Origin of the sequence: Sphingomonas sp. ACRSK (assembly GCF_022346685.1) — a bacterium.
Classification (GTDB): domain Bacteria; phylum Pseudomonadota; class Alphaproteobacteria; order Sphingomonadales; family Sphingomonadaceae; genus Sphingomonas; species Sphingomonas molluscorum.
In genome coordinates, this window is the sequence record NZ_JAKRNR010000025.1 from 1 (window position 1) to 47,874 (window position 47,874).

Consider the following 47,874-nt stretch of genomic DNA (forward strand, 5'->3'; position numbering starts at 1 on the left):
GGCTCAGGCCGCCGCTGACTGGATGCACGCTCAGCAGCCTCAGTCCGAGGAGATCGCAGCATGAAACCGGGTCGGGAAAATGCTGCTGGAATTCACATTGGGGCTGGACTGTCAGGATATGTGGCCTACCTGCGCAAGGGAAAGTGCCTGCAGTGCAGCCGCGGGCAGCGCGAGCTGTACGCCCATGCGGCGGCACCCTGGGTGCTGAAGTGCGGGCGTGAGGACAAATGTGGCTGGCAGGGCCATGTGAAGGATCTCTACCCGGAGATCTTCGACGACTGGTCGAAGCGCCACAAGCAGACCGAGCAGCGGCCGAACGCAGCCGCTGACGCCTATCTGACGGACGCGCGCGGCTTCGACATCGCGCCACTCAAGGGCGCCTATACGCAGGAGCGCTATCACGACCAGGAGCTGGGCATTGGCACGGCCACCGTCCGCTTCCCGCTGCCCGGCGGCACCTTCTGGGAACGGCTGATCGACCAGCCCGCGCGCTTCGGCAAGAAGAAGGCGCGGTTCGGCTACGGCGGCTCCTACAAGGGGCAGTGGTGGGCGCTGCCCGGCGTAACCATCGCGGATCTCGCCCAGGCGCCGGAGATCTGGCTCGCCGAGGGCATCTTCGACGCGATCGCGCTCAACCAGTCGGCCGGCGTGACCGCCGTCTCGCTGATGAGCTGCAACAACTGGCCGGAAAAGGCGCTGGACGAACTGCGCCGCGCCGCCGCCGATCTCGGTTGCCCGCAGCCGCGCCTGGTCTTCGCCTTCGACGTCGGCGCCGCCGGCACCAGGTGGACGCGCCGCTTCGTGAAGGATGCGCGGGCGAAGGGCTGGGACGCCGTCGCCGCCCAGGTGCGTGCCGATGGTGATGCCACCGATGGCAAGCTCGATTGGAACGACCTCGCGCAGCGCGACCTGCTGACGCCCGAGCACCTGGCTGAATACCGCTGGAATGGCGACGTCACCACCGCCGCCGACGTCCGCGAAAAGGCGCACCTGATCTACCAGCGTACCCTGTCGGCGTCCTTCCCGCTGGTGTTCGGCTACCGCCAATATTGGGCGACGATCTCCGAAGAGCGGATGAACGAGCAGCTGGAGCTGTGGCAGACGTCCGACAAGCCCGAGCACCAAGCCTACAAGGAGTTGGGCTGGGAAGGGATGGTCAAGGCGGCGGCCAAGCAGGCGATCTCCATCGAGGAGCTGGCGAACTGCACCTTCCAGACCCTCTACTTCCAGCGCGACACCGGCCTGGACGAGGGCGCCTATTTCTTCCGCGTCGACTTTCCCTCCGACCGGCCGAGCGTGAAGGCGACGTTCTCAGGCTCGGCATGCACCGCCGGCGCCGAGTTCAAGAAGCGCCTGGCCTCGATCGCGCCTGGCGCACAGTTCACCGGATCGACCCAGCAGCTCGACAAGCTGATGCAGCGCCAATGGGCGCGGATCCGCATGGTCGAGGCGATCCAGTTCACCGGCTACAGCATCGACCATGCCGCCTACGTGCTGGGCGACATCGCCGTGCACAATGGCGTCGTGCACCGGCCGAACGAGGAGGAATATTTCACCCTCGGCAAGCAGTCGGTGAAGCTGCGCACCAGCGACCGCCTGCTGCGGATCGACTATGATCCGGACAAGCTCAACCTCGATTGGCTGCCGCACCTCCTGACCGCCTATGGCGCGAAGGGCACGGTCACGCTGACCTATTTTATCGCCAGCCTGTTCGCCGAGCAGATCCGCCGCGAACAGAGCAGCTTCGGCTTTTTGGAGATGAGCGGCCCGCCGGGCACCGGCAAGACCACGCTGCTCGAGTTCCTGTGGAAGCTGGTCGGCCGCGCCAATTACGAGGGCTTCAACCCGACCAAGGCGACCAAGGCCGGCCGCGCCCGCAACTTCGGCCAGGTCGCAAACCTGCCGGTCGTGCTGATCGAGGGCGATCGTGGCGCAGAGACGCCGCATGCCGCGAAGTTTGAATGGGACGAACTGAAGGACGCCTACAACGGCCGCCCGGTTTACACCCGCGGTGTCGCCAACGGCGGCATGGAGACCTTCGAGCCGCCATTCCGCGCCAGCCTCATCATCGCGCAGAACGCCACGGTTGAGGGCTCCGACGCGATGCACGAACGCATCATGGGGCTGCACTTCGACAAGTCCCGCTTCGGCGCCGCCGGTAAGGCGGCAGGCGAGGCGCTGTCGGCCTTCCCGCTCGAGGACGTGTCGGGTTTCATCATCCACGTGCTCCGGCACGAGACGAAGATCCTTGAGCGGTATCGCGCCGCGTTCAAGCGGCACGAGGCGAACATGCTGTCGCGTGAGATCGTCCGCAACCAGCGCCTGGCAAAGAACCATGCCCAGCTCGCCGCCATGCTCGATGCCGTCCGCCCGCTGTTCGGTGACAAGCTGCCCCAGCGCGACATCGACGAAGCGCACGCGCTGCTGATCGAGATCCTTGAGGAGCGGCAGCGCGCGACCGAGCGCGAGCACGCGAACGTCGAATGGTTCTGGGAACGGTACGACTGGTTCGCCGCCCGCGATGCCGAGCTGCAGACGCCGCCGACCAACCCGATCAACCACAGCCGCGCCGCCGACGTAATCGCGGTCAGCCTGGTCGATTTCGAGCGCCGCTGCGGCGACGCCAACCTGCGCCTGCCCTGCCCGATGAAGGATCTCAAACGAGACCTGAAGACCAGCAAGGCCCGCAAGTTCCTGGAAGCCAGCAAAGCCACCTGCTCGATCACCGGCAAGACGGTGAACTGCTGGCACTTCCGCAATCCCGCCACCCCCCAATCCCGCTGAACTGGAGCGCACCACGATGTTGCATCGCCACACCTTTGCCCAGACGCCGCGCAAGCGGTTCCTGCCCCGGATCCCTGACGCGCAGCCGCTCGCGCCCGAAGCATATCTCCGGCTCCGCCGTGAAGCCGCTGGCCTGACGATCCGCGATCTGGCCGCCCGCCTGACCGAGTTGCGCGCCGCCCTGGTCGAGGCCGGCGAGCTGCCCGCCGGCATGCTCGCGATCCGCGGCGACATCGTCGCGACTCTCCTGATGCTCGAAGCGACCGGCGTGCGCGCCCGGCTCCGCGAGACACTGGAGTCGATCGCGGCCGTCATGCCGTTCGATCCAGACGTCTACCAGCAGCTCGCCGACGCGGATCCGCGCCGCCACCCGCGCGTCTGCCGTGGCTGTGGCTGCTCGACCCACGACGGTTGTCACCACGAGCACTTCGGCAGCTGCGCATGGGTCAGCCCGATCCAATGCAGCCACTGCGCCGCACGGGAGGCGCAGGCATGACCATCATGACCATGCGCCGCGTGCCGGACGGGAAGGGCGGCTACCGCCACGAGGCGGCACCACACGTCCCGCCCGCGCGCAAGGGCAAGCGTGCCGCCGCGCGCGAGCCGATGAAGGCGATCAACACCGACAATGTGTCGGCCGAACAGCTGCGCCTTCTGATCGAGCGCATCGAGCGCCTTGAGGAGGAAAAGCAGGGCATCAGCGACGACATCAAGGACGTGTACGCCGAGGCGAAATCCACCGGCTTCGACGCCAAGACGATGCGCACCATCATCCAGCTGCGCCGCATGGAGAAGCATCACCGCGACGAGGCGGAGATGATGCTCGAGACCTACAAGCAGAGCCTCGGCCTGTGAACCCGGCGCCGACCATCGGCTTCCGGCAGCGGGCGGGCCTGCGCCGCCTGCTCTGGCGGCCGGAGGTCGCGCCGGCCGACGACAAGGTCTTCCGCTCCCTCGCCAAGCTCGGCCTCGCAGGCGGCATCCCCTGCGACGGCGGCCGCGAATGGCGGATCACCTTGGCCGGCTGCCAAGCGCTCGGCCTGACCTTCCCCGACGACGACGAAACCCCCGAACCCATGGAGCAAGCCGCGTGAGCAACCACCCGAAAAGCCGCCGCGCCCGCGCCCTGCGCGCGCTCGGCATCACCATCGCCATCGCCGCCGCGATCGTCGCGGCCCCCATCATCCTCATGCGCCTCTACGCCGAAGCCAAGGGAGACCGCCGTTGATGTCCCAGCAAACCACGACCACCAATGTCATTCGCGAAGTGATCGACCACGCGTCGCGTAACAGGCCCTTTGTCGTGGTCCGCGCGCGAGACGACGATGAAGGCAACGAGCTTGTCGAGATCTGCCAGGGCACCGACGTCGTTTGGATGTCGATCGCTCACGCCAACGCGGTAGCCGTCGCTCTGAACGAACTGCTCGACGAACTCGAGCCCGCCGCAGAAGATGGCACGGACTGATGCGCCCGCTCGTCATCGACAATCCCGGCGGCCCGGCTGCCGCCAAGGCGCCTTCCGCAGAGGTGGCGCCAACGCTACTGCTGGCGCTGGTGCGTGACCTCGGTCGAGTTGAGGTCACCTATGCCGATCGGGTGGAGTTCGGTCGTGCCTTGATCCTGCAGGGGTATTCGTCAGCTCGAGCGGCCGAAATGGCGAACGATCTGGAAGACAACGACGGCGCTCTGCAGATGCTCGCGCGTCACCGGCTCGATGCCATGCTGCAGCCTCTTGCCCAAGGTTTGTGCGAAGCCGCTGAAGCCCGCTTTCGCAAAATGGTGCAGCGCATTGCGGAATGGACGGATGAAGAGGTGGCAATCGTGTCGCCTGCACAGGTCCGCCATGTCGCACAGGTAGTGCTTGCCGGTGCGGATCCGACCTATCCGCCCTTTGCTGTTTCTACCCGAAAGCACGAAGTCTCTGACGATCAGGACCATCCGGTACCCAAGGACGTGCCCGTATGACCGAACTGCTCACCAGCGAGGAGGCGGCCGAGCGCATCCATGTTTCAACCAAGACCTTGCGTCAGCTCCGGCGCAACGGTCACATTCGCTATGTCGCCGTCACTGATCGGAAGATTCGCTACCGGCCCGAGGACTGCGACGAATACCTCGAAAGCCGCGCGCGCAAGGCCCCTGGATGTCCGTCTACAAGAGGAAGAGTTCTCCGTACTGGCACTTCGACTTCGTCTGGCAAGGTCGTCGGTTTCACGGCTCGACGGGATGCAAGGGGAAGCGCGAGGCACTGAGGCATGAGGAGGTCGAGCGCGCCAAGGCGAGGGCGGGGGGCAACGAACGCCCCCCGATCACGCTCGACGAAGCGTGCGGTCTCTACCAGGACAAGGTCGAGGAGCTGCCCTCCTGGCCCACGACCCGCTACATCATCGACGCGCTGATCGCCGGGCTCGGCGCCGGCGCGCTGCTGTCACAGATCAACCAGCGCGAGCTGCTCCACTACTTCTCCAAACGCCGCGACGGCCGCAGCAACGCATCCGTCAATCGTGAGATCGAAGTCTGCCGCGCCATGTGGCGCTGGGCGGGCAAGGCTCGCTACGACGTCGGGGAAATGCCCGATTGGGGCGCCCTGATGCTCAAGGTGCCGAACAAGGATCCGCGCGAGCTGAGCGCCCTCGAGGAGACCAATCTCTTCGGCGAGATCCGCACCGACCTATTCAGCTTCTGCGAGTTCGCCCTCAAGACCGGGTGGCGGCGTAGCGAAGTGCTCGGCCTCCGCTGGTCAGATCTCGACATGGCCCGCGGGATCGCGACGACGCGCATTAAGGGTGGCGACGTCGTCAAGCGGCCGCTGACGCAGGAGATGGTGCTCATCATCGCGAACCAGCCGAAGGCCGGGCCCTTCGTCTTCACCTATGTTGCCGCGCGCACCAAGCCGGCTCTCACCGACAAGCTCGGCCGCAAGCAGCCGGCGCGCAAAAAGGGCGAGCGCTATCCGATGACGGCCCAGGTGCTGCGCGGCCCCTGGGCGGCTGCCAAGGCCGCCGCTGGCGTCGAGAACTTCCGCTTCCACGATCTGCGCCACACCCGCGGCACGCGGATCCTGCGCGCCACCGGCAACCTCGCGGCCGCCAAGGAAGCGCTCAAGCACCGCTCGATCAAGACCACCCTGCGCTACGCACACGCGACCGACGACGACGTGCGCAACGCGCTCGAAGCATCGGACTCCCGACCTATTCCCGACCGCAAGGCGGGAGGTGCGAAGAAAGCGAAGTAATTACAGCGCGCTACGGGTCATAGAACCCGACCGTGTAAACGAGATGCTCTACCAACTGAGCTAAGCGCCCCCTCTCGGGAGACCCGCGGAATAGCGGCATTTGCGGTGGCCGCAATAGGGCAATTCGCGCCCTGCGCGACGAGCGGGATACGCGCCGGCTCGACCTCGTCGTCCGCTGTGCCGGCGAGGCCGAGTCTTAGAGCTGCCGCAGCCGACGGATATGGTGGCGGAGAGATTCTCCAGAATGGGAGGAAAGCCGTGCGTGAATTGCGCCGGCTGGCGCTTTGTGGCCTAGAATAAGTTTAGGCTCTTCATGCTGACTACTTTTTCTTTAGCAATGATAATATGATCTAATACTGTGAAATCCAGAAAACGTCCTGCGTCAACAAAACGTCTGGTAAAACCAACATCTTTGTCAGAAGGCTTTGCGCTGCCGCCAGGGTGGTTGTGCGCTAGAATGATGTATTTTGCACTTAGATCCAGTACGCGGCGACAAACTTCGCTTACTGATGCTAGAACGCCGTCTTCATTTCCGATCCCCATCGTATCATCGGCTATCAACCTCATATTGGCATTTACATACAGAACCCGAAATTTCTCTACCCGTAATGGTGAAAGATCAAATTGTAGATAATTCAGAATGCTGTCACTGGTATACATGCATGGTCCTTCAAGAGCGGCGGTATGCAGCGCCTGACGGAACCACGCCTTCACTGCTGACAAGTGCTCAACAACAGCAGGAGGTGCATGTAGGCTTAACTTATTTGCATCGGCTCCAAGCAAAGCATTTGCAGAGCCGTGCGCACGCAGCAGCCTTTCGGAGACAACCTCCGGGTCTTCTACAACTCTTTCTAACACGCGGCTAAGGGTTCTAATCGAAGCAGGTTCCATTTCTCCACCCTCCCCGGATTGGAGGTTAGAGGAAAGGTGAAATGCAGCTTAACTTCAACCATTATAAGTTAACGTAAATAATGGCGTTTATTAAGAATCGTACCCTACTGATTTACATTGGCAGTGGAACCAGTGAAAATCCATATACATATCAGTCAGATAGATCGTTGGCCCTGCAATTCGTGGAGTTAGACACTTAAAGTTATACTGAGCTCCCCTCTCCATAATGGACCAATCCAAAGCTCATGCGGCGAAAGCGTGACACGTCAGGGCCCAGGAAAACAGCAGGATCGGTTGCGACTCGGCGGGGGCGGTCAGCTTTCTACGGCTGCGAGTCGCGAGGCCTGGCGCCAGATCCCGCCTACGGAACGCCCCCGACTGCCTATGCGACGAGTATCTGGTGGCGCGCGGACTGCGTGGCTCAGCCGCGGGCGTTGAGGCGCTGCATCGCTTCTGCGGCGATGCGGGTGCTGCGGCGGCGGTCGGCGGGGTCGTACATGGCGCCGGTGATCATCACCTCGTCCACCTTGGTCCGCTCCAGGAAGGCGGCGAGGCCGCGCTCGATGGTGTCGGGGCCGCCGATCGCCGAGCATTCGAGCACCTGGTCGAGGATCGCGGAGCCTTGCGGGCCGATCGAGTCGCGGTAGCCCGCGATCGGCGGCGGCATCTGGATGGCGTTGCCGGTGCGGATGGCGACGAACGACTGCTCGGTCGAGCTGGCGAGGAAGCGGGCTTCCTCGTCCGTGTCGGCGGCGAGCACGTTGAAGGCCGCCATCGCATAGGGCTTGTCGAGCTGCGCCGAGGGACGGAAGTCCCGGCGGTAGATGGCGAGCGCCTGGTCGAGGGCTGCCGGCGCGAAGTGCGAGGCAAAGGCATAGGGCAGGCCAAGTGCGGCGGCGAGCTGCGCACCGAACAGGCTGGAGCCCAGGATCCACAGCGGCACGTTGGCGCCGCCGCCGGGAACCGCCTCGATGCCGGTGCGACCGTCGGCCGCGAAATAGCTCTGCAGCTCCATCACCTCCTGCGGAAAGGCGTTGGGATCGCTGTCTAGGGTACGGCGGAGCGCGCGGGCGACGCGCTGGTCGGAGCCGGGCGCGCGGCCGAGGCCCAGGTCGATGCGGCCGGGGAACAGCGCGTCGAGGGTGCCGAACTGCTCGGCGATGGTGAGCGGCGCGTGGTTGGGGAGCATGATGCCGCCTGCGCCGACGCGGATGGTGCGGGTGGCGGCGGCGACATGGCCGATCACGACGGCGGTGGCGGCGCTGGCGATGCCGGGCATGCCATGGTGTTCGGCGACCCAGTAGCGCTTGTAGCCGAGTCCCTCGGCATGGGCGGCGAGATCGGCGGCGTTGGCGAGGGCGGTGCCCGCGTCGCCACCGGCGACGATCGGAACCAAGTCGAGCAGCGAATAATCGGTCATGGACCAGAGATGGGGACGCAGACGCCGCACGCCAACCATGCGGCCGATGCAGCGGCTTGCCCGGCAGAGGGCCGGTGCCTAAACGGGCGCCGTCCATGACCCCCGCGCTCGCCCCCATCCGCACCTGGATCTTCGATCTGGACAACACGCTCTATCCGGCGAGCGTGAGCCTGTTTCCGGCGATCGACGCGCGGATGACGGCCTATATCGCCGAGCATCTGGGAATGGAGCCGGCGGCGGCCCGCACGCTGCAGAAGCAATATTACCATGCCCATGGCATGACGCTGGCCGGGCTGATGGCCGAGCATGGCACCGACCCGCACCACTTCCTGGACTATGTCCACGATGTGGAGATGGACGTGCTGGAGGACCTGGGGCTGGCCGCGCGGATCGGCGCGCTGCCGGGGCGCAAGCTGGTCTTCACCAACGGCGACGCGAGCTATGCGGCGCGGGTGCTGGACCGTATCGGCCTGGCCGAGACCTTCGAGGCGGTGCACGACGTGCATGCGACGCAATACCGGCCCAAGCCCGATCCGGTCGCTTATCAGGGGCTGTGCGACGCCTATGCGATCGATCCGGCGACGGCGCTGTTCGTCGAGGATCTTGCCCGCAATCTCAAGCCCGCCAAGGCGATCGGCATGACCACCGTGTGGATCGACAACGGCTCCGAACAGGGGCCGGGGGTCGACCGCAGTTTCATCGATTATACCGTCGCCGACCTCGGCGACTGGCTCGACACCATCCTGGAGACACCCGCGTGACCGACCTGCAAACCACCATCGACGCCGCCTGGGACGATCGCGCGACCCTGGGCCTGTCCACTACCGGCGCGGTGCGCGAGGCGGTGACGGAGGCGCTGGCGCAGCTGGATGCCGGCACCGCGCGCGTCGCCGAGCCGGACGGGCATGGCGGCTGGCGCGTCAACCAGTGGCTGAAGAAGGCGGTGCTCTTGTCGTTCCGGCTGAACGACAATGCGGTGATGGGGGGCCCGGGCGGCGCCAACTGGTTCGACAAGGTGCCGTCGAAGTTCCAGGGCTGGGACGAGGCGCGCTTCCGCGACGCCGGCTTCCGCGCGGTGCCCGGCAGCGTCGTCCGCCAGGGTGCGTTCGTCGGCAAGGGCGCGATCCTGATGCCGAGCTTCGTCAACATCGGCGCCTATGTCGGCGAGGGGACGATGGTCGACACCTGGGCCACCGTCGGCAGCTGCGCGCAGATCGGCAAGAACGTGCACCTTTCGGGCGGCGCGGGCATCGGCGGCGTGCTCGAGCCGCTGCAGGCGGACCCGGTGATCATCGGCGACGGCGCCTTCATCGGTGCGCGCGCCGAAGTCGCCGAGGGCGTGCGCGTGGGCGAGGGCGCGGTGCTGTCGATGGGCGTGTACCTCGGCAAGTCGACCAAGATCGTCGATCGCGCGACCGGCGAGGTGACGATGGGCGAAGTGCCGCCGTACGCGGTGGTGGTGCCCGGGTCGCTGGGCGGCGGCGAGGGCAAGCCGGCGCTGTACTGCGCGGTGATCATCAAGCGGGTGGACGAGAGCACGCGCGCGAAGACGGGGATCAACGAGCTGCTGCGGGATTGAGGTCGTTGTGCTCCCGCGCAGGCGGGAGCCCAGGGCCACAAACGCCAGCGCCCGGTACTCTGGGCTCCTGCCTTCGCAGGAGCACGGTTGGGGTGGGGGCGTCGGTCGCTTCCCACTCGTACCCCGGCGGAGGCCGGGGTCCAGGTGCGGGCGGCGCGTGAGATGCGGGGAGGTCCCCCAACTGGGCCCGGCCTTCGCCGGGGTACTGAAAGGGGTTAGGCGTCTGCGATGCGCGGGATGCCGAGGCGGGGGATTTCGATGGCCGGGCAGGCGTTCATCACCACCTGAAGCCCGGCGGCTTCGGCGCGCTGGGCGGCGGCTTCGTTGATGACGCCGAGCTGCATCCATACCGCTCTGGCGCCCACTGCGATCGCCTCGTCCACCGCATCCCCGGCGGCGTTCGAGTTGCGGAAGATGTCGACGATGTCGATCGGCTCGCCGATCTGGGCGAGCTCGCGGAAGACGAACTCGCCGTGGACGTGCTCGCCGGTGATCTGCGGGTTGACCGGGATCACGCGATAGCCGTGGTTCTGGAGATAGGCCATCACGCCGTAGGAGGGCCGGCTGGGTCGATCGGAGGCGCCGACCAGCGCGATGGTGCGGGCGTTTTCGAGAAGCGTCCGGATGTCCTCGTCGCGGGTCAGCGGCATGCGGTTATCCCTGTTTGCGGTCCAGCCATTCGCCGACGGATGCGGCAATCTGGTGGAACGCGGTCGCCTCCGGCCCGTTCCCGGCGGCCGGCGGCGTGCCCGCGTCCGATGCCTGGCGCACCGCCATCGCGAGCGGGATGCGGCCGAGGAAGGGGATGCCGAGCTTCGCGGCCGCAGCCTCGGCGCCGCCCTGGCCGAACGGCTCGGATGCCTCGCCGCAATGCGGGCAGACATAGCCGGACATGTTCTCGACCAGGCCGATCACCGGCACCTCGGCCTTGGCGAACAGGTCGATCGCGCGGGTGGCGTCGATCAGCGCCAGGTCCTGCGGCGTGGACACAATCACCGCGCCCGCCGGCTTGTGCTTCTGGATCATGGTGAGCTGCACGTCACCGGTGCCGGGCGGCAGATCGACGACCAGCGTGTCGTGGAGGCCCCAGTCGGCCTCTGCCAGCTGGGTGAGGGCACCGCCCGCCATCGGCCCGCGCCAGGCGATCGCCTGGCCGGCGGGGACGAGCTGGCCCATCGAGAGCAGCGGCACGCCATAGGGCGTCTCGACCGGCAGCAGCTGCTTCTCGCGCGCTTCGGGCCGGGTGCCCTCGACCGCCAGCAGCTTGGGCTGCGAGGGGCCGTAGATGTCGGCGTCGATCAGGCCGACCCGGCGGCCGGCGCGGGCGAGCGCGATCGCGAGGTTGGCGGCGACCGTGGACTTGCCGACGCCGCCCTTACCGCTGGCAACCGCGATCAGGCGGCGGCCGACGCGCTCGCTGGTCTGAGCGACGCGCACTTCGGCGATGCCGGGCGTGGCGAGCGCTGCGGCGCGGACGTCGGCCTCCAGCGCGTCGCGCGCGGCGGTGGGAAGCCCGGTCACGTCGAGGACGATGCTGGCCCGCGAGCCCTCCACCCGCGCGGTGGCGCGGCCGGCGGCGACGGGGGCGAGGGCGGCTTGCAGGGCAGAACGGTCGGTCATCGCGTCGCAGATAGGCGCGCAGCAATGTCTTGCCACTGTAAATTGCGCTCCGTCCTCCTATAAAGAAGGGATGCGAAGCTTTTCCGGCTGGTTCGCACGCGCCGGCGTGCTCAGGAACGACAACATCAAGGGTCCCTGGGGCGGGCGCGGCGGTTCCGAAGGCGGATCCGGCGGCGGCGACGGCCCGAGCGGCCCGCGCAACCCGTGGAACCTGCCCCCCGACGGCCGGCGCGCGCGCCCGGCGACCGCGACCTCGCTCGAGGATTTCCTGCGCCGCGCACGCGGCGGCGGGGGTGGCGGCGGCAATGGCGGCCGCGGTGGGCCGGGTCTGCCGACCAACGCCGGCAAGCTGTGGCTGATCGGCCTGATCGTGCTGGTGGGGCTGTGGCTGATCACCTGCGTCCATGTGGTGGGCCCGCAGGAGCGCGGCGTCGCCACTAGCTTTGGCCGCTATACGGGCACGCTGGATCCGGGATTCAAGCTGACGCTCCCGGCGCCCTTCGCCTCCGTCCAGATGGTGGATGTAAAGGAAGTGCGGACCGAGAACTTTCCGGCGGGCAACCAGCCGAACCTGATGCTGACGGGCGACCAGAACATCGTCGACCTGGGCTATTCGGTGCGCTGGGACATCAAGACGCCGGAGAACTACGTCTTCGAGATCGCCGACCCGCGCGAAACGGTGCGCGCCGTGGCCGAGAGCGCGATGCGCGCCGAGATCGCCAACGTCGAGCTGGACCAGGCGATCGGTGCCGGCCGCATCGGCATCCAGGGCGACGTGCAGCAGCGCATGCAGGCGCTGCTCGACGAGTATAAGTCGGGCATCCGCATCCTGGGCGTGGCGATCAAGCAGGCGGCGGCCCCGGCCGCGGTCGACGACGCGTTCAAGGCGGTGACGGCAGCGCAGCAGCAGGCGCAGTCGAACCTCAACGACGCGCGCGCCTATGCGCAGCAGGTGATCGAGCGGGCGCAGGGCGATGCCGCGCAGTTCGATCGCATCTACGAACAATATCGCGCCGCCCCCGAGGTGACCCGCCGCCGGCTCTATTACGAGACCATGGAGCAGGTGCTGCGCGGCGCCGACAAGACGATCGTCGAGCCGGGCGTGCAGACCTATCTGCCGCTGCCCGAGGTGCGCCGCCGCGCCACCGCCCCGACGACGCCCGAACCGCCCACGCCCGAGGCGATGGAGACCGCACGATGAGCCGCAGCCTGTTCCGCAATCCCGTGGCGATCGGGATCGCGCTGCTGGTGCTCGCCATCCTGGCGGTGAGCTCGATCGCGATCGTACCGGAGGCCAAGCAGGCGGTGATCCTGCGCGTCCAGCAGCCGATCGCTATCGTCAACCGCTATGAGCCGGGCCAGCCGTTCGGCCGCAGCGGTGCTGGCATCGTGCTGCGCATTCCCTTCCTGGACCGCTTGGTGTGGGTGGAGAAGCGCGTGCTGGCCGTCGAGCTCGACAACCAGCAGGTGCTCTCCAGCGATCAGCAGCGGCTGGAGGTGGACGCGTTCGCGCGCTTCCGCATCGTCAATCCGGTGCAGATGGTGGTGACGGCCGGGTCCGAGCAGAGCGTGGCCGACCAGTTGCAGCCGATCCTGGGCTCGACCCTGCGCGGCGAGCTGGGCAAGCGGCCGTTCGCGGCGCTGCTGAGCCCGGAGCGCACGCAGGTGATGGAGAATATCCAGACGGCGCTTCAGCGTACCGCCGCGCAATATGGTGCCGAGATCGTCGACGTGCGGATCAAGCACGCCGACCTGCCGGAGGGCAGCCCGCTCACCAGCGCGCTCAACCGGATGCGCTCGGCCCGGCAGCAGGAGGCGGTGACGATCCAGGCGCGCGGCCAGAAGCAGGCGCAGATCATCCGCGCCGATGCGGAGGCGCAGGCAGCGCAGATCTATGCGCAGAGCTTTGGCAAGGACGCCGACTTCTATGCGTTCTGGCGCGCGATGGAATCCTATCGCACGACCTTTGCCAAGGGGGAGGGCAACGGCGATACGTCGATCGTGCTGTCGCCGAACAATGGCTATCTGCGGGAGTTCCAGGGTCGAGAACGCTGAGGAGACCGTGCCGGGGGGCATTCAAATCAAGTTCAGCATCAAGGACATAGCCTGGGATCGAACGATCCCTGTCGTTTAGAGAGGACCTATCCTAGTGCGTTACGCCTACGCCCTTACCTCTGCGCTGCTGCTCGGCGGCACCGCGGCAGCCTTCAGCTTCCAGCCCCCCGCCGGCGCGCAGACCGCGCAGAACGAGCCCGGCGCGATCGCCAGCACCGCGCCGCGCGCGGGCGCTCCGATGAGCTTCGCCGACCTGGTCGCGCGGCTCCAGCCGGCGGTGGTCAACATTTCCACCACCCAGCGCGTGACGGTGCAGCAGAGCAACCCGTTCGCCGGCACCCCGTTCGAGCAGTTCTTCGGCGGCCCGCGCGGGGGCGGCGCCAGCCCCCGCACCCAGGAAGCGCAGTCGCTGGGCTCGGGCTTCCTGATCTCGGCCGACGGCTATGTCGTCACCAACAACCACGTCGTCTCGGCCGGCACCGCCTCCGCGGTGGTCGAGTCGATCACGGTGACCCTGTCGGACCGTCGCGAGTTCAAGGCGCGGCTGGTCGGCCGCGACGCGGCATCGGACCTGGCCGTGCTCAAGATCGAGGGCGCGACCTTCCCGTTCGTGCGCTTCGGCGATTCGCGCCAGGCGCGCGTCGGCGACTGGGTAGTCGCGATCGGCAACCCGTTCGGCCTGAGCGGATCGGTGACCGCGGGTATCGTTTCCGCGATCAATCGCGTGACCGGCGGCGGCACCTATGACCGCTTCATCCAGACCGATGCCGCGATCAACCGCGGCAACTCGGGCGGCCCGATGTTCGACCTGCAGGGCAATGTCATCGGCATCAACTCGCAGATCCTGTCGCCGACCGGCGGCAACATCGGCATTGGTCTCGCGATCCCGGCCGAGCAGGCCAAGCCGATCGTCGACAAGCTGATGCGCGGCCAGGCGATCGAGCGCGGCTATCTGGGCGTCGGCATCCAGCCGATCGACGAGAACATCGGCGCGGCGCTGGGCCTGCCCAAGGACCGCGGCGAGCTGATCTCGCGCGTCGAGCCGGGCGAAGCGGCGGCCAAGGCCGGCATCCGCCAGGGCGACGTGGTGGTGGCCGTCAACGGCAAGGAAGTGACGCCGGAGCAGACGCTGAGCTACCTGGTCGCGAACACCGCGCCGGGCACGCGCATCCCGGTCGAACTGCTGCGCGACGGCAAGCGCCAGACGGTGACCGTCACCGTCGGCAAGCGGCCGCCGGAGGAGCAGCTGGCGCAGTTCAACCCCGAAGACGACAGCGGCATGCCGCAGGAAGAGGCGCCCCAGGATACGGGCGCGGCATCGCTGGGCATCGGCGTGACCCCGCTGACCCCGTCGATCGCGCGCAGCATCGGCGTCGATCCGGCGGTGAAGGGCGTGGTGGTCACGGGCACGGACCCGTCGAGCGATGCGGCCGGCAAGGGCATCCGCCGTGGCGACGTGATCGTCTCGGTCAACCGGACCCCGGTCGCCAACGCCGCCGACGTCGCCCGCCAGGTGGCGCAGGCCAAGGCGGCTGGTCGCGACCAAGTGCTGCTGTTCGTCCAGCGCCGCGGCCAAGGCATCTACATGCCGGTGCGCATCGGCGGCTGAGCCGGTCCCTTCGCAGTGCATTGCGGCCCGTCGCTCGAAGGAGCGGCGGGCCGTTTGCGTTTGGGGGGTGTTCGGGCGGCGCTTGCGGAGGAGGCGCTCCTTTCGTGCTCCCGCGCAGGCGGGAGCCCAGGATCGCGGGCGGTACCGCCGTGGTTCTGTTTGGCCCTGGATCCTCGCCTTCGCGGGGATACGGGGTGTTTTGGGGGAGGGTTGCCCGGAGTTGCGGGCGTACCCCGCGGAGGCCGGGGTCCAGTTGGGGTGTCGGCCTTGAGGAGCGTTGCTCTTGTGCGCCGTGGCGGCTCAGGACGGGCGTAGAGACCCTCGCTGTCGTTCCCCAACTGGGCCCCGGCCTTCGCCGGGGTACGAAGTGGGGGAGGGGCTCTCCCCTCCCCCGCCGGCTTACATTACCGAGAGCAGCGACTGGATCTCGACAAAGGCGAAGGCGACCGAGCTGTCGGCGACGCCATAGGGGATGAAGAGCTTGTCGCCGTGGCGCAGCGCGCCGCAGGAATAGACGACGTTGGGGACATAGCCCTCGCGGTCCTCGTTGGCGGCAGCGAGGATCGGCTCGCGGGTGCGGCCGATCACCTTCGAAGGATCGTGCTTGTCGAGCAGCACCGCGCCGATCGCATATTTGCGCATCGCGCCGACGCCGTGGGTGAGCACCAGCCAACCCTCGTCCAGCTCGATGGGCGGGCCGCAGTTGCCGATCTGCACCAGCTCCCACGGATATTCGGGCGTGAGCAGCAGCTGCCCCTCGTCCCAATGGGTGAGGGTATCGGATTCGATCAGGAACAGGTTCTCGCCGTCCTGACGCCCGATCATCATGTACTTGCCGTTCACCTTGCGCGGGAACAGGCCCATGCCCTTGTTGCGCGCGGCGCTGCCGGTCATCGGCACGAGGTCGAACGCGCGGAAGTCGCGGGTGCGCAGCAGCTCCGACTGGATTTGCGAGCCGTTATAGGCGGTGTAGGTGCCCAGCCACTCCTGCTGCCCGTCGTCATGGGTGAAGTGGACGAGGCGCATGTCCTCCAGCCCCTTGGACTGGGCCTGGGTGATCGGGAAGATCACCGTACCCGACAGCGTCGAGTCGCGATGACGATAGACGGTGACCGCACCAGAGGGCGCCGTTTCCTCGTCGCCGATCGCGTCGGTTGCGGTCGCGAACGGCGGTTCGGGCGCGAGGCGCATCTCGTTCTGGTCGGTGATGATGCCTTCGCGGAAGGCGACCGAGGAGATGTGGCCCTCGCCCACCGCGCGCATCGACATCAGGATGCGCAGGCTTCCCGGCTGCATGCCGGTCTGGTCAAAGTGCGGCACGGCGCTGGGGTTCATCAGCGCGGCGGCGGCGTAGCTGTATTCGTGGCAGAAATAGGCGCCGATCAGCTGGCGCTTCTCGTCGTCGATCTGGCTGCCGTCGAGCCCCAGCTGCGCCTCGATCTCGTCATAGCGGGTCATGAACACGCGCCGCGTCTGCCAGTGGCGGGCCTCGAAGTCCTTCAGCACCACCTCGAGCTGGTGGCGCGTCTCTTCCGGGGACATCGCCAGCACGGCGTTGACCATCCGCTCGGTGCGGCTGGGCGTGGTGCCGTTCGACTGCCAGGCGATATGGAAGGGCCGAACCACCACCCGCGAGGGATCGGCGTGCAGCCGCAGCGGGTGCGTGACCAGATTCAGCATGCGAAACCTCTGGGAAGCCTTCGAATTGCGCGCGTTCGCCCGTTCAGGCGACGGCGCGGCCCTCTGCCACGACCGGGGGGCGCATTGAAAGACGGGAAATCGCACAGGAGGCGAGTTGCAGGGCGAGGATCGATTCCGCGCCCTGGTTCTGGTTCAGCCCATGCGGCATCAGCCCGTCGAAGCAGCCGCCATCCGCGCCGGAGGCGAGCGGCAGATCGAGGTCGTTGACCCCGAGGTACCAGCGATAGGCCTTCATCGCCTCGGCCGCCCAGCGCTCGTCGCCGGTGACTTCGTGCGCGGCGATGCAGGCGTCGATGGTCGCCTGCGCCTCCAGCGGCTGCTGATCGAAGGGCAGCGGGTCCGCATAGGGGCGGTGGAAGCTCTCGGTACCGACTGCGCGGAAGCGCCCCTCGGGCGAGGTCTGGCGGGCGACGATCCAGTCGAGCGTCTCCAAGCCTACCTGGAGGAGGTCCGGACGTTCCAGCGTCTGGCCGGCGCGGATCATCGCTTCCGGCAGGCGGGCGTTGTCATAGGCCAGCACGATCTCGAACCACTGCCACTCGGGGCGGCGCGCCTCGTGCAGCAGCTCTACCAGTTCGCCGCCGAAGCGGGTGAGGATGTCGCGGGCGAGGGGGTGGCCCGGATAGACGTCGAGCATCGCGGCGGCGCCGAGCATCGCAAAGGCGCGCGCCCGCGGGCTGCCGAGTTCCAGTGCGATGCCGGCGGTCGCGTCGAAGAGGGCAATCGCCCAGTCGCGATGCTTGCGCGCCCGCGCCTCGCGCGCGGTGACGCCCAGCGCCCAGAGCGCGCGGCCGTTCGAATCCTCCGAACCCTCGTCCTCGCACCAGCTGCGGTCGAAGTTCATGAAGTTGCGGAAGCGCCGCGTGTCCGGGTTCCAGGCGTGCTGGAGGAAGGCTGCGTAGACGCTGGTCCACTTGTCGCGGGTCGACTCGTCGAGGTCGTCGATGCGGTGCATCAGGATCAGCGCGCGGGCGTTGTCGTCGATGCAATAGCCGTGGCGCCGATCCGGGATCGAGAAGATCGAATGCTGGAGCATGCCGGTGGCATCGCTCATCCGCTCGACCGCGGCGATGGTGGGCTTGAGCGGGGCGAGCTCGTTGGTGCGCGGGATGCGGTGGGGGAGGGCCGCGACGGCATCGGCGACCTCCGCCATCGCGCGCTCCGCCAGGCGCGGCCACAGCATGGAGCGGCCATGCGCATAGGCGCGCTCGGCAAGCGAATGGCGGGCGGTGGCGTCGCCGAGCAGGCGGTTGATCTCGCGCGCAAAGGCGCCGCTGTCGCCGAATGGCACCAGCACCCCGTGATCGTCGGCGAGGATCTCGCTGGCATGCACATAGGGCGTGGAGATCACGACCTTGCCCATGCCCACGGCATAGGAAAGCGTGCCCGAGGTGATCTGGGCGGGGTTGCTGTAGGGGGTGACGTAGAGGTCGGCCGCCTGGAGATAGTCGAGCAGTTCCTCATGCTCGACGAATGCGTCGACGAAGACGACGTTGTCGGCGACGCCGCGGTCGGCGGCAAGCGCCTTCAGCCGATCGCGATAGGCCTCTCCCTCATGCTCGACGAGGTGCGGGTGGGTGGCGCCGAGCACCACGTAGAGCGCGCGCGGGTGCGCGCCGACCACCGCGGGCATGGCCTCGATCATCGTCTCGATGCCCTTGTTGGGCGCGAGCAGGCCGAAGGTCAGGATCACGTCGCGATCGGCCCAGCCGAACCGGCCCTTCATGGCGGCGGGCTCGACATAGGCGCGGTCGGGTACGCCGTGCGGGATCATCACGAGCTTGCGCGGATCGACGCCGTGGACGCGGGTCAGGATCTCACGCCCCTTGTCGGCCATGACGATCACGCGTGCGGCACGGCGGAGCAGGGCGTCCATGACCCGGCGCTCGTCGGCGCTGGGCTTCTCCAGGATGGTGTGGAGGGTGACGATGACGGGAACGGTGACCCGGTCGAGCAGCGCCAGCAGATAGTCGCCCGCCGCACCGCCGTAGATGCCATATTCGTGCTGGACCCACAGCGCCTTGGCGCCGCTCTCAGCGATCCGGCGCGCAGCCTCGCTATAGGCGGCGCGATCGTTCTGCGGGATGCTGTGGGTGACCGCGGGCGGATAGGCGTGCAGCCCCGGCCGGTCGTCCATCGCATAGACGTCGACCTTGAGGTCCGGGAAGCGCTGCTTGAGCGCGTTGTAGGTGTCGGTGGTGAAGGTCGCCAGGCCGCACTTGCGCGGCAGGAAGTTGCCGATCAGGGCGATGTGATCCATGCCACCCGGTGCGGCGATACTCGGCGCCATCCACGTTCCTCACGCTGGAATGGCCGGCGAAACACTCGCCGGCTACAACAGGCAAATGCGTGAGGGGGAAGTTAGTTTCACCGATGGTGCGGTGCAATATCGGAAAACCGACGCAGCAAGCCAGATCGCGCTTCTTTCCTGCTGCGCCGCGTCAGGAAGGTCAGCCGCGCCCGCGATAGCCCGGAACGTCCTGCGACGGAATCCAGACGCCCGCGGGCGGCTCGCCCGACTGCCAGAACACGTCAATCGGAATACCGCCGCGCGGGTACCAATAGCCGCCGATGCGCAGCCACAAGGGCTTCATCTCGGCAAACAGCCGCTCGCCGATGCCGACCGTGCAATCCTCGTGAAAGGCGGCGTGGTTGCGGAACGAGCCGAGGAACAGCTTCAGCGACTTGGACTCGACGATCGTGGCGTCGGGCACATAGTCGAGGACCAGGTGCGCGAAATCCGGCTGGCCGGTGACCGGGCACAGCGAGGTGAATTCGGGCACGGTGAAGCGCACGCAATAGCGCGAGCCCTCTCGCGGGTTGGGGACATAATCGAGTTCGGCCTGTTCCGGCGATGCGGGAAGCCCGCTGCTCTGGCCCAGATGCTTTGGTGTCATGCGCGCGCATGTAGGATGCCGACCCCGGAAAGGGAACGGGCGATCCGCGGTTCCGATGCCTCGACGGGGGCGGCGGCGATGCGTAGAGCACGAGGGGACGCAGCGAAGGAGACGGCATGGACGCGCTGGTGACGACAGACGAACTGGCGACGCAGCTGGGGAGCCCCGGGCTTCACCTGCTGGACGCGACCTGGTTCGGATCGCTGGGCGCCGAGGGGCGCGATGCGGCAGCGGAGTTCGCGGCCGGCCATATTCCGGGTGCCGCCTTTCTCGACCTCGGTCATCTCTCCCAGGCGGCGGCCGAGGGCGCGACCGCCGGCGTCGCCCGGCTGCTGGGTGCGCTGGGGATCGATGATGGCGCGACGATCGTTCTCTACGACGACTCGCCCTATCATAGCGCGGCGCGCGCCTGGTGGCTGCTCAAGCGCTATGGCGTGGCGGCGAGCCTGCTCGACGGCGGGATCGCCAAGTGGCGGACGGAAGGGCGGCCGCTCCAGACCGGTCATGGCGCAGCTCATACGGTGACGCGTCACCTGAGCTTCGATCCCAGCCGGATGCGGACCAAGGCGGATGTGCGCGCGAACCTGGACAGCGGGGCCGAGCAGCTGCTCGATGCGCGTTCGGCGGCCCGCTTCAGCGGCGCCGAACTCGACCCGCGCGGGCTGCCGACCGGGCACATCCCGGGCTCCTTCAACCTGCCCTATGGCAAGCTGTTCGCTACCGACGGGACGTGGAAGCGGGGCGAGGCGCTGCGCGCGGCGTTCGAGGACTCGGGCGTCGATCTCGACCGGCCGATCGTCACCACCTGCGGTTCGGGGGTGACGGCGGCGGTGCTGGCGTTCGGGCTCCATCTGCTCGGCCGTGATGCGGCGCTCTACGACGGCAGCTGGACGGACTGGGCGTCGGACCCGACCACGCCCAAGGCGACGGTGACGCTGTGAGCGAAGCGGGCGAGGGCCGAGACGGGGACCGGGGCGCGGGCACGCGCGTCGTCGGCGCGGGGCGCCGGCCGGAATGGACGCAGCGCATCGTCAACCCGCCGGTGTGGCGGGCGTCGACCATCCTCTACGACACGGTCGAGGAACTGCGCGCGACTGCGGGCCGGGATACCCACCACAAGCTGTTCTACGGCAGGCGTGGCACGCCGACGCAATGGTCGCTCGCCGACGCGCTGACCCAGCTGGAGCCGGGTGCCGAGGCGACGTTGCTCTATCCCTCGGGCGTGGCGGCGATCTCGACCGCCTTGCTGGCGGTGCTGTCGCCGGGCGACGAGCTGCTGCTGGTCGACAGCGCCTATGACCCGACCCGCCACCTGGCCGACGGGCTGCTCAAGCGCTTCGGCATCACCACGCGCTATTACGACCCGCTGATAGGCGCAGGCATCGCCGAGCTGATCGGGCCGAACACGCGCGCAATCTTCATGGAGAGCCCGGGGAGCCTGACCTTCGAGGTGCAGGACGTGCCGGCGATCGTCGCCGCCGCCAAGGCGCGCGGGATCACCACCCTGCTCGACAACACCTGGGCGACGCCGCTGCTGTTCCCGGCGATCGAACTGGGCGTCGACTATACGATCATGGCGTGCACCAAGTACGTCGTCGGCCATTCGGACGCGATGCTGGGATCGGTGACCGCGGCGCCCGGGAAGTTCGCGGCGCTGCGCAACGCCAGCTACCAGCTGGGCCAGCATGTCTCGCCCGACGATGCCTATCTGGGCTCGCGGGGGCTTCGCACCATGGCGGTGCGGCTCGATCGGCATGGCGAGAGTGCGCTGGCGATCGCGCGCTGGCTGTGCGAGCAGCCGGGGGTCGCCCGCGTGCTGCACCCGGCCCTGCCGGGAACGCCGGGCCACGACATTTTCGCGCGGGACTTCCGCGGGTCTTCGGGTCTCTTCTCCTTCGTGCTCGACGGCGGGGACGAGGCGGCGCGGGCAGCGCTGATCGACGGGCTGGAGCTGTTCGCGATCGGCTATAGCTGGGGCGGGTTCGAGAGCCTGGCGGTGCCGATCGACCCCGAGCGTTATCGCAGCGCCACCCCCTGGCAAGCAGAGGGGCCGATGGTGCGGCTGCAGATCGGGCTCGAGGACGTGGACGACCTGATCGCCGACCTCGACGCCGGGCTCGCCCGCTTCCGGGCGGCGCGGGGGTGACGGCGTGGTGAGCCGGCTCGCCGAATTCGGCATCACCATTCCGGGCACGCCGGCGCTCATCGAGGCGCTGATCGCGGCGGTGCTGGTGTTGCTGGCGCTGACGCTCGGATGGGTCGCGGGCCGGCGGCTCGGGCCGGGGATTGCCGGCTTCTGGCGCAACCACTTCGACGGGCAGGGCGAGGGGATCGCCCCCCGCCTGTGCCAGATCGCGCGCCATGCGGTCGCGGCCGCGCTGCTGGCGATCGTCGCCGGCAGCTATGGCTGGCACCCGCTGTCGGCGTTCGGCATCGGGCTGGTGCTCGGCTGGACCACCGCGCGACTCGCGATCGACATCTTGCGCGGGCTGCACCTGCCGCGCTGGGCGGCGTGGACGATCGGCGCGGTGATCTTCGTGGGCGTGCTGAGCAATGCGCTGGGCGGGTTCGACAATGTGACCGGCGCGCTGGAGCGGGTCGGCTTCGACGTCGGGCGGCGGCGGCTGTCGCTGCTGTCGCTGGTGTCGGTCGCGGTGGTGGCGGTCGGCCTCTATGCGCTGGTGCGGCTCGCCAACCGGCTGGTCAGCCATTCGATCGGGCGGGCCAAGAGCCTGGACGCGACGCAGAAGCTGCTGGCGCAGAAGCTGGCGGCGATCGGCGCGGTGGTGGTCGCCTTCTTCTTCGGCATCGACCTGCTGGGGATCGACCTCACCACCTTTGCGGTGTTTTCGGGCGGGCTTGGCCTGGCGATCGGCTTTGGTCTCCAGAAGACCGTGGGCAACCTGATCGCGGGCATCATCCTGCTGATGGACCGATCGATCAAGCCGGGCGACGTGATCGTGGTGGGCGAGAGCTTCGGCTGGGTGAACAAGATCGGCGTGCGCGCGGTCTCCGTCATCACCCGCGACGGCAAGGAGCACCTGATCCCCAACGAGAACCTGATGACGCAGGAGGTGGAGAATTGGTCCTTCACCGATCGCAACGTGCGCGTGCGCATCCAGGTGAAGGTGGGGTATGAAAGCGACCTGAAGCTCGCCCAGGCGCTGATGCTGCGCGCGGCGAGCGAGAGCCCGCGGGTGTTGAAGAGCCCCAAGCCCAATGTCTGGCTGGTGAGCTATGGCGACTATGCCGCCGAGCACGATATCCTGGTGTGGATCAGCGATCCCGAAAGCGGCGTCGGCAACGTGCGTTCGGACGTGCTCAACCGGCTGTGGCTGTTGTTCAAGGAGCACGGCATCGTCATCCCGGTGCCCAGGCGCGAGATGATCCTGCGCGATCCTGCGGGTGCAGCCGCCTTCGCCGTCCAGGGTGCTGCCGATCCGGACGCGGTTCCGCCGCAGGCTCCCCCGGGCCCCGACGCCTGAGCGTGGGAAAAACGGTGCGGCCGGTGCTTGGAGGGAGACGGGCGCGTGCCTAGATTGCGGGGGTGAGCACCCCCATCACCGCGCGCATCGCCGAGGGCGTGCTGTCCATCCCCGCCGCCGACTGGGACGCCTGTGCCGGCCCGGGCAATCCGTTCCTGAGCCACGGCTTCCTGGCCGCGCTGGAGCGGTCCGGATCGGTCGGTGGGCGCAGCGGCTGGCAGCCGCTGCCGGTGGTGGTGGACGGGCCCGACGGACGCCCGGCCGCGATCGCCCCCGCCTATGCCAAGGCGCACAGCCAGGGCGAATATGTGTTCGACCATGCCTGGGCCGACGCCTGGGAGCGCGCCGGCGGCGACTATTATCCCAAGCTGCAGGTGGCGGTGCCGTTCACGCCGGTGCCGGGACCGCGGCTGCTGCTGCGCGATCCTGCCCAGGCGCCGGCGCTGATCGCCGCTCTGGAAAGGCTCACCCGCCAGAACGGCCTGTCTTCTGCGCATGCGACCTTCGTCGATCCCGAGGAACTGCCGCGTTGGGAGGCGGCGGGCTGGCTGATGCGGGCGGGGACGCAGTTCCATTGGGAGAACCAAGGCTATGCCGGGTTCGACGACTTCCTGGGGGCGCTCGCCAGCCGCAAGCGCAAGGCGATCCGCAAGGAGCGCGCCGCCGCGGTCGAGGGGCTGACGATCCGCCACCTCGCCGGTGCCGAGATCACCGAGGCGCATTGGGATGCGTTCTGGGCGTTCTACCAGGACACCGGCAGCCGCAAATGGGGGCAGCCGTACCTGACGCGGTCGTTCTTCCCGCTGCTGTCGGAGGCGCTAGGCGAGCGGGTGCTGCTGATCCTGGCCTATCGCGGCGACCGGCCGATCGCCGGGGCGCTCAACCTGGTGGGAGCGGATGCGCTCTACGGGCGCTATTGGGGCGCGGTGGAGGAGGTGCCGTTCCTGCACTTCGAGCTGTGCTATTACCAGGCGATCGAGGCGGCGATCGCGCGCTGGCTCCAGCGCGTCGAGGCGGGCGCGCAGGGCGAGCACAAGCTGGCGCGCGGCTATGCGCCGGTCACGACCTGGTCGGCGCATTACCTGCCGGACCCGAACTTCCGCCGCGCCGTCGCCGAGTATCTCGAGCGCGAGCGCGAGGCGGTGGCGCATGAGCAGGAGTATCTGGGCGAGCTGACGCCGTTCCGGCGGGGGTAACGGCGGCTGAGGCGCCGGTCCGGCGTCGCGCGCCCTTATTGCCGCCATCCCGACTGGGCCCCGGCCTTCGCCGGGGTACAGTCGCCCGTGGCTCAGGACTCGCGGGTGGGGCGGTCGATGCGGCGGCCGGCGGGGCCATAGAGGTCGGTCGGCATCAGCGTCGCGGCGCGCTTGCGGTGATCGATGCGGAACACTGCGCTGGTGCCGTTGCGCCAGAGCGGGATCAGGCCCTGTTCCAGCCGCCGGTCATATTCGGGCGGGCGGATCATCCAGACATAGTCGAACTTGTCGCGCGGGAAGCGGTGGAGGGCACCGGCGACCGGCCGCCACCATTCGCGCGGGCACTGGACGTCCGTCACGATCTGCGAGGGATCGTGCGAGAAGCCGCGCGCCGGGTAGCGGGTGGTGAGCAGCTGCGCGCCGACCATCGACCATTGGTCGTTGGCGTAGGCGAGGCGGCGTTCGAGGGCGATGCCGGGCAGGTGCTGCAGCCGCGTCATCGTCCACTCGTTGTGGCACGTCTCCCCGATGAAGGTGATGAGGCGGGCGCCGACCGGCACGTGCGGCAGCCCGGCGAGCTCCTGGTCATAGTCGCGGTCGTAGAGCCAGTAGCTGGCCGTCGTCGCGCCGATGCGGCCGACGAAGATGGCAAGGCCGATCGCCGCGACGGTCGCGGCATGGCGGATCGACATGCCGGGCTTGGGCCGGAGCGCGATCAGCGCGATGCCGAACAGATAGGGCACCAGCCGCATGTCGGCATAGGCGGAGCCGAACACGATGCGCGGCAGCAGGAGGTAGACCGCGAGCAGGAACAGCGCCGACAGGCCCAGGTTGCGCGAATACTGGATGTTGGGGTCGCGCACGCCCTTGAACAGCACCAGGTAGAGCACCGCGAGCGAGGCGATGTCGTAGAGCTGCCAGCGGTCGCGCAGCACCATGGTGACCCACTGCATCTTGAGCCGCCAGTTGAACCAGTCGGCGGTCTGGCCGCTGACATGGCCCGAGCGCCACAGCAGCATGAGGAGCGCAGGGGGCGCGAGTACCAGGCAGTGCAGCCCGGCGTGGAAGAGGGCGGCGAACCAGTTGCGGCGGCGGTCGTGCTCGCGGATCAGCTCGGCCGAGGCGGCAAGCACGCCCAGCGTCCCCCAGCCGAAGGTGTGGGTGAGCCAGATCAGCGCCGCCAGCGGCACAAAGATCACCCCGCGCAGCTTGAGCTTACCCAGCCGCCCCAGCCGCAGCCACAGCGCAAAGGCGTTGAGGGCCAGCGCCATCGACAGCGCGAAGTTCACGAAGCCAAAGTGGAAGGGGTAGCTGTAGACCAGCGGCAGCGCGAACAGCGCCGTCGCCGGAATGCGACCGTGCACTTCGCGCGCGATCCACAACAGGCCGACCGCGGTCAGCACGGGGATCGCCATCACGATCAGCTTGACCGCGAGTTCCAGGCCCAGGATCGGCTGGAGGGGCACGATCAGGAGATCGACCCCCAGATTGCCCATCAGGCTCCAGTGGAAGTTGTACCAGTCGGTGAGCCAGGGCGCGGCGCCGGTGCCGATGGTCTGCTGCACGCGGTAGCGGCCCATGTGGCCGGGCAGGTCGACGAGCGGGGGGATCTCCGGCCACATCAGCGGCACGGCGGCCAGCACCGCCATCGCGAACACGAACCATCGCGTCTGCCACCAGTGTGGCGTTGCCCCATTCCCCTGCATGGGCTCGCTTTTACCGGGCATCTGCCCGGCGGCAAGCGAATGCGCGTCGGCGTGCCGCCCGGCGCGCGGCGAGGAGGGGGGCAGAAGCTGCGACATGGGGAGGAAAGGAGCGGGGCCGGCGCGGCTGCACCGGCCCCACGAAGCCTTTAGCGGTCGCGGCGGCCGAGCAGGCGCAGGCGCAGCGCGTTCAGCTTGATGAAGCCGGCGGCGTCGCGCTGGTCATAGGCGCCCTGGTCGTCCTCGAAGGTGACGACCTTTTCCGAATAGAGCGAATAGGGCGACTTGCGGCCGATGACGTGGACGCCGCCCTTGTAGAGCTTCAGCCGGACGGTGCCGGTGACCTTGGTCTGGCTGTGGTCGATCGCGGCCTGGAGCATCTCGCGCTCCGGCGAGAACCAGAAGCCGTTGTAGAGCAGCTCCGCATAACGCGGCATCAGCTCGTCCTTGAGGTGGGCGGCGCCGCGGTCGAGCGTGACCTGCTCGATCGCGCGGTGCGCGGCGTGCAGGATGGTACCGCCCGGGGTCTCGTACATGCCGCGGCTCTTCATGCCGACGAAGCGGTTCTCGACCAGGTCGAGACGGCCGATGCCGTGGGTGCGGCCGAGGTCGTTGAGCTTGGCGAGCAGGGTCGCGGGCGAAAGGCCCTCGCCGTTGATCGCCACCGCGTCGCCGCCCTCGAAATCGATGGTGATGATCTCGGGCTGGTCGGGCGCGTCCTCAGGGTTGACGGTGCGCGAGAAGACATAGTCCGGCACCTCTTCCCACGGATCCTCGAGCACCTTGCCCTCGGACGAGGTGTGGAGGAGGTTCGCATCGGTGGAGAAGGGGCTCTCGCCGCGCTTGTCCTTGGGGACCGGGATCTGGTTCTTCTCGGCGAAGTCGATCAGCGCGGTGCGGCTGGTGAGGTCCCATTCGCGCCAGGGTGCGATCACCTTGATGTCGGGCTGGAGCGCGTAATAGCCGAGCTCGAAGCGGACCTGGTCGTTGCCCTTGCCGGTCGCGCCGTGGCTGACGGCGTCGGCGCCGACCATCTTGGCGATCTCGATCTGGCGCTTGGCGATCAGCGGGCGCGCGATCGAAGTGCCGAGCAGGTACAGCCCCTCGTAGAGCGCGTTGGCGCGCATCATCGGGAAGACATAGTCCTTCACGAACTCTTCGCGCAGGTCGTCGATGAAGATGTGCTCGGGCTTCACGCCCATCAGCTCGGCCTTCTTGCGGGCGGGCTCGAGCTCCTCGCCCTGGCCGAGGTCGGCGGTGAAGGTCACCACCTCGCACTGATATTCGGTCTGCAGCCATTTCAGGATCACGCTCGTGTCGAGGCCGCCCGAATAGGCGAGCACCACGCGATTGATCTTGTCGGCCATCAGCTTGTTCTCCGAAATGCCCACACCGGGGCCCGCGTGCCGGTGGCAGGGCGGGCCGGCGCTTCTCACGCGGGCAGGTTGCGCGCGCGCTCTATGCCTCGCGCGGCGCTTCCGCAAGCGGTTGGCCGACGGATCGCACCAGCCGCGGGAGCGCGAGGCCGAGGCCGGCGGCGCGGTAGAGGTAGCTCGCGAGCAGCGCGACCCACATGCCGACCGCGCCCCACGGCCTCAGCAGCAGATCGGTGGCGAGGTAGAGCAGGGTGGCGGCGACGGCGGCGTTGCGCAGGCTCTTGCCGGCGGTGGCGCCGATGAACACGCCGTCGAGCAGCCAGGCGGGGGCGCCGACCAAGGGCACCAGCGCGGCGAAGGGCAGGAGCGCGATCGCGTGGGCGCGGACGTCCGGATTGTCGGTGACGGCGGCGATCAGCGGCACGCCGGCGACCTGGATCAGGAGCGCGAAGGCGGCGCCGGCGATGAGCGTGAACTCGCCCGTGAGGCGGGTGGCGCGCAGAAGCTCGCTGCGCGCGCCGCGGCCGATCGCCTCGCCGATCCGCGACTCGGCGGTGAAGGCGAAGCCGTCGAGCACGAAGGCGCAGACGGAGACGAACTGCATCAGCACGTGGTTGGCGGCGAGCGGGACTGCGCCCAGCCGCGCCCCCGCATTGGCGAACCAGCCGAACAGCACCAGCAGGGCGACGGTGCGGACCATGATGTCGGCGTTGACCGCGAACAGCCGGCGCAGCTTGTCGCGATCGAACAGCCGCGCGCGCAGGCCTGTGAGGGCGCCGGGGCCGAGGATGCGCAGCGCCAGGAAGATGCCCAGCAGCAGCGCGCTCCATTCGGCGCAGGCGGTGCCGAGGCCGACGCCCCGTGCGCCGAGACCCAGCCCCCAGACGAACCAGATGTCGAGCACGGCATTGACGAGGTTCATCGCGATCTGGAGCAGCAGCGCCGCGCGCGTGCGGCCGAGCCCGAGCAGCCAGCCGTTGAGCGCGAACACGCCCAGGCTGGCGGGCGCCCCCACGAAGCGGCCGCTGACATAGCCGCTCGCCGCCGCGTCGAGCGCGCCGCCGCCTGCCAGCAGCGCGAAGGCGAGCGGGACCAGCAGCAGCTGGAGCGCGAACAGCACGACGCCGAGCCCGAAGCCCAGGGCCAGGCCGCGCAGCAGCATGGCGCGGACCTCCTCCGTATCGCCGGCACCCTGGGCCTGGGCGGTCATGCCCGTCATGCCCATCCGCAGGAAGCCGAAGCTCCAGAACAGGAAGTTGATGACGGTGGTGCCGAGCGCCACGCCTGCGAGGGCGGCGGCGTCCCCGGTGCGGCCAATGACGACCGTGTCGACCATGCCGACCAACGGCACGGTGGTCTGGCCGAGCATGATCGGCCACGCCTGCTGGAAGATCGAGGCGCGGGTGAGCGGGGTGGGCGTGGTCATGGGGCTGCCGTGCTACGCTCGGGCGGTTGGGTGCAAGCGATGTGGAGGCACAGGCCGACGTTCTGCTCCTCTCCGTTTGTCTCGAGTAGGGATCGAGCTTGCCGAGAGCCCGTATCGAGAGAGGTGCGGCAACCGCTTTCTCGATACGCCGTCTCGACAAGCTCGACGGCTACTCGAAACAAGCGGGAAGGCTTGGGGGGGGCTTCGATACGGGGCTTCGACGAGCTCAGCCCCTACTCAGCACGAACGGGTGTGGGGATTGGCATCATTGCCTGGATCAGGCCTCCGCCACCTCGTGCAGGCGCCGTTCCTCTTCCAGCATATAGTCGCGGGTGAGTGGGAGGGCATCGCGGGAGCGGGCGAACTGGAGCTGGTAGTTGACCATGCCGCCATAGTCGAAGCTGACCTGCGAGCCGGCGAGATAGAAGGTCCACATGCGGAAGAAGCGCTCGTCGTAGAGGTCGACGATCGCCTGCCGGGCGGCGACGGCGCGGTCGTACCAGTGGGCGAGGGTGAAGCCATAGTGGCGGCGCAGCACCTCCACGTCGGTGAGGAACATCTTGTTCCCCTCATGCGCGCGGACGATCTCCGACAAGGCCGGGATGTAGCCGCCGGGGAAGATGTACTTGGCGGTGAAATGGTCGGTCACCCCCGGCCCGCCGGCGCGGCCGATGGTGTGGAGGAGCATCACGCCGTCGGGGGTGAGCAGCTCCCGGCACTTGGCGAAGAAGGTGCGGTACTGGGGCGGGCCGACATGCTCGAACATGCCGACCGAGACGATGCGATCGAACCGGCCCTGGACCGCGCGATAGTCGATCAGCTCGAAGCGGACCTTGTCGGCGACGCCCGCTTCCTCGGCGCGGCGGCGGGCGACCTTGAGCTGTTCCTCCGACAAAGTGATGCCCAGCACCTCCGCGCCGGTCTTGCGGTGGAGGTAGAGCGCCATGCCGCCCCAGCCGCAGCCGATGTCGAGCACGCGCATGCCCGGGCGCAGCGCGAGCTTGGCGGCGATGTGCGCCTTTTTGTCGACCTGCGCCTGTTCCAGGCTGATCGCGGGATCGGTGAAATAGGCGCAGCTGTACTGGCGGTCTACGTCGAGGAAGAGGTCGTAGAGCCGGTCGGACAGGTCGTAGTGATGGGCGACGTTGCGCTTCGACTGGCGCGCCTGGTTGTAGCGATCGAGCCGGTGGAGCACGGCGTTGGCGACGAGGCGCATGCCGCGCGCCTTGAGCTTGCTTTCGCCCGCTTCCCAGAGGTTGTTCTTCTTGAACAGGACCAGCAGGTCGCGGATGTCGCCCTGCTCGATCACCAGCCGCCCGTCCATGAAGGCTTCCGCCGCCCCGAGGCTCGGGTCCCGCACGATCAAGGCGAGCACCTTGCGATCGGTGAAGCGGATCGTGACGTCGGGGTAACCGGGGTCCGGCGTGCCGAAGCGGCCGGTACTCCCGTTGGCATGGTGGACGGTCAGCTGGCCCTTTTGAACGGCCCGCGCGAAGAACATGTCGATCAGTGCCATGGCGGCGAGGCTAATCGTTTCGGGGGCGGAAAGCTACCGCTCGGTCCGATTATACCTCCCGCTCAGTCGGCGAAGAGCAGTACGGGCGTTTCCAAGAGCTTCTTGAGTGCCTGGACGAAGCTCGCCGCATCCCAGCCATCGACCACGCGGTGGTCGCACGAGATCGACACGTTCATGAGCTTGGCGCGCCGGATGATGTCGCCGCCGCGGCCGTCATTCACGAACACGGGGCGCTCGACGATGCGGTTGGGCCCGACGATCGCGACCTCCGGCCGGTTGATGACCGGGGTGGTGGCGATGCCGCCCAGCGGCCCCAATGAGGTGACGGTGATGGTGCCGCCCGACAGCTCCTCCGATCGCGCCTTGCCGGTGCGGGCGGCCTCGGCCAGGCGCGTGATCTCGGCCGCGAGCTGCCAGACGTTCTTGTCCTGCGCATCGCGGAGGACGGGTACCATCAGGCCGGCATCGGTCTGCGTTGCCATGCCCATGTGCACGCGGCCGTGGCGGGTGACCACGCCGGCCTCGTCGTCATAGCGGGCGTTGAGCATCGGGAAGTCGGGAAGGGTGCGGCAGAGCGCGGCGATGAACAGCGGCAGCAGGGTGAGCTTGGGCCGGTCGCCGCGGTTGGCGTTCAAGTCGGCGCGCATGGCTTCGAGCGCGGTGACCTCGACTTCCTCGACATAGGTGAAGTGCGGGATGTGGCGCTTGGACGCGGCCATGTTGTCGGCGATGCGGCGGCGCATGCCGATGACCTTCACCGGCTGGTCGTCGCGCGCACGGCTGGCGTGGGGGGCGTGATAGCCCTGGGACTGGCCGTAGCGGAGGTGGGCGTCGAGATCCGAGTGGCGGACGCGGTCGGTTTCGGTGCGGACCTGGGACAGGTCGATGCCGAGGTCGCGGGCGCGGGCGCGGACTGCGGGCGAGGCGAGGATGGGGTGCTTGTGCCCTTGCCCCTCTTCGTACCCCGGCGAAGGCCGGGGCCCAGCATCGTTGGTCGTAGTGGCGGGTGCTGCGCTTTCCTCGCGGGCGTCTCCCGACTGGGCCCCGGCCTTCGCCGGGGTACGGGTGGGGAGCGTGGACGCGGCGCCGTCCGCCTCGGGCGGAGTGAGACAGGCCGGTGTGGCGTCCGTCGCGACTTCCACGCCGGGGTTTTCCGCGACGACGGTGTCGCTCTCGGTCTCCGCCTCGGTTTCGATCACCACCAGCGTCGAGCCGATCGGGATCGAGTCGCCGGGTTCGCCCGCGAGTTCGATCACGATGCCGGCGACGGGGCTTTCCATTTCGACCGTCGCCTTGTCGGTCATCATGTCGGCGATGCGCGCGTCTTCCTCGACGCGGTCGCCGATGGCCACGTGCCAGGCGACGATCTCCGCCTCGGATATGCCTTCGCCGATGTCGGGTAGGCGGAAGCTGAAGCGTGCCATCAGGTCCTCATCACTTTCTTGAGCGCTTCGCCGATGCGGACGGGGCCGGGGAAATAGGCCCATTCCAGGCTGTGCGGGTACGGCGTGTCGAAGCCGGTGACGCGTTCGATCGGCGCCTCCAGGTGGTAGAAACAGCGTTCCTGCACCAGCGCCGACAGCTCGGCGCCGAAGCCGGAGGTGCGGGTCGCCTCGTGCACGATCATGCAGCGGCCGGTCTTCTTCACCGACGCCTCGATCGCCTCGATATCGAGGGGGACGAGCGTGCGCAGGTCCAGGATCTCGGCATCGATGCCGGCTTCCTCGACCACGGCCTGGCAGACATGGACCATGGTGCCATAGGCGAGGATGGTGAGCGCCTCGCCCGGGCGGACCACCGCCGCCTTGCCGAGCGGCACGCGGTAATAGCCCGTGGGCACGACGGCGGCGGGATGCCCCGCCCAGCTTTTCGCCGGCCGGTCCCAATGGCCGTCGAATGGGCCGTTGTAGATGCGCTTGGGCTCGAAGAAGAGGACGGGATCGTTGTCCTCGATCGCGGCGATCAGCAGCCCCTTGGCATCATAGGGCGTCGACGGGATCACCGTCTTGATGCCCGACACGTGGGTGAAGATGCCCTCGGGGCTCTGGCTGTGCGTCTGGCCGCCGAAGATGCCGCCGCCGAACGGCGAGCGCACCGTCATGGGCGCAATGAACTCGCCGGCCGAGCGGTAGCGCAGGCGCGCCGCTTCCGACACGAGCTGGTCGAGGGCGGGATAGATGTAATCAGCGAACTGGATCTCCGGGACGGGCCTGAGGCCATAAGCGCCCATGCCGATCGCGACGCCGACGATGCCGGTTTCGGTGATCGGCGTGTCGAAGACGCGGGTCTTGCCGTATTTCTTCTGGAGACCGGCGGTCGCGCGGAACACGCCGCCGAAATAGCCGACGTCCTCACCCATCACGATCACGTCCGGATCGCGCGCCATCATGACGTCGAGCGCGGAGTTAATCGCCTGGATCATGTTCATGGGCGCGGTTTCGCCCGGAGCGGAGGTGTCCGCCATCACTGCTTCCTCGCTCACTTGCGCGCCCACGGCCGGCCGGAGGCGGCCTCCTCGGCGACCATCTGCGCCTGCTGCTCGCGCAGGTGCCAGGGCATCTCCTCGAACACGCCGTCGAACAGGCTGTCGAGCGGCTGGTGCAGGCCGTGGCCGAGCACGCCGTTCTTCTCGGCCTCCTTCTGCGCGGCGCGGACTTCCTCCGCGACCTCGCGGTCCATGTCGGCGTGGCGTTCGTCATCCCATTCGCCGATCGCGACGAGGTGCGCCTTCAGGCGGGCGATCGGGTCTCCCAAGGGCCAGGCGGTCGCTTCCTCGGCGGAGCGGTACTGCGAGGGATCGTCGGAGGTGGAGTGCCCCTCGGCGCGATAGGTGAAATGCTCGATCAGCGTCGGCCCCTGGTTGGTGCGGGCGCGCTCGGCCGCCCATTTGGTGGCGGCGTAGACCGCGAGCGCATCGTTGCCGTCGACCCGGAGCCCGGCGATGCCATAGCCGATTGCGCGCGCGGCAAAGGTCGTCGCCTCGGCGCCCGCGAACCCCGAGAAGCTGGAGATCGCCCACTGGTTGTTGACGACGTTGAAGATGACGGGCGCGCGATAGACGGCGGCAAAGGTGCAGGCGGAGTGGAAGTCGCCCTCCGCGGTCGAGCCCTCGCCGCACCAGGCGGCGGCGATGCGGGTGTCGCCCTTGGCCGCCGACGCCATCGCCCAGCCCACTGCCTGGGGATATTGGGTGGTGAGGTTGCCCGAGATCGAGAAGAAGCCGGTGTCGCGCGCCGAATACATGATCGGCAGCTGCTTGCCGTGAAGCTTGTCGCCGCTGTTCGAGTAGATCTGGTTCATCATCTCGACCAGCGGATAGTCGCGGGTGATGATGATCCCCTGCTGGCGATAGCTGGGGAAGCACATGTCCTCATAGTCGAGCGCCAGCGTGGCGGCGACGGCGACCGCCTCCTCGCCCGTGCACTTCATGTAGAAGCTGGTCTTGCCCTGGCGCTGGGCGCGGAACATGCGCTCGTCGAACGCGCGGGTGCGGGCCATCGAGCGCAGCATGCGGCGCAGCACCTCGGGCGCGAGCCGCGGGTTCCAGGCACCCACCGCCTGATTGTCCTCGTCCAGCACGCGCACCAGCGTGTAGGCGAGCTCGTGGAACTCGGCCGCAGGCGCGCTGGTGTCGGGGCGGCGGGCCGCGTCGGCGGGGGGGATGGCAACCTCCGCGAAATCGACGGGATCGCCGGGGCGGAAGCGGGGCTCCGGCACGTGCAGCGCCAGGGGCGGCAGATTGGGTCGCAGCGACTCTTCGCTCACTCGTCTCTCCTAGGCCTGCCGTCCGGGGCCGGAACCCCGCGCAGACTCGTTTCAAGCGAGTGTTATAAAATTTCAAAGGCCGGCGGAAGCCAGGATCGTCGCTGCGGTGCAGCGTCGCGGCGATCGGGTGGTTTCCGGCGGCAGGCGCAACCGCTTCGCTCGCGCTCGCGCTCGCGGCCGTGGCGGCCTATGGAACGGCATGGCCATGCTCTCGCCCCCCCTCCCGACGCGCGGCTTCGGCCTGGCGCTGATCCTGTTCGCCACCGCCTGCGACGGCGGGGGTACGGCGGCACCTGACAATGCGGCGACGGAGCCGGTGCCTGAAGCGGCGGCGACGGTCGCACCGGTGCCGACAGCCACCGCGCCCGTCGCCTCGCCGGAGCCGACAGCGACGGCCCTGCCGCAGAAGCCGCCGGCACTGGACATCACCGAGGCGGACGTCGAGGCGCAGCTTTCGCCTGCGTTGGAGGCGTGCCTGAACTCCGGCGATGCGGCCAAGGGCGTGTCGGTGGCGATGGGGGCGTGCGTGCGGGACGAACTGGCGGTGCAGGACGCGCGGCTGAACGCGGCCTACAAGTCGGCCATGGCAAAGCGCGGGCCGGCGGAGCAGGCGAAGCTGCGGGACGAGGAGCGGGCCTGGATCCAGCGCCGGGACGCCGAGTGCGAGGAGCAGCGGACCGGCGGGACGATCGACATGGTCGAGGTGCCCATGTGCCTGCTGCACGAGACGGTGCGGCGGCGGATCACGCTGCAGCCGATGGCGGGCTGATCGCGGTGCGCGCGCTGTCCAACCTGCTGTTCGTGCTCGCCGCCGGGATCGCGGCCCTGGCGTTCCTGGTCTCGAGCTTCGCGCGTTCGATGGCGTGCGGCTATGCACCCAACTCCACCGGGTGCCGGGCGGCCTGGCCCTGGGAGATGAACGGCGACGACCGGTGGTGGCTGTTCGAACTGCCGTTGTTGCTGGTGCTGGGGCTGGTGGCCGGCGCGGTCCTCTTGCGGCGCAAGTCGCGCTGACGCCTCAGCCTTCGGGAAAGGCGGCGCGCAGGGCGTCATATTGCTTGCGGCTGATCGACAGCATCGAGCCGTGGCGGGTGCCGGCGGGCATTTCGTAGCGGTTCCATTCGGGAACGCCGCTGTTGCCCGACACCTGGTACCACGGCCCCTGCAGCGTCGGCGCCATCGAAAGGCCGTAGCTGGTGCCGGCATATTGCTCGTAGAAGAGCAGCCAGTCCTTTTCGTCGGGCGAGCGGATCAGCGTCGGCGCCTCGCGGAAGTTCGGGCTGAGCGGGGCTCCCGGAAGCGGGTAGGGGCCGAGCAGGCTGGCGGCGCAGCTGATGCGGATCGTCTTGCCGGTGGTCCATTCGTAGGACGGGTAGCGTTCGTCCTTGATCACCGCGCAATAGCCGCCGCGGGGATCGGGCTGGAGGATGGTGTCGATGGTCGCCATGTCCCAGCTGAACAGGCGGCGGGGCCTGACCGCAAAGGTCTTGAGGTCCGGGGATTGGACGTAGAGCGTGCGCTGGCTGGCCCAATAGCGCTCCGGATCTTCGCGGTTGCCGTCCTCGTTGGGCGTGTGCCAGGTCAGCAGGAATTGGCGCGAGGGCTTGTCGAACATGAGCTTCGGCGCGCCGATCCGCTGCATGGCGTGCGGGTGGCCGGGAATGTTCTTGAGATCGGGACGGTAGGTACCGAACGGCGCCCACCGGACGAGATCGTCGGAGACCCAGAAGCGGATCAGCGGGTCCTCGTCGCTGTTGTTGCCGACCAGATAGTAGCGCCCGTCGGGGCCCTGAGCGATAGAGGCGTGGCCGTGATAATCGGCGGAGACGGGCTTGCCGCCGTTGAGGCGCGTCCAGTGGAAGCCGTCGAGGCTGACCGAGTAATAGAGGACGCCGTAGCGCTCCTTGGTCATGTGGGCGAAGAGATAGGCCTTGGCCGGATCGACATAGGGCGTGACGGGGCCGCCGGGTGCCACCTGCGCGGTCGCGGGCAGGGCTGCGGCAAGGGCGGCGAGCGCCGCGACGACACCGCGCTTCCAGAAGGTTCGCATGGCTCTCTCCCGATGATCTTTTGATCATACAAATAGGAGAGAGGCGGATTTGTCCAGCAGCCCCGGTCAGGGCAGCAGCGTCACCGACATGACGGCGCTGCGGGTGGCGCCCGGGGCGACGCGCATCATGCCGGGCTTGTCCCAGATCTCGCCGGTGAAGCCGACCGGATCGGCGATGCCGTGCCAGGGCTCTACGCAGACGAAGGCAGCGCCGGGCTTGGTCCAGATGCCGAGCATCGGCGTGTCGGGGAAGCCGATCTCCAGGGCAGGGCCTTCGCCGGCGTCGTAGCGCAGCGACTGGCTTTCGAGCTGCTGCCAGACGAGCGCATCCTCGGTGAAGAGGGCGTCGGAGAGGGGCAGCACGCGGTCCTGGAGCGGGCTCGGGCGTGGGGCGGGGGCGATCAGCCCGTCCTCGATCGACGCGAGGCTGGCGGGCTCGTGCTGGGCAAAGGTGATGCGGTGGGCGTCGCGCGGGCGGCCATAGGGGAGCGGCCAGGCGAAGGCGTGGTGGAAGCCGATGCTGGCCGGCAGGTCGCGGGTGTCGCGGTTGGTGACCGTGACGGTGGTGGTGAGCGTCGCGCCGTCGAGCGCATGGGTGACGTCGAGGGCAAAGGCGCGCGGGTAGACCGCGCGGCTCTCGGCATCGTCCTCAAGGCGGAAGCGGACGTGCGCCGCGCCCTGCTCTGCCAGCGTAAAGATGCGGCGGCGGGCGAAGCCGTGCTGGGGCAGGGCATAGTCGCGGCCGTCGAGCCGGTAGCGGTCGCCCGCCAGCCGGCCGACGATCGGAAAGAGGATCGGCGCGTGGCCCGTCCAGAAGGCGGGATCGGCGTCGGTCATCAGCTCGCGGCCCTGCGCATCGCGCAGCGACACGAGCTCGGCGCCGAGCGGGTCGATCGCCGCCGTGAGCGTGCCGTTGCCGATCTCCACCCGATCAGCCACGCAAACTGGCTCCCAGCTTGGCGGCGGCGGCGACGACCTTGTCGGCGACCCCCTTGATCTCCGCATCGGTGAAGCTTTTCTCGCCCGGCTGGAGCGTGACCTCGACCGCCAGCGACTTCATGCCCTCCTCGACCCCGGCGCCGGTGAAGACGTCGAACAGGCGGGCGTCGACGATCGTCGCCTTGTCGGCACCGCGTACGCTGCGCACCAGTGCATCGGCGCTGACGCTTGCGGGTACCAGGAAGGCGAAGTCGCGCGTCACCGCCTGCAACGCCGGCGGCGCATAGGCTGGGCGCATGAAGCCGGTGCCGCGCTTGCCCGGGAGCGCGTCCAGGAACAGCTCGACCGCGACCACTGGGCCGGACAGGTCGAACGCCTTGGCGAGCCGCGGATGGAGCGTCCCGAAGGCGGCGAGCACCGTCTTGGGCCCCAGCCGCAGCGTCGCTGACTGGCCGGGGTGATAGGCGTCCCCTGCACCATCCATGACCTGGAGGTTGGCGACCGGCGCACCGGCAGCTTCGAGGAGCGCGAGCGCTTCGGCCTTGGCATCGAACGCGTCGAAGGGCGCGGCCTTGCCGGCCTGCCAGCCGCGGCTGCGCTGCTCGCCGGCGAGGACGACGCCGAGCGTCAGGCGTTCGCCCTCGGCCAGGTAGCGGCGGCCGATCTCGAACAGGCGCACGCCGGTGGCGCCGCGCTTCAAGTTGCGGTTCGCGGCCGACAGCAGGCCCGGGAGCAGCGAGGGGCGCATGACCTTCATGTCCTCGCTGATCGGGTTGGCGAGGCTCCAGGCGCCGCCGCCGAACGGCGCGGCCGCATCCTCGGCGATGAAGCTCCAGGTGATCGCCTCGTTGAGACCGCGGGCAGCGGCCGAGCGGCGCAGGCGGCGCTCCAGCTTCTGCTCGGGCGTGGCGGTCGGGCGGGCGACGCCGGCGGGGCGCGGCAGCGGCGTCGAGGGGACGTTGTCGATGCCCTCGATGCGGATCACTTCCTCGACCAGGTCGGCCGGGCCGTCGATGTCGCGGCGCCAGCTCGGCACCACCACGTTCCATTCGAGATCGACCACGAAGCCGAGGCGTTCGAGGATCTCCTGCTGCCGCTCGGGCGCGACCGCGAGGCCGCCCAGGGTTTCGGCGAGGTTCGGATTGTAGGCGACGAGGCGCGGGTCGACAGGCGGCTCGCCGGCGCGGGTGACTTCGCTGGGGGTGCCGCCGCACAGGGCGAGCACCAGGCGGGTGGCGATCGCGAGGCCTTCGTCGAGGAAGGCGGGATCGACGCCGCGCTCGAAGCGCTGGCGCGCGTCGGAGGTGAGCGCGAGCTTCTGGCCGGTGCGCGCGATCGTCTCCGGCGTGAAATAGGCGCATTCGATCAGCACGTCGGTGGTCGTTTCCGACACGCCCGAATGCTCGCCGCCCATGATGCCGCCGATGTCGTGCACGGTCGTGTCGTCGGCGATCACGGTCTCGCCACCGGCGAGGGCGTAGGTCTTGCCGTTGAGCGCCAGCACCTGCTCGCCGGCCGCAGCATGTCGAGCGACCAGCCCGCCCTGGAGCTTGGCGCGGTCGTAGACGTGCAGCGGGCGGCCGAGGCCGAGCATGACGAAGTTGGTGATGTCGACCAGCGCCGAGATCGGCTTCTGGCCGACCGCGGTCAGGCGGCGCTGCAGCCAGTCGGGCGAGGGGCCGTTGGTGACGCCGGAAACGGTCTGGGCGAAAAAGGCAGGGCAGCCCTCCGGGTCCTGGGTGGACACGTCGGGGCCGGCGCCCTGCGGCACGATCGCGGGCAGGTCGCCGAGCACCGCGTCGAGCGGACGCAGCGTGCCGAGGCCGGCGGCGGCGAGGTCACGCGCGATGCCCCGCACGCCCATGCAATCCTGGCGGTTGGGGGTGATCGCGACGTCGATGACGGGATCGTCGAGGCCGGCATAGTCGGCAAAGGTCGTGCCGACCGGCGCGTCGGCCGGCAGCTCGATGATGCCGTCGTGGTCCTCGCCGAGTTCCAGCTCGCGGGTGGAGCACATCATGCCGTTGGATTCGACGCCGCGGATCGCGGCGACGCGCAGCTCCATGCCGTTGGCGGGGACGACCGCACCGGGCATGCCGAACACGCCAACCAGGCCGGCGCGCGCGTTGGGGGCGCCGCACACCACCTGGAGCGGGCCGTCGCCGGCGTCGACCGACAGCACCTGGAGCTTGTCGGCCTGCGGATGGCGCTCGGCGGTGAGGACGCGGGCGACGCGGAAGCCATTGAGGCGCGCGGCCGGGTTCTCGACGCCCTCGACCTCCAGCCCGATGCGGGTCAGGCCGTCGAGGATCGCGTCGAGCGAGGCGTCGGTGTCGAGGTGCTCGCGCAGCCAGGAAAGGGTGAACTTCATGCGCCCACTCCCCCCGACAGCGTGGGCACGTCAAGCGCCGAGAAGCCGTAGTGCTTGAGCCAGCGCAGGTCGCCGTCGAAGAAGGCGCGCAGGTCGTCCATGCCGTATTTCAGCATCGCGAGCCGATCGACGCCGGTGCCGAAGGCGAAGCCCTGATATTCGTCCGGGTCAAGGCCGCAGGCGGCGATCACCTTGGGGTGGACCATGCCGGAGCCCAGCACTTCCATCCAGCCTTCTGAGCCGCCGACGACGCGCTTGCCCTTCTGCATCGTGTAGCCGATGTCGACCTCCGCCGAAGGCTCGGTGAAGGGGAAGTAGCTCGGGCGCAGGCGCAGCACGATGTCCTCGCGCTCGAAGAACGCCTTGAGGAAGGTCTCCAGCGTCCATTTGAGGTGGGCGAGCGTGATGCCCTTGTCGATCACCAGCCCTTCGATCTGGTGGAACATCGGCGTGTGGGTGGCGTCGCTGTCCGAGCGATATACGCGGCCGGGCGCGATGATGCGGATCGGCGGCTTCTGCGACAGCATGGTGCGGATCTGCACGGGCGAGGTGTGGGTGCGCAGCACCATCGGCCGCTCATGCTCGCCGGCGAGGTAGAAGGTGTCGTGCATCGCGCGCGCCGGATGCGTCTCCGGGATGTTGAGCGCGGTGAAATTGTGCCAGTCGTCCTCGATCTCCGGACCGGTCGCGACCGCGAACCCCAGGTCGGCGAAGATCTCGGCGAGCTCGTCCATCACCTGGCTGACCGGGTGGACGCTGCCGGGGGCGGTGCGATCGACCGGAAGGGTCATGTCGAGCGTCTCGGAAGCGAGCCGGGCGTCGAGCGCCGCCTGCTCCAGCGCCGCCTTGCGGGTGGCGATCGCCTCGGTCACCGACTCGCGCAGCGCATGGATGCGGGGGCCTTCGACCTGGCGCTGCTCGGGCGTCATGCCGCCGAGCGTCTTCAAGAGGCCGGTCACGGCGCCCTGCTTGCCGAGCGCATGGACGCGCACTGCGTCGAGCGCGTCGAGCCCGGCGGCCGCGTCGATCGCCGCCAGGAGGTCGGCTCGCAATTGTTCGAGATCGGGGGTCATTGGAATTCCGTTCGCAAGATTGGGAGGTCCGAACCTTAGTCGGCGGCTCAGGTCAAGCCGTTCCGGGGTCCGTCACGCGCGAGCGGCGAGCAGAAGGCCGCCGAAGCCGATGAACAGCGACCCCGTTGCGCGGTTGAAGAGCCGCTGGCGGCGCGGTGGCGCGAGCCAGCGCGCGAGCGAGCGGCCGCCGAGCGCATAGGCGGTGTACCAGCCGCCCTCGATCACCACGAACGTCGCAACCAGGATCGCCAGCTGAAGCCAGAAGGGGCGGCTGGGGTCGAGGAACTGCGGGAACAGCGCGGCGGCGAAGACGATGAGCTTCGGGTTGGAGAGGCCGGTGCCGAGTCCCGCCGCATAGAGCGCGCCGGGACGGCTGCGGGTGAAGCCCTCCGCCTTGGGAGCATCCGAGACCGGGGCCCGCCAAGCCTTGATCCCGAGCCATATCAGATAGGCGGCACCGGCGAAGCGCAGCGCACCGTAGAGCCGGGGCGACGCCTGGAGCAGCGCACCAAGTCCCATTGCCGAGGCGAGCAGGCACAGCAGGTTGGCGCTCATCAGCCCGGCCATGGAGAAGACCGCGCGGCGCGGGCCGTGGTGGATGCTCTGCACCATGACGTGCAGCATGTTCGGGCCGGGGGTGCCCGCGATCAGGAACACGGCGGTGACGTAGAGCCACCAGAGGTGCATCGCCATTCGTGCCTCCTCACTTGCCCTGGCCACTGAATGGCCAAGGGCGAAAACGAAAAGGGCGCCGGTGTTGCCACCGACGCCCCATGTTCGCGTAACGCTGCAGGTCGCTTAGGCGGCCTGGGGCAGCGCCGCCTTCGCCTGAGCGACGATGGCGGTAAATGCCTCACCTTCGTGCATCGCGATGTCCGCCAGGACCTTACGGTCCAGCTGGATGCCGGCGAGCTTCAGGCCGTGCATGAACTGCGAATAGGTCAGGCCCTCGGCCCGGACGCCGGCGTTGATGCGCTGGATCCAGAGGCCGCGGAAGGTCCGCTTCTTAACCTTGCGGTCGCGATAGGCGTACTGGCCGGCCTTTTCGACGGCCTGACGGGCGATGCGGATCGTGTTCTTGCGACGGCCATAATAGCCCTTCGCCTGATCCAGAATACGCTTGTGCTTGGTGCGGGTCGTGGTGCCGCGCTTGATACGTGCCATGTGTCAGACCTCCTTAGCGCAGACCGTAGGGCGCCCACGCCTTGACGTGTGCGACGTCGGCGTCGGCGAGCACCGAGGTGCCGCGGTTCTGGCGGATGTACTTGGCATTGTGGCTGATCAGGCGGTGGCGCTTGCCGGCCACACCGTGCTTCACCTTGCCGGTGGCGGTGAACTTGAAGCGCTTCTTCACGCCGCTCTTGGTCTTGAGCTTGGGCATTTTTTTCTCCTTGTGTGTCACGACCCAGCAGATCGCCGCGGCAGCCCTTTTGGCCGGGCGATCCCTCGAGACGGGCTCGAAGAGTCGTGGAAAGACGGCGCGCTTAGCGCAACGGCGGTGCATGCGCAACCGCAGCGGGCGGTGCGCGGGAACTCGTTACGCCGGCGGCGAGTTTTTGGCCGCATGGCTGATCGCGAACTGCCCCCTGTCGCGGACGATGTGCCGCCGCCGCCCGCCGAAACTCCGGCGGCGCCGCCGCGACGCGGGCGGCCGCGCTGGCTCACCATCCTGCTGCGGGTGGTGCTCGGCATCTTCATCGCACTGTTCCTGGTGTGGGCGATCCTGTTCATCACCAAGGGCCGGTTCCTGAAGGGCACGTTCGAGAAGATCGCGTCGAGCTCTGCCGAGCGGCAGGTGCGGGTCGCGGGCGATTTCCAGTTGTATTTCAACCCGATCAACCTGAAGTTCCTGGCCGAAGGGCTGACCGTGTCCAATCCCGAGTGGGCGGGCGGCGGCAATTTCCTGGAAGCGCGGAAGTTCGACAGCCAGATCGCGACCTTCACCTTCCTGTTCGGCCAGCGGCGGATCAACTGGCTGGGGCTGGACGGGGCGCGCGTCGACCTGGCCTGGGACGCCGACCACCGCCGCAACAGCTGGACCTTCGGTGACCCCAACGCCAAGGGCGAGCCGTTCGACATGCCGGTGATCCGCCAGGCAGCGGTGAGCAACTCGGGGCTGCGCTACAGCGATCCGTCGATGCGGATCCTCGCCAACGTCCGCTTCCGCACCGTGGAGGCGCGCGACAGCAAGGTCGCGAACGCCGTGCGGTTCGACGGAGATGGGCGTGCGCGTGGCATTCCGTTCACGCTGACCGGCGCGCTCCTGTCGCCGAACGCGGCGCTGGCGGGTGGGCAGACCCAGCTGGCGCTGATCGTGCGGGCGGTCGATGCGGTGGGCACCGTCACCGGCACGCTGCCCGAGCCGACGGTGATCGAGGGATCGGACCTGAAGGTCGACCTGCGCGGCCGCAACCTGGCGAACCTGTTCGAGGTGTTCGGGCTGACCGTGCCCGACACGCGGCGCTACCATCTCGCCTCCGCGCTCACCAAGCGGAGCGAGGAGTGGCGCTTCACGGGGCTGCGCGGCACGTTCGGAGACAGTGACCTCAGCGGCGCGTTCAGCGTGTTCCAGCGCGAGCCGCGCATGTACTTGACCGCCGACCTCGCCACCCGTCGGCTGGACATGATCGATGTCGCGCCCTTCATCGGCTACAATCCCGACCGGCTGGACAAGCAGGGCAAGGCGGGCACGGTGACGCGGGTGGGCGGCACGCCGCGGCTGCTGCCGGACACGCCCCTCAACGTCGACGCGCTCAAGAACTTCGACGCCAAGGTCAACTGGACGGTGCGGCAGGTGCGGTCGGAGAACGTGCCGATCTCCAACATCAAGCTGGGGCTGTCGCTCGACGACAGGCTGCTGAAACTCTCGCCACTCAACTTCACCATGGCGCGCGGCACGGTGCTGTCGGACATCAGCATCAACGCGCGCCGGGCGCCGGTCTTCACCGACTATGACATCCGCCTGACGCCGACGCCGATGGGCCGGCTGCTCGCGGGCTTCGGCGTGGCGGAGGCGGGCACCAGCGGCACGATTTCGGCGCGCGTGAAGATGACGGGCAGCGGCAACAGCGTGCACGACTCGCTGGCGAGCTCCAACGGGCGCATCGCCTTCATCATGCCCAAGGGCAGCTTCTGGACGCGCAACATCCAGCTGTCGGAAATCGACGTCGGCACGTTCATCCAGAAGATGTTCGAGGACAAGCTGAAGGAGCCGGTGCAGATCAACTGCGGGCTGATCGGCTTCACCGTGCGCAACGGCGTCGCGGCGGCCGACCCGATCCTGATCGACACGCAGAAGAACGTCATGCTCGGCCGTGGCGGCTTCAGCTTCAAGACCGAGGCGATCGACCTGGCGTTCCGGGCGGACTCCAAGAAGTTCTCGCTGTTCGCGGGCCAGTCGCCGGTCGGGATCAACGGCTATTTCGCGGAGCCGGGCTTCGACGTGATCAGCCCGGAGCTGGTCGGGCGCGCGGGCATCGGCCTGGGCCTGGCGGCAGTGGCGACGCCGATCGGCGGGCTGCTCGCCTTTGTCGACGTGGGCGATGCCAAATCGGCCGCGTGCGGGCCCATCCTCGCCGGCGCCACCGCCAAGGCGCAGCGCACCACCAAGGGCAAGCCGCGCGACGACGTCGGGGCGGGCACCACGTCGAAGGACGAGGACGGCAAGGCCTCGGGCGAGGAGAAGAAGAAGCAGCGCAAGAAGTTCCTGGGGATCTTCTGAAGCTGGCCGGGGCTGCTCTTCTCCTCCGCTTGACAGCTGGGCTTCACTGCCACGAGAACATGCGAAGAGATCGGATCCTCTTTGAGGACGTTTCTCGAGCGTGACATCGAAAGGCGCGGTTCTCATGAAAAAGCCGCAACCGGCGCAGGCTGTGCTGCTGGGTTTCCTGATCGTCGGGCTGGTCGCGTTTCTGTTCGCGTCGGGGTACGGCATCGGCAGGAACATCGCCACACGGGAGCAGGCGGCCGGGGCAGGCGCCCGCTAAGCCGGCAAGAGGCGCCAGCGGACGGCGAGTCCGGATCGACGCGGTGCAGGGCCTTTGACCTTGCGCATGAACCTGCGCCATCAAGCGGGAATGGCTTCTTCTCCGCTTTCCCTGTCGCGACGGACGCTTGTCGCCGCCGCCGCCGCTGCTGCGGCGTTTCCGACCCGGCTTCTGGCGCAGCAAAGCCGCAGGGTGCTTGCCGGCACCTATGTGCAGGAGGGCGGCGCCGGGTTCGTGCCGCTGGAGCCGTCGAACGGCGGCTGGACGCCGGGCCGTGCCTTTGCGGAAATCGCCAATGCCTCGTTCGGCGTACGGAGCGAGGCCCGCGGCCTGCGCTATCTGGTGGATGAGCAGGCCCAGGGGGCGCTCGGCATCTATGGGCGCGACTTCCGGCGGCTGGCGCGGGTGTCGACGCTGGGCGCCGATCCTTGCCATGTCGCGCTGAGCCCGGACGGTCGTGTGCTGGCGGTGGCGAATTATTCGAGCGGGAGCTTGGCCGTCTGGAAGCTCGACCCCGCGACCGGGCTGCCGATCGACGAGGCGGCGCGCATCGTTCATGCGGGCAGCGGCCCGAACCGGGAGCGGCAGGCCGGCGCCCATGCCCATTGGGTCGGCTTTGCGCCGGGAGCGCCGCTGCTGCATTCGGTGGACCTGGGCGCCGACGCGGTCTTTGCCCACCACCTCGATCCGCGATCGGGCGCGCTGGCGAAGACGACGATCGCCTATCGTGCCGAACCAGGATCGGGGCCCCGCCACCTGGCGCGGCATCCGCGGCTGCCGGTCGCGTATCTGGTGGCGGAGCTCGCCAACACGGTGACGATCCTCGGCGCGGAAGGGGACGGGAGCTTTCGTCGGCGCGGCGTGGTGTCGACGCTGCCGGCGGGGTTCGCCGGGTCTTCGGCGGCGGGGCACATCGCGCTCAACCGCAGGGGGGGCCGACTCTATGTCTCCAATCGCGGGCACAACAGCATCGCGGTGTTCGCCGTCGCCCGGGACGGCGGGCTGACGCTGCTCCAGCATGTCGGGTGCGGCGGAGACTGGCCGCGGATGTTCCTGCTGCTGGAAGAGCGGGACGAGATGCTGGTGGCGAACCAGCGTTCCGGCACGGTGGCGAGCCTGCGGGTCGGGAGCGACGGGAGGTTGCGGGCGGCGGCATCCCAGGGCGTTCCGGTGCCGGGTGTTGCGTATCTGACGGTCTGAGGGGAAGCTCACCGGAGTTTGGAGCCGGCGCGCAGTTGTTTCCAGCGCGCGCCCGACTCTCGCGAAGCACGCAACCGATTTCCGACCCTTCTATCCCTGCGCATGCGGGGCGCAGCAGAACAACAGCGGACTGCGTCTGAAACCCTGGGCTCCTGCCTGCGCAGGAGCACGGGAAGGGTTGGGGAGGCGTCGCCGCCTCCCCTCCAGCTTTAGCCCAGCAGCGCCTCGGCCTGGTCGAGCGTTTCCTTGAAGCTCTGGACGAGCTGGCGGTACGGCTCGGGGCTCGTCATATCGAGGCCGGCGCGCTTGAGGATGTCGATCGGATAGTCCGATCCGCCCGCCTTCAGCACCGTCAGATAGCGGTCGCGCTCCGCCGCGCCGCCGGTCAGCACCGAGCGGGCGAAATACTCCGCCGCGGTGATCGAGGTGGCGTACTGGTAGACGTAGAAGTTGGAATAGAAGTGGGGGATGTACGCCCACTCGATCGCATAGGCCGGATCGATCGCGACCTTGGGGCCGTGGTAGCGCTTGAGCAGGTCGAGGTAGAGCGCGGTGAAGCGCGCGCCCGACACGCCCTCGCCCTTTTCGGCCAGCTCGTGCGCCTCCAGCTCGAACTCGGCGAACATCGCCTGGCGGAAGAAGGTGCCGCGGATGCTCTCCATGCGCTGGCCGAGGTAGAAGAGCTTCTCCTCGCGGGTCTTGGCGCGCTTGAGCATCATGTCGACCAGCAGCGCCTCGTTCGCGGTCGACGCGATCTCCGCGAGGAAGATCGGATAGTCGGCCATGTCATAGGGCTGGGCGCGGTTGGAGAGCAGCGAGTGAATCGCATGGCCCCATTCGTGCGCATAGGTCGACAGCCCCTCGTAGTTCTCGCCGAGGTTGAGCAGCAGATAGGGGTGCACGTCGTAGGCGCCCGGGTTCATGTACGCGCCCGAGCGCTTGCCGGTGCGCGGGAAGGGATCCATCCAGCGGGCCGCGGTACCCTCGGCGATCAGCTTGGCGTATTCGGGCCCTAGCGGCTTGGTCGCCTCCAGCGTCAGCGTGCGCATGTCCGACAGGGTGAAGCGGCGGTCGAGCGACACCAGCGGCGGGTAGATGTCGTAGTACGCCATGTCCGGCAGCTTGAGCATGCGGCGGCGCAGCTCGAAATAGCGGTGGAGCTGCGGCAGGCCGGCGTTGGTCTCCTGCACCAGCGTGCGGTAGACGCCCTCCGGGATGTTGCCGCCCGACACCGCGGCTGCCAGCGAGCTCGGGTATTTGCGGGCGCGGACGTTGAAGATGTCGCCCTTGATCTTGGCGACATAGGCCGAGCCGAGCGAGCTTTCGAACGCGCCGTAGCTCTTCCAGAAGGCGTCGAACACCTGCTTGCGATCGGCGCGGTTGGGCGCGTCACGGTTGAGCGAATAGCCCTGGTCGTCGAGCCGCACGGACTTGCCGGTCGAAAGCTGGACGGTCGGGCGCGGCATGTCGGAAGAACGCAGCTGCTCGGCGGTCTCGCCCGGACCCGACAGCGCGGCGCCGGCGCTGGCGAGCAGCGCCTCGCCCTCGGGGCTGAGCGTGTGCTCGGCCTGACGCAGGACGTTCTTGAGCACCATGGCGAAGCGGGTGCGCAGCGTGGTGTTCTGGGCGGTGAACGCCTCGATCTTCGGGCGGCCGAGCGCGATCAGCTCGGGGCCGGTCCAGGCGGTCGCCTCGCCGAGTGCCACCCACAGGTCGGTCGCCTGGGCGCGGCGTTCCTGGTTGGCGGCGACGCGCACGTCCTCGTCCGCCTTGAGGCTGATGTAGGTGTAGATGCGCGACACGGTGCGGCCGACGTCGGACTGGGCGGAGAGCGCCTGGGCGAGCACGTCGGCGCTTTCGCCGAGCCGGCCCTTCCATTGCGCCAAAGCCTTGGCCTCGGCGAGCGCCTTCACGCGGGCGGCGTCCCAGGCGGCATCGGTCGGGTAGAGCTCGGTCAGGTCCCAGGCGGCGGTGGTGCTGCCGGGCGCGGGGGCGGCGGGC

The 47,874-nt window shown here is 68.5% G+C and carries 45 protein-coding genes; 23 read left to right on the forward strand and 22 right to left on the reverse strand.

Annotated features, from left to right (window positions below; all coding sequences use genetic code 11):
• Positions 1 to 120 precede the first annotated feature (120 nt).
• The 9 genes from MHZ35_RS13450 (at position 121) to MHZ35_RS13485 (ending at position 6,015) form a co-directional block, all read left to right on the forward strand.
• The gene (locus tag MHZ35_RS13450) at positions 121 to 2,784 is read left to right on the forward strand and encodes a toprim domain-containing protein (RefSeq protein ID WP_239436117.1); all 2,664 of its coding nucleotides are present in this window, start codon (positions 121 to 123) and stop codon (positions 2,782 to 2,784) included.
• A gap of 16 nt (positions 2,785 to 2,800) precedes the next feature.
• Complete coding sequence (locus MHZ35_RS13455) at positions 2,801 to 3,280, forward strand: hypothetical protein (protein WP_239436118.1); 480 nt, start codon at positions 2,801 to 2,803, stop codon at positions 3,278 to 3,280.
• A gap of 110 nt (positions 3,281 to 3,390) precedes the next feature.
• On the forward strand, positions 3,391 to 3,639 hold the full coding sequence (locus MHZ35_RS13460; RefSeq protein ID WP_239436152.1) for a DUF2312 domain-containing protein: 249 nt from the start codon (positions 3,391 to 3,393) through the stop codon (positions 3,637 to 3,639).
• Positions 3,636 to 3,878, forward strand: coding sequence for a hypothetical protein (locus MHZ35_RS13465; RefSeq protein ID WP_239436119.1), 243 nt, complete (start codon positions 3,636 to 3,638; stop codon positions 3,876 to 3,878). The genes MHZ35_RS13460 and MHZ35_RS13465 overlap by 4 nt, the downstream gene beginning before the upstream one ends.
• Positions 3,875 to 4,012 carry a hypothetical protein gene (locus MHZ35_RS13470; protein ID WP_239436120.1) on the forward strand — a complete coding sequence of 46 codons (138 nt, stop codon included), beginning with the start codon at positions 3,875 to 3,877 and terminating at the stop codon, positions 4,010 to 4,012. The genes MHZ35_RS13465 and MHZ35_RS13470 overlap by 4 nt, the downstream gene beginning before the upstream one ends.
• Positions 4,012 to 4,248: a hypothetical protein gene (locus MHZ35_RS13475; RefSeq protein ID WP_239436121.1), complete on the forward strand. Its 237-nt coding sequence runs from the start codon at positions 4,012 to 4,014 to the stop codon at positions 4,246 to 4,248. Before MHZ35_RS13470 ends, MHZ35_RS13475 begins: the two co-directional genes overlap by 1 nt.
• Positions 4,248 to 4,748 (forward strand): hypothetical protein, encoded by a 501-nt coding sequence (locus MHZ35_RS13480; protein ID WP_239436122.1) that lies wholly within the window; start codon positions 4,248 to 4,250, stop codon positions 4,746 to 4,748. Before MHZ35_RS13475 ends, MHZ35_RS13480 begins: the two co-directional genes overlap by 1 nt.
• A complete protein-coding gene (locus MHZ35_RS18200) occupies positions 4,745 to 5,032 on the forward strand; it encodes a helix-turn-helix domain-containing protein (RefSeq protein ID WP_446741054.1) in 288 nt (95 codons plus the stop codon). Before MHZ35_RS13480 ends, MHZ35_RS18200 begins: the two co-directional genes overlap by 4 nt.
• A complete protein-coding gene (locus tag MHZ35_RS13485) occupies positions 4,924 to 6,015 on the forward strand; it encodes a tyrosine-type recombinase/integrase (RefSeq protein ID WP_239436123.1) in 1,092 nt (363 codons plus the stop codon). The genes MHZ35_RS18200 and MHZ35_RS13485 overlap by 109 nt, the downstream gene beginning before the upstream one ends.
• Before the next feature lie 291 nt (positions 6,016 to 6,306).
• Here the strand turns inward: MHZ35_RS13485 and MHZ35_RS13490 are convergent, their stop codons facing one another.
• On the reverse strand, positions 6,307 to 6,906 hold the full coding sequence (locus MHZ35_RS13490) for a JAB domain-containing protein (RefSeq protein WP_239436124.1): 600 nt from the start codon (positions 6,904 to 6,906) through the stop codon (positions 6,307 to 6,309).
• Between the two features lie 421 nt (positions 6,907 to 7,327).
• Positions 7,328 to 8,326 carry an LLM class flavin-dependent oxidoreductase gene (locus MHZ35_RS13495; RefSeq protein WP_239436125.1) on the reverse strand — a complete coding sequence of 333 codons (999 nt, stop codon included), beginning with the start codon at positions 8,324 to 8,326 and terminating at the stop codon, positions 7,328 to 7,330.
• A gap of 95 nt (positions 8,327 to 8,421) precedes the next feature.
• On the opposite strand from MHZ35_RS13495, the gene MHZ35_RS13500 reads away from it, so the two are divergent.
• Both MHZ35_RS13500 and dapD read left to right on the forward strand, forming a co-directional pair.
• On the forward strand, positions 8,422 to 9,087 hold the full coding sequence (locus MHZ35_RS13500; RefSeq protein ID WP_239436126.1) for a pyrimidine 5'-nucleotidase: 666 nt from the start codon (positions 8,422 to 8,424) through the stop codon (positions 9,085 to 9,087).
• Positions 9,084 to 9,905 carry a 2,3,4,5-tetrahydropyridine-2,6-dicarboxylate N-succinyltransferase gene (gene dapD / locus MHZ35_RS13505; RefSeq protein WP_239436127.1) on the forward strand — a complete coding sequence of 274 codons (822 nt, stop codon included), beginning with the start codon at positions 9,084 to 9,086 and terminating at the stop codon, positions 9,903 to 9,905. Before MHZ35_RS13500 ends, dapD begins: the two co-directional genes overlap by 4 nt.
• Before the next feature lie 215 nt (positions 9,906 to 10,120).
• Here dapD and MHZ35_RS13510 read toward each other — a convergent pair whose 3' ends face one another.
• Positions 10,121 to 10,555, reverse strand: coding sequence for a CoA-binding protein (locus MHZ35_RS13510; protein ID WP_239436128.1), 435 nt, complete (start codon positions 10,553 to 10,555; stop codon positions 10,121 to 10,123).
• 4 nt (positions 10,556 to 10,559) lie between these two features.
• Complete coding sequence (locus MHZ35_RS13515) at positions 10,560 to 11,525, reverse strand: Mrp/NBP35 family ATP-binding protein (protein WP_125961229.1); 966 nt, start codon at positions 11,523 to 11,525, stop codon at positions 10,560 to 10,562.
• Positions 11,526 to 11,595: 70 nt separating this feature from the next.
• Here MHZ35_RS13515 and hflK point away from each other — a divergent pair, with 70 nt between their 5' ends.
• The 3 genes from hflK to MHZ35_RS13530 all read left to right on the forward strand — a co-directional run bounded on the left by hflK (position 11,596) and on the right by MHZ35_RS13530 (position 15,189).
• On the forward strand, positions 11,596 to 12,726 hold the full coding sequence (gene hflK / locus MHZ35_RS13520; RefSeq protein WP_239436129.1) for a protease modulator HflK: 1,131 nt from the start codon (positions 11,596 to 11,598) through the stop codon (positions 12,724 to 12,726).
• Complete coding sequence (hflC, locus tag MHZ35_RS13525) at positions 12,723 to 13,580, forward strand: protease modulator HflC (protein WP_239436130.1); 858 nt, start codon at positions 12,723 to 12,725, stop codon at positions 13,578 to 13,580. The genes hflK and hflC overlap by 4 nt, the downstream gene beginning before the upstream one ends.
• A 94-nt stretch (positions 13,581 to 13,674) precedes the next feature.
• Positions 13,675 to 15,189, forward strand: coding sequence for a Do family serine endopeptidase (locus MHZ35_RS13530; protein ID WP_132882328.1), 1,515 nt, complete (start codon positions 13,675 to 13,677; stop codon positions 15,187 to 15,189).
• Positions 15,190 to 15,588: 399 nt separating this feature from the next.
• On the opposite strand, the gene MHZ35_RS13535 is transcribed toward MHZ35_RS13530, so the two are convergent.
• The 3 genes from MHZ35_RS13535 to queF form a co-directional block, all read right to left on the reverse strand.
• Positions 15,589 to 16,869: a glycoside hydrolase family 130 protein gene (locus MHZ35_RS13535; protein WP_132882329.1), complete on the reverse strand. Its 1,281-nt coding sequence runs from the start codon at positions 16,867 to 16,869 to the stop codon at positions 15,589 to 15,591.
• 43 nt (positions 16,870 to 16,912) lie between these two features.
• On the reverse strand, positions 16,913 to 19,180 hold the full coding sequence (locus tag MHZ35_RS13540) for a glycosyltransferase family 4 protein (protein ID WP_239436131.1): 2,268 nt from the start codon (positions 19,178 to 19,180) through the stop codon (positions 16,913 to 16,915).
• 160 nt (positions 19,181 to 19,340) lie between these two features.
• Positions 19,341 to 19,787 carry a preQ(1) synthase gene (queF, locus tag MHZ35_RS13545; RefSeq protein ID WP_125961835.1) on the reverse strand — a complete coding sequence of 149 codons (447 nt, stop codon included), beginning with the start codon at positions 19,785 to 19,787 and terminating at the stop codon, positions 19,341 to 19,343.
• Positions 19,788 to 19,903: 116 nt separating this feature from the next.
• Here queF and MHZ35_RS13550 point away from each other — a divergent pair, with 116 nt between their 5' ends.
• The 4 genes from MHZ35_RS13550 (at position 19,904) to MHZ35_RS13565 (ending at position 24,468) form a co-directional block, all read left to right on the forward strand.
• The gene (locus MHZ35_RS13550) at positions 19,904 to 20,728 is read left to right on the forward strand and encodes a sulfurtransferase (RefSeq protein ID WP_239436132.1); all 825 of its coding nucleotides are present in this window, start codon (positions 19,904 to 19,906) and stop codon (positions 20,726 to 20,728) included.
• Positions 20,725 to 21,933, forward strand: a complete 1,209-nt coding sequence (metC, locus tag MHZ35_RS13555) for a cystathionine beta-lyase (RefSeq protein ID WP_239436133.1) — start codon at positions 20,725 to 20,727, stop codon at positions 21,931 to 21,933. The genes MHZ35_RS13550 and metC overlap by 4 nt, the downstream gene beginning before the upstream one ends.
• 7 nt (positions 21,934 to 21,940) lie before the next feature.
• Positions 21,941 to 23,272, forward strand: coding sequence for a mechanosensitive ion channel family protein (locus tag MHZ35_RS13560; protein ID WP_239436134.1), 1,332 nt, complete (start codon positions 21,941 to 21,943; stop codon positions 23,270 to 23,272).
• 62 nt (positions 23,273 to 23,334) lie between these two features.
• A complete protein-coding gene (locus tag MHZ35_RS13565) occupies positions 23,335 to 24,468 on the forward strand; it encodes a GNAT family N-acetyltransferase (RefSeq protein WP_239436135.1) in 1,134 nt (377 codons plus the stop codon).
• 92 nt (positions 24,469 to 24,560) lie between these two features.
• Here the strand turns inward: MHZ35_RS13565 and MHZ35_RS13570 are convergent, their stop codons facing one another.
• The 7 genes from MHZ35_RS13570 to MHZ35_RS13600 form a co-directional block, all read right to left on the reverse strand.
• Positions 24,561 to 26,174 (reverse strand): hypothetical protein, encoded by a 1,614-nt coding sequence (locus MHZ35_RS13570; RefSeq protein WP_239436136.1) that lies wholly within the window; start codon positions 26,172 to 26,174, stop codon positions 24,561 to 24,563.
• A 146-nt stretch (positions 26,175 to 26,320) separates the two neighbouring features.
• Positions 26,321 to 27,538, reverse strand: coding sequence for an argininosuccinate synthase (locus MHZ35_RS13575; protein WP_239436137.1), 1,218 nt, complete (start codon positions 27,536 to 27,538; stop codon positions 26,321 to 26,323).
• A 91-nt stretch (positions 27,539 to 27,629) separates the two neighbouring features.
• Positions 27,630 to 28,973 carry an MATE family efflux transporter gene (locus MHZ35_RS13580; protein ID WP_239436138.1) on the reverse strand — a complete coding sequence of 448 codons (1,344 nt, stop codon included), beginning with the start codon at positions 28,971 to 28,973 and terminating at the stop codon, positions 27,630 to 27,632.
• A gap of 277 nt (positions 28,974 to 29,250) precedes the next feature.
• A complete protein-coding gene (locus MHZ35_RS13585) occupies positions 29,251 to 30,489 on the reverse strand; it encodes a class I SAM-dependent methyltransferase (RefSeq protein WP_239436139.1) in 1,239 nt (412 codons plus the stop codon).
• 62 nt (positions 30,490 to 30,551) lie between these two features.
• Entirely contained in the window at positions 30,552 to 31,913 is a 1,362-nt protein-coding gene (locus tag MHZ35_RS13590) for a dihydrolipoamide acetyltransferase family protein (RefSeq protein WP_239436140.1), read from the reverse strand.
• Complete coding sequence (locus MHZ35_RS13595) at positions 31,913 to 32,917, reverse strand: alpha-ketoacid dehydrogenase subunit beta (protein WP_239436153.1); 1,005 nt, start codon at positions 32,915 to 32,917, stop codon at positions 31,913 to 31,915. The genes MHZ35_RS13590 and MHZ35_RS13595 overlap by 1 nt, the downstream gene beginning before the upstream one ends.
• Positions 32,918 to 32,967: 50 nt before the next feature.
• Positions 32,968 to 34,254 (reverse strand): thiamine pyrophosphate-dependent enzyme, encoded by a 1,287-nt coding sequence (locus MHZ35_RS13600; RefSeq protein ID WP_239436141.1) that lies wholly within the window; start codon positions 34,252 to 34,254, stop codon positions 32,968 to 32,970.
• Between the two features lie 199 nt (positions 34,255 to 34,453).
• Here MHZ35_RS13600 and MHZ35_RS13605 point away from each other — a divergent pair, with 199 nt between their 5' ends.
• A complete protein-coding gene (locus MHZ35_RS13605; RefSeq protein WP_239436142.1) occupies positions 34,454 to 35,023 on the forward strand; it encodes a lysozyme inhibitor LprI family protein in 570 nt (189 codons plus the stop codon).
• 5 nt (positions 35,024 to 35,028) lie between these two features.
• Complete coding sequence (locus tag MHZ35_RS13610) at positions 35,029 to 35,268, forward strand: hypothetical protein (protein WP_239436143.1); 240 nt, start codon at positions 35,029 to 35,031, stop codon at positions 35,266 to 35,268.
• Positions 35,269 to 35,272: 4 nt separating this feature from the next.
• Here the strand turns inward: MHZ35_RS13610 and MHZ35_RS13615 are convergent, their stop codons facing one another.
• The 7 genes from MHZ35_RS13615 to rpmI form a co-directional block, all read right to left on the reverse strand.
• Positions 35,273 to 36,304, reverse strand: coding sequence for a glycosyl hydrolase family 43 (locus MHZ35_RS13615; protein ID WP_239436144.1), 1,032 nt, complete (start codon positions 36,302 to 36,304; stop codon positions 35,273 to 35,275).
• 66 nt (positions 36,305 to 36,370) lie between these two features.
• A complete protein-coding gene (locus MHZ35_RS13620; protein WP_239436145.1) occupies positions 36,371 to 37,243 on the reverse strand; it encodes an aldose 1-epimerase family protein in 873 nt (290 codons plus the stop codon).
• Positions 37,236 to 39,614 (reverse strand): phenylalanine--tRNA ligase subunit beta, encoded by a 2,379-nt coding sequence (gene pheT, locus MHZ35_RS13625; RefSeq protein ID WP_239436146.1) that lies wholly within the window; start codon positions 39,612 to 39,614, stop codon positions 37,236 to 37,238. The genes MHZ35_RS13620 and pheT overlap by 8 nt, the downstream gene beginning before the upstream one ends.
• Entirely contained in the window at positions 39,611 to 40,687 is a 1,077-nt protein-coding gene (pheS, locus tag MHZ35_RS13630) for a phenylalanine--tRNA ligase subunit alpha (protein WP_239436147.1), read from the reverse strand. The genes pheT and pheS overlap by 4 nt, the downstream gene beginning before the upstream one ends.
• A gap of 72 nt (positions 40,688 to 40,759) precedes the next feature.
• Positions 40,760 to 41,380 (reverse strand): LysE family translocator, encoded by a 621-nt coding sequence (locus tag MHZ35_RS13635; RefSeq protein ID WP_239436148.1) that lies wholly within the window; start codon positions 41,378 to 41,380, stop codon positions 40,760 to 40,762.
• A 105-nt stretch (positions 41,381 to 41,485) separates the two neighbouring features.
• Entirely contained in the window at positions 41,486 to 41,851 is a 366-nt protein-coding gene (rplT, locus tag MHZ35_RS13640) for a 50S ribosomal protein L20 (protein WP_125961809.1), read from the reverse strand.
• A 13-nt stretch (positions 41,852 to 41,864) separates the two neighbouring features.
• Positions 41,865 to 42,068: a 50S ribosomal protein L35 gene (rpmI, locus tag MHZ35_RS13645; RefSeq protein ID WP_125961808.1), complete on the reverse strand. Its 204-nt coding sequence runs from the start codon at positions 42,066 to 42,068 to the stop codon at positions 41,865 to 41,867.
• A 183-nt stretch (positions 42,069 to 42,251) separates the two neighbouring features.
• Here rpmI and MHZ35_RS13650 point away from each other — a divergent pair, with 183 nt between their 5' ends.
• The 3 genes from MHZ35_RS13650 to MHZ35_RS13660 all read left to right on the forward strand — a co-directional run bounded on the left by MHZ35_RS13650 (position 42,252) and on the right by MHZ35_RS13660 (position 45,873).
• Positions 42,252 to 44,408 (forward strand): AsmA family protein, encoded by a 2,157-nt coding sequence (locus MHZ35_RS13650; RefSeq protein WP_239436149.1) that lies wholly within the window; start codon positions 42,252 to 42,254, stop codon positions 44,406 to 44,408.
• Between the two features lie 124 nt (positions 44,409 to 44,532).
• The gene (locus MHZ35_RS13655) at positions 44,533 to 44,673 is read left to right on the forward strand and encodes a hypothetical protein (protein ID WP_165889971.1); all 141 of its coding nucleotides are present in this window, start codon (positions 44,533 to 44,535) and stop codon (positions 44,671 to 44,673) included.
• 90 nt (positions 44,674 to 44,763) lie between these two features.
• Positions 44,764 to 45,873, forward strand: a complete 1,110-nt coding sequence (locus MHZ35_RS13660) for a lactonase family protein (RefSeq protein ID WP_239436150.1) — start codon at positions 44,764 to 44,766, stop codon at positions 45,871 to 45,873.
• A gap of 209 nt (positions 45,874 to 46,082) precedes the next feature.
• Here the strand turns inward: MHZ35_RS13660 and MHZ35_RS13665 are convergent.
• Positions 46,083 to 47,874: M3 family oligoendopeptidase (locus MHZ35_RS13665; protein ID WP_239436151.1), on the reverse strand; the 1,792-nt coding region annotated here is incomplete at its 5' end.

Bases quoted from the DNA above. Each gene is read 5' to 3' on its own strand.
- MHZ35_RS13455 (WP_239436118.1), top strand. From the start codon at position 2,801: ATGTTGCATCGCCACACCTTTGCCCAGACGCCGCGCAAGCGGTTCCTG.
- MHZ35_RS13460 (WP_239436152.1), top strand. From the start codon at position 3,391: ATGAAGGCGATCAACACCGACAATGTGTCGGCCGAACAGCTGCGCCTT.
- MHZ35_RS13475 (WP_239436121.1), top strand. From the start codon at position 4,012: ATGTCCCAGCAAACCACGACCACCAATGTCATTCGCGAAGTGATCGAC.
- MHZ35_RS13480 (WP_239436122.1), top strand. From the start codon at position 4,248: ATGCGCCCGCTCGTCATCGACAATCCCGGCGGCCCGGCTGCCGCCAAG.
- MHZ35_RS18200 (WP_446741054.1), top strand. From the start codon at position 4,745: ATGACCGAACTGCTCACCAGCGAGGAGGCGGCCGAGCGCATCCATGTT.
- MHZ35_RS13485 (WP_239436123.1), top strand. From the start codon at position 4,924: ATGTCCGTCTACAAGAGGAAGAGTTCTCCGTACTGGCACTTCGACTTC.
- MHZ35_RS13490 (WP_239436124.1), bottom strand. From the start codon at position 6,906: ATGGAACCTGCTTCGATTAGAACCCTTAGCCGCGTGTTAGAAAGAGTT.
- MHZ35_RS13495 (WP_239436125.1), bottom strand. From the start codon at position 8,326: ATGACCGATTATTCGCTGCTCGACTTGGTTCCGATCGTCGCCGGTGGC.
- MHZ35_RS13500 (WP_239436126.1), top strand. From the start codon at position 8,422: ATGACCCCCGCGCTCGCCCCCATCCGCACCTGGATCTTCGATCTGGAC.
- MHZ35_RS13510 (WP_239436128.1), bottom strand. From the start codon at position 10,555: ATGCCGCTGACCCGCGACGAGGACATCCGGACGCTTCTCGAAAACGCC.
- MHZ35_RS13515 (WP_125961229.1), bottom strand. From the start codon at position 11,525: ATGACCGACCGTTCTGCCCTGCAAGCCGCCCTCGCCCCCGTCGCCGCC.
- hflK (WP_239436129.1), top strand. From the start codon at position 11,596: ATGCGAAGCTTTTCCGGCTGGTTCGCACGCGCCGGCGTGCTCAGGAAC.
- hflC (WP_239436130.1), top strand. From the start codon at position 12,723: ATGAGCCGCAGCCTGTTCCGCAATCCCGTGGCGATCGGGATCGCGCTG.
- MHZ35_RS13535 (WP_132882329.1), bottom strand. From the start codon at position 16,869: ATGCTGAATCTGGTCACGCACCCGCTGCGGCTGCACGCCGATCCCTCG.
- MHZ35_RS13540 (WP_239436131.1), bottom strand. From the start codon at position 19,180: ATGGCGCCGAGTATCGCCGCACCGGGTGGCATGGATCACATCGCCCTG.
- queF (WP_125961835.1), bottom strand. From the start codon at position 19,787: ATGACACCAAAGCATCTGGGCCAGAGCAGCGGGCTTCCCGCATCGCCG.
- MHZ35_RS13550 (WP_239436132.1), top strand. From the start codon at position 19,904: ATGGACGCGCTGGTGACGACAGACGAACTGGCGACGCAGCTGGGGAGC.
- MHZ35_RS13570 (WP_239436136.1), bottom strand. From the start codon at position 26,174: ATGCAGGGGAATGGGGCAACGCCACACTGGTGGCAGACGCGATGGTTC.
- MHZ35_RS13575 (WP_239436137.1), bottom strand. From the start codon at position 27,538: ATGGCCGACAAGATCAATCGCGTGGTGCTCGCCTATTCGGGCGGCCTC.
- MHZ35_RS13580 (WP_239436138.1), bottom strand. From the start codon at position 28,973: ATGACCACGCCCACCCCGCTCACCCGCGCCTCGATCTTCCAGCAGGCG.
- MHZ35_RS13585 (WP_239436139.1), bottom strand. From the start codon at position 30,489: ATGGCACTGATCGACATGTTCTTCGCGCGGGCCGTTCAAAAGGGCCAG.
- MHZ35_RS13590 (WP_239436140.1), bottom strand. From the start codon at position 31,913: ATGGCACGCTTCAGCTTCCGCCTACCCGACATCGGCGAAGGCATATCC.
- MHZ35_RS13595 (WP_239436153.1), bottom strand. From the start codon at position 32,917: ATGAACATGATCCAGGCGATTAACTCCGCGCTCGACGTCATGATGGCG.
- MHZ35_RS13605 (WP_239436142.1), top strand. From the start codon at position 34,454: ATGGCCATGCTCTCGCCCCCCCTCCCGACGCGCGGCTTCGGCCTGGCG.
- MHZ35_RS13615 (WP_239436144.1), bottom strand. From the start codon at position 36,304: ATGCGAACCTTCTGGAAGCGCGGTGTCGTCGCGGCGCTCGCCGCCCTT.
- pheT (WP_239436146.1), bottom strand. From the start codon at position 39,614: ATGAAGTTCACCCTTTCCTGGCTGCGCGAGCACCTCGACACCGACGCC.
- pheS (WP_239436147.1), bottom strand. From the start codon at position 40,687: ATGACCCCCGATCTCGAACAATTGCGAGCCGACCTCCTGGCGGCGATC.
- MHZ35_RS13635 (WP_239436148.1), bottom strand. From the start codon at position 41,380: ATGGCGATGCACCTCTGGTGGCTCTACGTCACCGCCGTGTTCCTGATC.
- rplT (WP_125961809.1), bottom strand. From the start codon at position 41,851: ATGGCACGTATCAAGCGCGGCACCACGACCCGCACCAAGCACAAGCGT.
- rpmI (WP_125961808.1), bottom strand. From the start codon at position 42,068: ATGCCCAAGCTCAAGACCAAGAGCGGCGTGAAGAAGCGCTTCAAGTTC.
- MHZ35_RS13650 (WP_239436149.1), top strand. From the start codon at position 42,252: ATGGCTGATCGCGAACTGCCCCCTGTCGCGGACGATGTGCCGCCGCCG.
- MHZ35_RS13655 (WP_165889971.1), top strand. From the start codon at position 44,533: ATGAAAAAGCCGCAACCGGCGCAGGCTGTGCTGCTGGGTTTCCTGATC.
- MHZ35_RS13660 (WP_239436150.1), top strand. From the start codon at position 44,764: ATGGCTTCTTCTCCGCTTTCCCTGTCGCGACGGACGCTTGTCGCCGCC.